21 protein-coding genes are annotated in these 40981 nt (G+C 74.6%); 8 read left to right on the top strand and 13 right to left on the bottom strand.

Annotated features, from left to right (window positions below):
- Positions 1–71: 71 nt before the first annotated feature.
- The 3 genes from ACWGSR_RS33955 to ACWGSR_RS33945 all read right to left on the bottom strand — a co-directional run bounded on the left by ACWGSR_RS33955 (position 72) and on the right by ACWGSR_RS33945 (position 2561).
- Positions 72–845, bottom strand: coding sequence for an SDR family NAD(P)-dependent oxidoreductase (locus tag ACWGSR_RS33955; RefSeq protein WP_453572539.1), 774 nt, complete (start codon positions 843–845; stop codon positions 72–74).
- 7 nt (positions 846–852) lie between these two features.
- A complete protein-coding gene (locus tag ACWGSR_RS33950) occupies positions 853–1929 on the bottom strand; it encodes a serine hydrolase domain-containing protein (protein ID WP_376244498.1) in 1077 nt (358 codons plus the stop codon).
- Positions 1930–2102: 173 nt separating this feature from the next.
- The gene (locus ACWGSR_RS33945; protein ID WP_376244495.1) at positions 2103–2561 is read right to left on the bottom strand and encodes an aromatic-ring-hydroxylating dioxygenase subunit beta; all 459 of its coding nucleotides are present in this window, start codon (positions 2559–2561) and stop codon (positions 2103–2105) included.
- Positions 2562–2703: 142 nt separating this feature from the next.
- On the opposite strand from ACWGSR_RS33945, the gene ACWGSR_RS33940 reads away from it, so the two are divergent.
- The 4 genes from ACWGSR_RS33940 (at position 2704) to abc-f (ending at position 8257) form a co-directional block, all read left to right on the top strand.
- Positions 2704–4674, top strand: coding sequence for an AMP-binding protein (locus tag ACWGSR_RS33940; protein WP_453572535.1), 1971 nt, complete (start codon positions 2704–2706; stop codon positions 4672–4674).
- 84 nt (positions 4675–4758) lie between these two features.
- Complete coding sequence (gene fabG / locus ACWGSR_RS33935; protein ID WP_376244489.1) at positions 4759–5544, top strand: 3-oxoacyl-ACP reductase FabG; 786 nt, start codon at positions 4759–4761, stop codon at positions 5542–5544.
- Positions 5545–5584: 40 nt separating this feature from the next.
- Positions 5585–6544 (top strand): aromatase/cyclase, encoded by a 960-nt coding sequence (locus ACWGSR_RS33930; RefSeq protein WP_453572532.1) that lies wholly within the window; start codon positions 5585–5587, stop codon positions 6542–6544.
- A gap of 30 nt (positions 6545–6574) precedes the next feature.
- The gene (gene abc-f, locus ACWGSR_RS33925; protein WP_376244483.1) at positions 6575–8257 is read left to right on the top strand and encodes a ribosomal protection-like ABC-F family protein; all 1683 of its coding nucleotides are present in this window, start codon (positions 6575–6577) and stop codon (positions 8255–8257) included.
- On the opposite strand, the gene ACWGSR_RS33920 is transcribed toward abc-f, so the two are convergent.
- From ACWGSR_RS33920 to ACWGSR_RS33875, 10 genes are all read right to left on the bottom strand, one after another.
- Complete coding sequence (locus ACWGSR_RS33920; protein ID WP_376244480.1) at positions 8247–9239, bottom strand: Gfo/Idh/MocA family protein; 993 nt, start codon at positions 9237–9239, stop codon at positions 8247–8249. The two genes, abc-f and ACWGSR_RS33920, sit on opposite strands and share 11 nt — an antisense overlap.
- A 91-nt stretch (positions 9240–9330) precedes the next feature.
- Entirely contained in the window at positions 9331–10764 is a 1434-nt protein-coding gene (locus ACWGSR_RS33915) for an NDP-hexose 2,3-dehydratase family protein (RefSeq protein ID WP_376244477.1), read from the bottom strand.
- The gene (locus tag ACWGSR_RS33910; RefSeq protein ID WP_453572528.1) at positions 10754–11536 is read right to left on the bottom strand and encodes a thioesterase II family protein; all 783 of its coding nucleotides are present in this window, start codon (positions 11534–11536) and stop codon (positions 10754–10756) included. Before ACWGSR_RS33910 ends, ACWGSR_RS33915 begins: the two co-directional genes overlap by 11 nt.
- On the bottom strand, positions 11533–12132 hold the full coding sequence (locus tag ACWGSR_RS33905) for a dTDP-4-dehydrorhamnose 3,5-epimerase family protein (protein WP_453572525.1): 600 nt from the start codon (positions 12130–12132) through the stop codon (positions 11533–11535). Before ACWGSR_RS33905 ends, ACWGSR_RS33910 begins: the two co-directional genes overlap by 4 nt.
- Positions 12116–13156, bottom strand: coding sequence for a dTDP-glucose 4,6-dehydratase (rfbB, locus tag ACWGSR_RS33900; protein ID WP_453572542.1), 1041 nt, complete (start codon positions 13154–13156; stop codon positions 12116–12118). The genes ACWGSR_RS33905 and rfbB overlap by 17 nt, the downstream gene beginning before the upstream one ends.
- 52 nt (positions 13157–13208) lie before the next feature.
- A complete protein-coding gene (gene rfbA / locus ACWGSR_RS33895) occupies positions 13209–14114 on the bottom strand; it encodes a glucose-1-phosphate thymidylyltransferase RfbA (RefSeq protein WP_366379228.1) in 906 nt (301 codons plus the stop codon).
- Between the two features lie 55 nt (positions 14115–14169).
- Positions 14170–15309 (bottom strand): DegT/DnrJ/EryC1/StrS family aminotransferase, encoded by a 1140-nt coding sequence (locus tag ACWGSR_RS33890; RefSeq protein WP_453572522.1) that lies wholly within the window; start codon positions 15307–15309, stop codon positions 14170–14172.
- Positions 15306–15752: a sugar 3,4-ketoisomerase gene (locus ACWGSR_RS33885; protein WP_376244465.1), complete on the bottom strand. Its 447-nt coding sequence runs from the start codon at positions 15750–15752 to the stop codon at positions 15306–15308. The genes ACWGSR_RS33890 and ACWGSR_RS33885 overlap by 4 nt, the downstream gene beginning before the upstream one ends.
- Positions 15753–15805: 53 nt before the next feature.
- On the bottom strand, positions 15806–17080 hold the full coding sequence (locus ACWGSR_RS33880) for a cytochrome P450 (RefSeq protein WP_376244462.1): 1275 nt from the start codon (positions 17078–17080) through the stop codon (positions 15806–15808).
- Between the two features lie 76 nt (positions 17081–17156).
- Positions 17157–18386 carry a macrolide family glycosyltransferase gene (locus ACWGSR_RS33875; RefSeq protein ID WP_376244459.1) on the bottom strand — a complete coding sequence of 410 codons (1230 nt, stop codon included), beginning with the start codon at positions 18384–18386 and terminating at the stop codon, positions 17157–17159.
- A gap of 295 nt (positions 18387–18681) precedes the next feature.
- On the opposite strand from ACWGSR_RS33875, the gene ACWGSR_RS33870 reads away from it, so the two are divergent.
- The 4 genes from ACWGSR_RS33870 to ACWGSR_RS33855 all read left to right on the top strand — a co-directional run.
- Positions 18682–19893 (top strand): cytochrome P450, encoded by a 1212-nt coding sequence (locus ACWGSR_RS33870; protein ID WP_453572517.1) that lies wholly within the window; start codon positions 18682–18684, stop codon positions 19891–19893.
- 97 nt (positions 19894–19990) lie between these two features.
- Positions 19991–32932: an SDR family NAD(P)-dependent oxidoreductase gene (locus ACWGSR_RS33865; RefSeq protein ID WP_453572514.1), complete on the top strand. Its 12942-nt coding sequence runs from the start codon at positions 19991–19993 to the stop codon at positions 32930–32932.
- Positions 32929–38994 (top strand): SDR family NAD(P)-dependent oxidoreductase, encoded by a 6066-nt coding sequence (locus ACWGSR_RS33860; RefSeq protein ID WP_453572512.1) that lies wholly within the window; start codon positions 32929–32931, stop codon positions 38992–38994. The genes ACWGSR_RS33865 and ACWGSR_RS33860 overlap by 4 nt, the downstream gene beginning before the upstream one ends.
- 32 nt (positions 38995–39026) lie before the next feature.
- Positions 39027–40981: type I polyketide synthase (locus ACWGSR_RS33855; RefSeq protein WP_453572509.1), on the top strand; the 1955-nt coding region annotated here is incomplete at its 3' end.

Here is a 40981-nt window from a genome sequence, read left to right as displayed (position 1 = left end):
GTTTTTTGTTTACACGCCCCCGGGTTGGGGCCCGCCGGAGAACCGGCGGGCCCTTCCGCGTGGGGCGGCCCTCAGGTGACGGACAGCGCGCCGTCCACCGCGAACACGGTGCCGTTGGCGTACGCCGCCTCCGGACGCGTCAGCTGGACGATCCACCAGGCGATGTCCTCCGGCCGGCCGACCCGGCCGGAGGGGATGCGCTCCGCCATCTGCGCCAGGAAGCCGTCGTAGGCCTCCTGCGGCATGCCGGCCCGCACGCCGACACCCGTGTCCACCACGCCGGGGGCGATGCCCACGGAGCGGATCCCGCGCGGCGCGAGCTCCACGGCCCAGGTGCGGGTCAGGAAGTCCAGCGCCACCTTCGCCATCCCGTAGACCGAGTTCTCGGGCCAGGCGCGCCGGCCCAGCGAACCCGCCGAGCCGACGTTGACGATCACGCCGCCCGAGGCCTCCAGGGCGTCCAGCGCGCGCTGGGCCAGGAAGACCGGGGCGATCAGGTTGGTGGCCAGTTGAGAACCGACGGAATTCCGGTCGAGACCGTCCAGGGCCACGAATCCGGTGACGGCCGCGTTGTTCACGAGGACGTCGATCCGGCCGAATTCCCGCAGTGCCGTCTCCACGACCAGATCCGGGGTTTTCGGATCCGATATGTCGGCGGCCAGGACGCGAATGCGGTCGCCGTATCCGTCGGCGGTCTCCTTGAGGGTTCCCTCGCTCCGTCCGACGACGAGCACGTGCGCGCCCGCGTCGGCGAAGGCGCGGGCGGTCGCCGCGCCGATTCCCGTTCCGCCGCCCGTGACGACGACGGCCTTCTCCACGGTGGATTCCTCCACGGAATGCGTCATGGGGACCTCAGAAGCACAGGGCGGTGTTGACACCGCGGATGACGGCCTGCTCGGCGTCGTGGCCGAAGTCCTTGTCGCCGATCGTGAACGACAGCTGCACGCGGGCGTTCAGGTCGCGGGTGGTGGCCGCGAGGGTGGCGTAGCCGGGGATGCCGGCGCCGTGGCCCCACAGGTCCAGGCCCTTGTCGTTCTCCAGCTTCATGATGCCGAGGCCGTAGCCGATGCCCATCGGCAGGTTCTCGATCATCTCGGGCGGCAGCGGGGTGGTCATCTCCTCGAACTCCGGCTGGTTCAGCAGCTTGCCGCCGAACAGGCCCGCGAAGAAGGTGTCCAGGTCCTTCGTGGTGGAGATGATCTCGCCGGCACAGCCCGCCTCGGACGGGTTCATCAGCGTGACGTCGACCGGCTCGCCGCCGATCTGCATGTAGCCGCGGGCGTGCGGCTCGGGGACGTTCGGGTCGTCGCCCGGCAGCACCGTCTCGGTCAGGGACAGCGGCTCCAGGACGCGCTCGGTGATCTCCTCGCGGTACGAGCGGCCGGTGACCAGCTTGATGAGCAGGCCGATGATGAAGTAGTTCGTGTTGCAGTACATGAACTTCGTGCCCGGCTCGAACTCCAGCGGCTTGGCGGCCGCGATGGCGATCAGGTCCTCGGGCTCGTAGTGCTTGTAGCGGTCGCGCAGGAAGCGGTCGCCCGGCTTCTGGAACGAGTCCATGTAGTTGTACAGGCCGCTGGTGTGCTGCATCAGGTTGCGGACGGTGATCTTGTCGCCGTACGGCAGCAGGCCCGGCAGGTAGCTCTCGACGGTCCGGTCGAGGTCGATCTTGCCCTCGGCCACGAGCTGGAGCACCACGACCGCGACGAACGGCTTGGTGATGCAGGAGATGCGGAAGCGGCCGTCCTCGGGGACCGGGCGGTCCGTGCCCAGCTCGGCGATGCCGGACGTCACGACGAAGGACTCCTCGCCCCGCGTGACCCGGAACTGGACGCCGCCGGCGCCGAGCTCGACCAGCCGGTCCGCGGCTCCCTGCACGGCCTGCTGGAGGGCCGTGACTTCCGGCCGGGCGATCGTCGTCTGGGTCATGTCGGGAAACCCCCATGGGTCGGTCGGTTCGTTCGGTCCTGTACGGGGAGACTCGCCGCCCCCGATCGCGGCACGGCCGACGGCCGGTGGAGCGGAACTAGGGCCCGCCCGGCGGATCGGGGCCGGGGCCGCGACGCCCGGCACGGCGTTCCTGGCCGGGTCCGCGGCGCTCCTCAGGCGAGGTCGTCGCGGGTCACGCGGCGGGTCGCGACGAGCAGTCCGCCGGCGTCGCGCACGAGCACGTCCTCGCAGACGCACACCCGGTGCACCCGGGAGTCCTGGCCGATCGTGGAGGCGTAGACGATGGCGTACGAGCGGACGTGCACCGTGCCGTCCTCCTGCGGGCGCACGTCGAGCATCCCCATGAAGTGGCGGTGCCGCTGCCCGGACTCCTCCAGCTGCGCGTGGCTGCGGGTGGTCGCCGCGACCAGACCGGCCCGGCCGCGCACCGGCTCCGGCAGGGTCGGCACGTCGAAGGCGGCGTCCTCGGTGAAGGTGGCGGCCCACTCCTGCGGCCGGTTCAGGTCGAGGAGCTGCATCTGGCGGGCGTAGAACTGCTGCACCTCGGCGTACAGGACGGCGCCCTCGGTCGCGGACAGGGCGGCCGTCGGGGTCTCGGCGAGGATGGTCACGGGGTCTCCGATCGTCGTGTTTCCCCCACTGTCGCCCCGCTCCATCGAGCCCTCTTCGAAGATTCCTCAAGCCCCGGCACGGACGATGGACAGGCCCCGCGAGCCGGGGGCGCACCGCCCGACCGACGAGGGGACCAGAGCCGTGCCGACCTTCGACCACCCGCACCTGCCGCTGGACGGTCTGCTGCGCCGGGCCGCCGAACGGAACCCGGACGGCCCCGCCCTGCGCGACGCGCGCGGCACGCACACCTTCGCCGAACTCGACGCCCGGGCCGACCGCATCGCCCAGTTCCTGGAGCGCTCGGTGGGCCGCAGGGGCGCCCGGATCGGCGTCGCCAACACCCTCGACGCGTCCTTCGCCGCCACCTACTACGGCACCGCCCGCAGCGGCAACACCGTCGTGCTGATCAACCCGCTGGTCAAGGAGGTCGGGCTCCTCCACGTGATGTCCGCCGCCGGCGTCGAGCTGGCCTTCGTGCCCACGCCCACCGCCGAACTCCTCGCCAAGACCGGCGACCGGCTGCCCCGGCTCGGCCTGGTCGTGGTCACCGACGCCGAGGACGGCATCGTCCCCGGCGACGCCGTGCCGCTCGGACTCGTCCTCGACGCCGTCGCCACCGCCGTGCCCGGCCCCGAGCAGGACGGGGAGCGCCGCCCCGTCGACCTGGACTCCGACGTCTGCGTCCAGTTCACCACCGGCACCACCGGCCGGCCCAAGGGCGTCCGCCTCACCCACCGCAACCTGGTCGCCAACGCCGCGCAGACCGCCGCCGCCCACCACCTCGACGCCGGTTCCGTCACCCTCAACCACCTGCCGCTCCACCACGTCATGCACCTGAACTCGGCGGTGTACGCGGGCGCGTTCCAGGTGCTGTGCGCCGACCCCGACCCGGTCGCCTCGCTCGCCCTCGCCGAGCGCACCGGCGCCACCCACTACTACGGCCTGCCCGCCCGCCTGCACGCCCTGGCCGCCGACGCGCGGCTGCGCGCCCCGGGCCTGCCCGGCGTGCCCGCCCACCCCCGGCTGACCGCCGTCCTGTCCGGCGGCACCGCGCTCGACCCGAACGCCGCCCGGGTGCTGCGCGAACGCCTCGGCGTCCCCGTGGTCCAGGGCTACGGCATGGCCGAACTGTCCCCGCTCACCCACTCCCAGGACCCCCGCGACCCCCGGCCCGGCTCCGTCGGCGCCCCCGTGCCCGGCACCGAGTGCCGGATCGTGGACCCGGAGACCCGGGCCCCGCTGCCCGCCGGCGCCGTCGGCGAGGTCCAGGTCCGCGGCCCCCAGCTGATGGCCGGCTACCTGGGCGAGAGCCGCCACCCGGCCGGCGCCGACGGCTGGTTCCCCACCGCCGACGTCGGCCGCCTCGACGAGGACGGCGTCCTCTTCCTCGTCGACCGGCTCGGCGACGTCTTCAAGTACGACAACGAACTCGTCTCGCCCACCCTCGTCGAGGGCGTCCTCGGCGCCGACCCGCGCGTGGCCGAGTGCGTCGTGGTCGGCCGGCCCGACCCCGTGCACGGCGCGACCACCTGGGCGGGCGTCGTGCTCCGCGACACCGGGGACGCCGACCCCGCCGAGGTCCTCGCCGACGTCGTCGGGCGCGCCAACGGGCTCCTCTCCGACTTCGAGCGGATCCGCCACGCCGAACTCCTGGACGCCGTCCCCCGCACCCCCGTCGGCAAGCCGGCCCGCGGGGCCCTGCGCCAGAGCGTCCGCACCCGCGCCGCCGCCGTCGCCCCCTCCTCCTCTTCCGACCCCTCTTCCCCGGGAGCAGCCACCATGGTGACCTTCGTCAACAAGCTCAGCGTCCACGGCGACCTCACCGAGTTCCTCGCCGCCAAGAGCCGCGTCACGGCGTACCTGAGCACCCAGCCCGGCTACATCAGCCACCAGACCCTGCGGATGGTCGGCGCCCCGAACGTCTACGTCGAGCTCGCCGTCTGGGAGGACGCCGCCGCCCACCGCGCCGCCGTCACCGGCGAGGGCTTCCAGCGGCTCGTCGAGGGTCTCGCCGCGCTCGCCACGCCCGAGCCCGGCCTGTACGAGACGGTCGCCGACGAGGCGGAGGGAACCGGCGGGGCCGGCGAGCCCGTCGCCGCGTCCGCCGCCTGACGGACCGCCTCCACCCGCCTTCCGCCGGATCTCGAGCGGCGCGGGGAATGGTCGGTACAACAACCCAGCCCTGGAGGAGAGACGATGACGGCACCGACGAAGCCGGTGGCGCTGATCACCGGTGCGACCAGCGGCATCGGCCTGGCCGTGGCCCGGGACCTCGGTCGCCGCGGCCACCGCGTGTTCATCTGCGCGCGCACCCCCGAGAGGGTCGCCGAGACGGTGGCCGAGCTGCGCGCCGAGGGCATCGAGGCCGACGGCCGGGCGGCCGACGTCCGCGACCGCGAGTCGGTGGCCGCCCTGGTCGCCGAGGCCGTGGCCGCCTTCGGCCCGATCTCCGTCCTGGTGAACAACGCCGGCCGCAGCGGCGGCGGCGTCACCGCCGACATCGACGACGACACCTGGTACGACGTCATCGCCACCAACCTCAACAGCGTCTTCCTGCTGACCCGCGAGGTCCTCAAGAAGGGCGGCCTGGAGGGCGCCGGCTACGGGCGCATCATCAACATAGCCTCCACCGCCGGCAAGCAGGGCGTCGTCCTCGGCGCCCCGTACTCCGCCTCCAAGCACGGGGTCGTCGGCTTCACCAAGGCGCTCGGCAACGAGCTCGCCCCCACCGGCATCACCGTGAACGCGGTCTGCCCCGGCTACGTCGAGACCCCGATGGCCCAGCGCGTGCGCGCCGGCTACGCCGCGGCCTACGACACCACCGAGGAGGCGGTGATGCAGAAGTTCACCGCCAAGATCCCCCTCGGCCGGTACGCGACGCCGGAAGAGGTCGCCGGCCTCGTCGGCTACCTGACCACCGAGCACGCCGCGTCCATCACGTCCCAGGCGCTCAACGTCTGCGGCGGACTCGGCAACTTCTGATCCGCGACCGCGCCCCACGAGGAAGAAGAGAGACACACCGATGGCGAACGAGCGCGTGCACCGCACGGTGCACGAGACGGAGATCGACGCCCCGGCGGAGGCGGTGTACGAACTCGTCGCGGACACCTCCCGATGGCCGCTGTACTTCCCGCCCAACGTCCACGTCGAGCAGCTGGAGCGCACGGGCGACACCGAGCGGCTGCGCATGTGGGCCACCGCGGGCGGGCGGGTCAAGTCCTGGACCTCGCGCCGCGTCCTCGACCCGGCCGCTCTCCGCGTCGACTTCCGCCAGGAGGTGTCGGCGGCCCCCGTGGAGAGCATGGGCGGGAGCTGGATCGCCGAGGACCTCGGCGGCGGGCGCTCCCGGCTCACCCTGCTCCACGACTTCACCGTCGTCGGCGACCGCGCCGAGGACGTCGAGTGGGTCGAGCGGGTCACCGACGCCAACAGCCGCGCCGAGCTGGAGAACCTGCGCACCCTGGCCGCCCGCCGGCACGCCCTGCCCGAGCTCGTCCTCGACTTCGAGGACTCCGTCCACGTCGACGGACCGGCCGAGGCGGTCTACGCGTTCCTCCACCACGTCGAGGACTGGCCCGAGCGGGTCGCGCACGTCGACCGCCTCGACCTGACCGAGGACGGCACGGGCGTCCAGGTCATGGCCATGGACACCCGTACCGCCGACGGCTCGGTGCACACCACCGAGTCCGTCCGCGTCTGCTTCCCCGACGACCTGCGGATCGTCTACAAGCAGACCGCGACCCCCGCCCTGATGTCCGCCCACACGGGCCGCTGGGCCGTGGTGCCCGCCGAGGGCGGCGGCGTCACGGCGACCTCGCAGCACAGCGTGGTCTTGCGGGCGGAGGCCGTGGAGAAGATCCTCGGCGAGGGCGCCGACGTGGCGCGGGCCCGCACCTACGTCAGGGAGGCACTCGGTCGCAACAGCACCGCAACGCTCAACCTCGCCAAGCAGTTCGCGGAGAGTCCGGTCCCCGCTCTCTGACCCCGCACCACCAGGAGTACGCATATGCGCATGTCCTCGCCCACGGCATCACGGGCGCATTCCCAGCTCACGCTGGAGGAGGTCACCAAGCGGTACGACGAGCACGTCGTGCTCGACCGGGTGTCCCTCACCGTCAAGCCGGGTGAGAAGGCCGGAGTCATCGGCGACAACGGCTCCGGCAAGTCCACCCTGCTCCGGCTGATCGCCGGGGTCGAGGCCGCGGACAACGGCGAGGTGACCGTCACCGCCCCCGGCGGCGTCGGCTACCTGCCGCAGCGCCTCGACATGCCGGCCGGAGCCACCGTCAGAGACGTCCTGGACCGCGCCTTCGCGGACCTGCGCGCCCTGGAGAAGCGGCTCCACGAGGTCGAGGACGCGCTGGTGGACGACGACCCCCGGCTCCTCGCCGAGTACGGGGACCTGCTCGCGGAGTTCGAGGACCGCGGCGGCTACGAGGCCGACGCCCGGGCGGACGCGGCCCTGCACGGCCTCGGCCTGCCCGGCCTCGACCGGGACCGCCCGGTCGACACCCTCTCCGGCGGCGAGCGCTCCCGGCTGGCCCTGGCCGCCACCCTGGCCGCCGCCCCGGAGCTGCTGCTCCTCGACGAGCCCACCAACGACCTGGACGACCAGGCCGTGGACTGGCTGGAGAAGCGGCTCCAGGACCACCGGGGCACCGTCGTCGTCATCACCCACGACCGCGCCTTCCTGGAGGCCGTCACCTCCGCGATCCTGGAGGTCGACCCCGACCGGAAGACGGTCAACCGGTACGGCAACGGCTACCAGGGCTACCTCACGGCCAAGGCCGCCGCCCGCGCCCGCTGGGAGCGGGAGTACGAGGAGCACCTCGCCGAGATCGAGCGGCAGGAGACCCGGGCCGCCAACGCGGGCCGGATGCTGGCCACCATCGCCAAGAAGGGCCCCTGGGCCTTCAGCGGCTCCGAGCACCACCGGGCCAGGTCCTCCTCGTCCTCGACCTCCAGCAAGGCCCGCAACGCCAACGAGCGGCTGAACCGGCTCCACGCCGACCCGGTGCCGAAGCCGCCCGAGCCGCTGCGCTTCACCGCCGACATCGCGGCCGGCGACGGCACCGCCGGGGCCGACGGGGCCGTGGAGACCGCCAAGGCGCCCGAGGGCCCGCTCACCGAGGTCTCCGGGCTGCGCGTCGACGGCCGGCTCGCCCTCGACTCGCTGTCCCTCGCCCACGGCGAGCGGCTGCTGATCACCGGCCCCAACGGCGCGGGCAAGAGCACCCTGCTCCGGGTGCTCGCCGGCGACCTGGAGCCCGACGCGGGCACCGTGCGCAGGGCCGGGCGGATCGGCTGGCTGCGCCAGGACGAACTGCCCAAGCACCCCCGGCGCTCGGTGCTCGCGGAGTTCGCCGAGGGCCGCCCCGGCCACGCCGACGAGTACGCCGAACAGCTCCTGTCCCTGGGCCTGTTCCGGGAGTCCGAGCTCGAACTGCCCGTCGGCTCCCTGTCCGTGGGCCAGCGCCGCCGCATCGACCTGGCGCGCCTGGTCACCCGGCCCGTGGACCTGCTCCTCCTCGACGAGCCCACCAACCACCTGTCCCCGCTGCTCGTCGAGGAGCTGGAACAGGCCCTGGCGGACTACACGGGGGCCGTGGTGACCGTCACGCACGACCGGCGGATGCGCAGGGCCTTCCGCGGCTCGCACCTCGAACTGAGCGGGGGAGCCGCCGTCACCGCCTGACCCGGACCGCCGCCGCGCGGATCCCGTCCAGCAGCCCGGCCTGCCGCAGCGACTCCCCGTCGAGGAGCGGCAGGCCGGGCCGCCGCGCGTCCGGGGCGCGCACGGCCCCGGCGAAGAACCGCAGCACGGCCTCGAAGTGGTCCTCGGCGGGCACCCGGATCTCGGTGTGCCCGGTGCCGGTGGCCAGCCGGAGCACCGGCTCGTGGTCGGGCGCCGTCGTGTACACGTGGTCCACGGACAGGGTGCCGGCGCTGCCCTGGATCTCGTACCAGGACCGGTAGTGGTGCTCCATGCCGAACCGGATCTGCGCCACCGCGCCCCCGGGGGCGGCGAGCAGCGCGGCCCCGGACACGTCCACGCCGTGCTCCTCGTCCACGCGCAGCACCGCCCCGGCCACGGTCAGGTCGCGGCCGAGGAACCGCAGGGCGGCCCGCAGCGGGTAGACCCCGCTGTCGAGCAGGGCCCCGCCGCCGGTCCCGGGGTCGTAGCGGGTGTCGCCCGGCGGGCGCGGCGGGATGGTGAACGCGGCGGAGACCGCGCGGACCTCGCCGAGGACCCCGTCCGCGAGGAGGCCCTCGACCCGCCGCTGGGTGCCGTGGTGGAGGAACATGAAGTTCTCCAGGAGCACCAGGCCGCGCTCCCGCGCCAGCCCGTACAGGGCCTCGGCGTCCGCGCCGCGGGTCGCGAGCGGCTTCTCCACCAGGACGTGCTTGCCGGCCCGCAGGGCCCGTTCGGCCCAGGCGGCGTGGTGCATGGTGGGCAGGCAGAGGTAGACGGCCTCCACGTCGGCCCGCCCGAGCAGCTCCTCGTACGAGGGCGCGGGGACGCCTCCGAACCGGTCCGCGAACGCCGCGGCCCGCGCGGGGTCCCGCGCGGCCGTGGCGGCCAGTTCGAGGCCGGGGGTGCGCAGCAGCGCGGGCAGGGTGCGGCGGGCGGCGATGTCGCCGCAGCCGAGGAGACCCAGGCGCAGGGGAGCGGGCATGACGTCCTCGGAGCAGGGGGAGGAGGGGGAGGGGGAGGGGCGGCGGTCGGTGCGGGGCGTGGGCAGGGCCGGGAGGGGCGGCGGTCGGTGCTCAGTACAGGGTGTGGGCGCAGACGACGAGCGTGCGCAGTTCGACGTTGAGGTAGTTGCCGTGCGCCATCAGCTCGGTGAGCTGGGCGAAGGTCAGCCAGGCGTAGTCCCCGGGCACGTCCTCGCGGAACTCCCCGGGCACCTCGACGATCGCGTACCGGTTCTCCGCGTGGTAGAAGCGGCCGCCCTCCTCGGACTGCACCGCGTCGTAGCGGAACCGCTCCTTCGGGGCGGTGAGGACGTCGGCGAGGAAGGGCGGGTACGGGTCGGTCCCCGGGCCCGTGTGGTCGGCCGGCCGGCAGTGCACGGTCGGCGCCAGCTCGGCCACGTTCAGGTGCCCGACGTCGACCCGGGCCTGCACCAGGGCGTGCAGGACGCCGCCGATCCGCTTGACGACCAGGGCCATCAGGCCCGGTACCTGGGGCTGGATCAGGGGCTGGGTCCAGGAGGCGACCTCGCGGTTGCTGGCCGAGACGTCGGCCCCGATCACCCGGAACCGGCGTCCGCCGGAGTGCGCGATCTCCTCGTCCGTGAACGTCCAGCCGTCCTCGGCGACCTCGGCGAGCGGCACCCGGCGCTGGACCAGCTCGCGCAGGGCCCGGATGCCGGTGAGCCAGCTCAGCACCTCGGACGTGTCGTGCACCGAGGGCGCCGACGCGTCGTGGAAGGAGCGCAGGACCGGGTCGGAGGCCGTGCCGTCCGGTGCGGCGCCCGCCGTGGGCAGGCAGGCCAGGATGGAGCGGGTGTCCATGTTGACCACGTTGTCCAGCCGCAGCAGCCGCAGCAGCTGACCGAAGGTCAGCCAGCGGAAGGTGTCGCCGGTCTCCCCGACGTCGGTGTCCCCGTCGACCTCGACGATCATGTTGCGGTTGCGCTTGGCGAGGAACCAGTCGGCCTGCTCGGACTGGAGGACGTCCACGAGGACCCGCGCCCGGCCGCGCTCCAGGAACAGGTCGAGGAACGGGATGCCGCGCCCCTGGTGGACGCCCGTGAAGTTGCTGCGGGTGGCCTGCACGGTGGGGGAGAGCTGGAGGGTGTTGATGTTGCCCGGCTCCATCTTGGCCTGCATCAGGAAGTGCAGGACGCCGTCGATCTCCTTGGCGACGATGCCGAGCAGGCCGACCTCCGGCTGCACGATGATCGGCTGCTTCCAGCCCCGCTCCGGCAGCCCGTCCGCGGTGACGTGCAGGCCCTCCACGGCGAAGAAGCGGCCCGACTCGTGGCGCAGGTCGCCGTCGCCGTCGAAGGACCAGCCGCGCAGCGCGGCGAACGGCACCCGGGTGACCCGGAAGTCGCCCGCGCGGGTCCGCTCGGCCAGCCAGCCCGGCACCCGGTCCACGGGCATGGCCGCGCTGTCGGGGGTGCGGGCCGACACCAGCAGGCGGCGCGCGGTGTCCGCACGGTCTGCGGCCCGGGCCAGGGTGTCAGCGGACATGGTCCAGCGCCTCCTCGATGATGTGGCGGACGTTCTCCGGGCGCTCGTCGAGGAAGAAGTGCCCGCCCGGGAGCACGTGCAGCTCCACCGGCCCCCCGGCCACCTCGGACCAGCGCCGCGCGTCGTCGACGGACACGTTGGGGTCGGAGTCCCCGGTGAGCACCGTCAGCGGCACGGACAGCGGCGTTCCGACGAGGTGCCGGTAGGAGCCCGCCATCCCGTAGTCGTTGCGGAGCGCCGGCAGCACCATCCGCAGCAGCTCCTCGTCCCGCAGCAGCTCCGGGTCGGTGCCCTGGAGCGCGGCGATCCGGGCGATCAGGGCCCGGTCGTCGAGGAGGTGGGCGGTGTCCGTGCGCGGCACGGTGGGCGCCCGGCGGCCCGAGACGAACAGGTGCACGGGCTTCTCGCCGAGTGCGGTCAGCCGGCGCGCGGTCTCGTACGCGAGGGTGCCGCCCAGGCTGTGCCCGAACAGGGCGAACGGGCCGCCGGTCCACTCGCGCAGCTCCGGCAGCACCGCCTCGACCAGGGCGTCGACGGTCTTCACGAAGGGCTCCCCGCGCCGGTCCTGGCGGCCCGGGTACTGCACGGCGAGCACCTCGACGCCGGCGTCGGCGAGACCGGCGGCGAGGCCCAGGTAGGCGGTGGCCGAGCCGCCGGCGTGCGGGAAGCACACCAGCCGGACGGCCGGGTCGGCGAGGGGCCGGTAGCGGCGCAGCCACACGCCGGACGGGGAGGACGGGGAGGCGGCGCCCCGGGTGGCGGGAACGGTCACGACCGGATCAGCTCCCCGCCCGCGGGTGCGTACCGGGGCAGCCGGCCGGAGGCCACCACCTCGGCGAGGGAGGGCGCCGCCGCGTCCTTCGCGGAGCGCACGGGCGGTTCCGCGAGGCCCCACGGCAGGCCGAGCTCGGGGTCGAGCGCGTCCAGGTCGACCATCGCCCCGGGCACGTACTCGGCGGACAGCAGGTAGTTGACGCAGGTGCCGTCCTCCAGGGAGAGGAAGGCGTGGCCGATGCCGCCGGACATGAAGAGGGCGACGCCGTCCTCGGCGTCCAGCCGGTTCACGGCGTGCCGGCCGAAGGTCGGCGACCCCTCGCGGAGGTCGACCATCACGTCGAGGATCGAGCCCCGCACGCAGGTCACCAGCTTCCCGGCGCCGGCGGGCACGTCGTTGCAGTGGATCCCGCGCAGGACGCCGCGCCGCGAGACGGAGTTGTTGACCTGGCGGACCTCGAAGGGCAGCCCGGTCGCCGCCGTCAGCTCGCCGGGCCTGGCGGCCTCGTAGAAGTGGCCGCGCTCGTCCTCGAACCGCTCCGGGAGCAGCCGGTACGTGCCGGGGATGCCGGTCTCGTCAATGCGCACGGGCACCTGCCGACCGCTCCGCGCCCCGCCCGGCGGCGGTCGCGCCCGGGAGCGCGGCGCGCTCCTTCAGCGGCTCCCACCACGCGCGGTTCTCCCGGTACCAGGCCACCGTGGCCGCCAGGCCCTCGGCGAAGGGCACCCGGGGCGCGTAGCCCAGCTCGCGGGAGATCTTGGAGATGTCCACCGAGTAGCGGCGGTCGTGCGCGGCGCGGTCCGCGACCCGCCGCACCGCCGACCGGTCCCGGCCGCACAGGCCGAGGAGCCGTTCCGCCAGCTCCAGGTTGGTCAGCTCCGTGCCGCCGCCGATGTTGTAGACCTCGCCGGCCCGGCCCTTCGCGGCGACCAGGGCGATGCCCCGGCAGTGGTCGTCGACGTGCAGCCAGTCGCGGCTGTTGAGGCCGTCGCCGTACAGCGGCACGTCGAGCCCGTCGACCAGGCGGGTGGTGAACAGCGGGATCGCCTTCTCCGGGAACTGGTACGGCCCGTAGTTGTTGGAGCAGCGCGTCACGCACACCTCCAGGCCGTGGGTGCGGTGGAAGGCCAGCGCCATCAGGTCCGAGGAGGCCTTGGAGGCCGCGTACGGCGAGTTGGGCAGCAGCGGGTGCTCCTCCGGCCACGAGCCCGAGTCGATCGACCCGTACACCTCGTCCGTGGAGACGTGCACGAACCGTTCGACGCCCGCGTCGACGGCCGCCTGGAGCAGGGTCTGGGTGCCGAGGACGTTGGTGCGCACGAACTCCGAGGCGTCGGCGATCGAGCGGTCCACGTGCGACTCGGCCGCGAAGTGCACCACCAGGCCGGTGCCCGCCATCAGCCGCCGGACCAGCTCCGCGTCGCAGATGTCGCCGTGGACGAACTCCAGGCCCGGGTGGTCGCGGACCGGGTCGAGGTTGGCGGGGTTCCCCGCGTAGGTGAGGGCGTCCAGGACCACCACCCGCGACCCGTCGAGGTCCGGATAGGCCCCGGACAGCAGTTCTCTGACGAAGTGCGAGCCGATGAAGCCCGCACCTCCGGTCACCAGGACGCGCATCTCCAACAGGCCTTTCCGGGGAAGGGGGCGGGACGGTGGGTTCGGTGGGCGGTCAGGCGGCCGAGGAGTCGGCGGCCGGTCCCTCCGCGGCGGTCCGGCGGGCGATCTCCCGCACGTAGTCGCCGTAGCTGGAGGCCCCCAGGTCGCTGCCGAGGGCGAAGCACTGCTCCGGGCCGATGAAGCCCATCCGCAGGGCGATCTCCTCCACGCAGGCGATCCGCTCGCCCTGGCGCTGTTCGAGCAGCTGCACGTACTGCCCGGCCTGCAGGAGCGAGTCGTGGGTCCCCATGTCCAGCCAGGCGAACCCGCGGCCCAGCGTGTTCAGCCGGGCCCGGCCCTGGGCCAGGTACGCGCGGTTGACGTCGGTGATCTCCAGCTCGCCGCGCGCCGACGGCGTCAGCCCGCGGGCGATGTCCACCACGTCGTTGTCGTACAGGTACAGGCCGGTGATCGCCAGGTTGGAGCGCGGCTTGACCGGCTTCTCCACCAGGGAGAGCAGGGCGCCGTCGGAGTCGATCTCGCCGACCCCGTACCGCTGCGGGTCCTTCACCGGGTAGCCGAACAGCTCGCAGCCGTCCAGGCGGGCCGCGGCCTGCGCGATCATCTGCGAGAAGCCTGGCCCGTGGAAGACGTTGTCCCCGAGGATCAGTGCCACGCGGCTGTCACCGATGTGCTCCTCGCCGATGAGGAAGGCCTCCGCGATGCCGTGCGGCTCCTCCTGCTGCGCGTAGCTCAGCCGGATGCCGAGCTGCCCGCCGTCGCCGAGCAGCGCGCGGAACATCTCCAGGTGGTCCTTGGCGGAGATGATCTGGATGTCGCGGATGCCCGCCAGCATCAGCACCGACAGCGGGTAGTAGATCATCGGCTTGTCGTACACCGGCAGGAGCTGCTTGGACAGCGCGCCGGTCAGCGGACGCAGCCGGGTGCCGCTGCCGCCGGCCAGGATGATGCCCTTCATCGGACGGCGGGTGGCGGGATCGCCGAGCGCCGAGAGGGTCGGGGCCTTCGGGACGTCAGACATGGCTGTTCTCCGTGGCGTGACGGACCGCCTCGACGACGGTCTCCGCGTCCCGCGCGGTCAGCTGCGGGCCCATGGGCAGGCTCAGCACCTCCGCCGCCAGCCGCTCGGAGCGGGGCAGCGGCGGGTACGCGGCGTCCGCGTAGGCGCCGGACCGGTGGACGGCGATCGGGTAGTGGACCAGGCTCTCCACCCCGGCCTCGGCCAGGGACCTCCGCAGCTCCTCGCGGTGCGCGGTGCGCAGCACGTACTGGTGCCAGACCGGCTCGGCCCAGGACCGGACGGCCGGGACGGCCACCCCCGGCAGGCCGGAGAGTCCTTCGGCGTAGCGCGCGGCGACCGCGTCCCGGCGCGCGTTCCACGCGTCGAGGTACGGCAGCTTCGCCCGCAGCGCCGCCGCCTGCACCTCGTCGAGCCGCGAGTTGGTGCCGCGCGCCTCGTGCTCGTACTTCACGCGCGAGCCGTAGTTGCGCAGCAGCCGGATCCGCCCGGCCAGCTCCGGGTCGGAGGTGACCACGGCGCCGCCGTCGCCCAGCGCGCCCAGGTTCTTGCCCGGGTAGAAGCTGAACGCCGCCGCGTACCGCGAGCCGATCCGCCGGCCCTTGTAGCGGGCCCCGTGCGCCTGCGCCGCGTCCTCCACGACCGGGATGCCCCGGGGCGCGGTGACGGCCTCGACCGCGTCGAGGTCCACCGGGTGCCCGTAGGTGTGCACCGGCATGACCGCCCTGGTCCGCGGGGTGATCGCGGCCGCGAGACGGCCGGGGTCGATCAGGTACGAGCCGGCCTCCGGCTCCACCGGGACCGGCCGGGCCCCCGTCGCCGACACCGCGAGCCAGGTCGCGACGTACGTGTGCCCGGGGACGACCACCTCGTCGCCCTCGCCGACGCCCAGCGCCCGCAGCGTCAGCTCCAGGGCGTCCAGGCCGCTGCCGACGCCCACGCAGTGCGCGTTCTCGCAGTACCGGGCGTACTCCTCCTCGAACGCCTCCAGCTCGGGACCGAGCAGGTAGCGCCCGGAGCGCGACACCCGCAGCAGGGCGGCGTCGATCTCGGCCTGCACGCCGTCGAGGGCGTGCAGGTCCCGCAGGTCGTGGAAGGCGACGCGCGCCGCGCGCTCCGGCGCCGGGGCCGTCACGCCCCCCTCCGCGCGTCCCGCAGGAACTCGTCGTAGTCGCGGTAGTAGTCCGACTCGTCGTAGTGCAGCGAGGCCAGGACCACGCTGACCGCGTCCTGTGAGAAGTCGCTCAGGTTCCGCCACACCATCGGCCCGATGTACAGGCCGCGGCCGGCGTCGTCGAGACGGTACTCCGCCTGGTTGACCCCGTCGTCCACGGTGATCGTGAAACTGCCGTGGACGGCGATGACGAGCTGCTCCAGCGCCCGGTGCGCGTGCCCGCCGCGCGACGAGCCGGTGTCCAGGTCGTGCAGGTAGTACACCCGCTGGATCGGGAAGCCCGCCGTCCACTCGGACTCGACGACGGACAGGTTGCCCCGTGCGTCGTTGTGCTGCTCCAACTCGATGAGGGCGCAGGGCTTGACCCTGCCCACCTCCGGTTCTGTGGTGATGCCCACCGACATGCGATCGCGCTCCCTGGTTGCCCTGTCCGGCCGGTGTCTCGGGCGCGGCTGGATCAGCCGCGGACGACGGAGACGGGGAGGTGACGGGCGGTCAGCTGATCCGCCTCGTAGAACTCCGCCCGGTCGAGGTGGACCTCGAACGACGCGAAGGCGTCGAAGGCCAGGTCGAGGAAGACCTTCGCCTCCATGCGGGCCAGGAAGGCGCCGAGGCAGTGGTGGATGCCGTGGCCGAAGGCCATGTGCTTGTTCGCGGTCCGGCGGACGTCGAAGACGTCCGGGTCCGGGAACTGCCCGGCGTCGCGGTTGGCCGAGGCGCTCCACGCCGTGACCATCTGGCCGGCCTTCATCGGGACGCCGAGGATGTCGGTGTCCTCCTTCAGCAGCCGGAAGATGTTGTTGAAGGGGCTGCGGTAGCGCAGCGTCTCCTCCACCGCGCCCGGGATCAGCGAGCGGTCGGCCCGCAGCTCCGCCTGCGCCCCCGGGTGCTGGTCAAGCACGATGAACAGGTTGCTCAGCAGCGTCGCGCTGGAGATGTGGCCCGCCGTGAGCAGCAGCGCCACGATGTTGACGATCTCCTCGTCGGTGAGGCGGCGGCCGTCGACCTCGGACTCGATGAGCCCGCTCATCAGGTCGTCGGACGGCTCGGCCCGCTTCTCGGCGATCTTCGCGTACAGGTACGCGGCCCACTCCTTGATGGCGGGGCCCATCGTCTCCGCGAAGTCGTCCGGGAGGTTCGGGTACTCCATGCCCTCGTTGTTGAGGATGACGTCGACCCACTCGCGGAACAGGTCCTGGTCCGAGGCCGGGACGCCCAGCAGCTCGGCGATCACCGTCACCGGCAGCGGGTACGCCAGGTCCGTCACCGCGTCGATCTCGGTGCGGTCGCCGAGGTCGTCGAGGAGCTTGCGGGTGATCTCCGCGATGCGCGGCTCCAGCGCGGCCATCCGGCGCGGCGTGAACGCCTGGCTGACCAGCTTGCGCAGCGGGCCGTGCTTCGGCGGGTCGATGCCGCCGAAGGTCCCCGGGCCCATCAGCAGCGCCAGCTCCTCCGGCACCGGGAAGACCGGCGAGAAGTCCGAGGAGAAGATCTGCGGGTTGGTGGAGACGGTGTTGTAGTCCTCGTACGAGAACACCTGCCACGCGAAGCGCGTCGAGTCCCAGAAGACGGGGGCCTCGGCGCGGCAGCGCGCGAACCACGCGAGCAGCCCCTCGGCGTCGGCCCCGGCCGGCTGCGCCAGCGGGTGCGGCGCCTCCTCGGTCTCCGGGGTGTCCACGGTCACGGCGTCCGCTGCCACGGTCTCCGTGGCCTCGGCGATCTGTGTCGTCATGTCGGCTTCCTCAGCTGGGATTCGGCAAGAAGTCTGGAAGGGCGGGGACGGGAGCGGGGGAGGAGCGCGGGGCGGCTCAGCCGGCGGCGGGCGCCGGCACCAGGAGCCGCTCGACCGCGTCGGCGGCCGCGGCCGGACCGCCCGCGGACTCGATCTCCCGCCGCAGCCACGCCACCCGCTCGGCGACCGACCCGTCGGCGGCCAGGGCGAGCACGGTCTCGCGGACCTTCTCCGGGGAGACGTCCTTGCGCAGGATCTTGGCGCCCACGCCCAGCTGCTCCACCCGGGTCGCGGTCGCGTGCAGCTCCGCCATCTGCGGCACCGAGACGACCGGGACGCCCTCGGAGACGGCCTGGAGCACGGTGCTCGTACCGCCGTGGTTGATCATCAGGGACGCGTGCTTGAGCACGGCGCCCTGCGGTACGAAGGAGTGCACCCGCACGTTCGGCGGCAGCTCGCCGAGACCGCCCTCCGCGACCCCGCCGGCGTGCGCGATCACCACGTCCCAGTCCAGGTCCGCGAAGGCGTCGACACAGGCGCGGAAGAACTCCGGCTGCTTGTTGTACAGGGTGCCCAGGCTGATCAGCGCGAGCGGACGGCCCGTGCCGGGCGCCTCCCAGTCGCCGTGGAAGCTGTTGTCGCTCGTGCACGGGCCGACGAAGGCGACCTCCTCGCCGAAGGTCTCGCCCGCGTACTGGAACGCGCGCGGCAGGTAGACCAGCGCGGGACCCGAGTGCACGTCCTCCGCGAACTCCCCGATGCTCTTCTCGACGCCGTGCTCCGCCAGCAGCCCGGCGACGATCCCGAACAGCTCCCCGGTCTCCGGGTCCTGCTGCTGTTCCTCCGCCGTGTCGACCGGCGGGTGCAGGGACCAGTGCTCGTTGGCCACGTACGTCGGCGTGCTGCGGATGACCGGCACGCCCCACTTCGCCGCCAGGATCGCGCCGCTCCAGAAGGAGGACGGGTCGCACACGAACACGTCCGGCCGGCCCCCGGCCTCGAAGTGCTCCTCGAACCGCGGAAGCGTCTGCCGGGTGAGCTCCAGCATCCACTTCATCATGTTCACGAACTCCTGCTGGTCCGTGTACTCGGCGGAGTCCTGCTGCGGCACCATCGTGGCCAGGAACCGGTCCTGGTCCATCGGATAGGGGACGAACTCCGCCCCCGTCGCGAGCACCCGCTCGCCGTAGTTCTCGGACAGGGCGTAGGTGACCCGGTGGCCGCGCGCGACGAGCTCCCGCGCGACGGACAGCGTCGGATTGACGTGACCGGCCGCGGGGAGGATGAAGAAGGCGATATGCGCCATCGGAGCAGCCTTTCGAGCAAAACGGATACGGCTTTTCGATGCAACGGGAAATTAAGGGCTCCCGCTTGCACGACGCAAGGGGCGACCTGACACAGTCGCACGCGGTTCTCCAGCCTGACCCGGCCCTGTCGCGCCCGGCTCGAACCGCTGTCGCACACCGCTCGCACACCGCTAAAACCCGGCTCGAATTTCCTGGCCGATTCGCGACGACTTGACACAATCAAAAAGCGCGCCGGTGGCAGCGGCGCGGTGCTGCTGTTCGGTGTCAGGGTCCGCGTACAGAGGAGATTCCGCCATGACCTGTCCTCATGCCGTCGCCGGATCCGTCCGGACGTATCCGTTCGGCGACCGAGTCGACCTCGCGCTCGACCCCGCCTACGCCGAGCTCCGGTCCGGCGAGCCCGTGGCACGGGTCCGCATGCCCTACGGCGGCGAGGCGTGGCTGCTCACGCGGCACGCGGACATCAAGAAGGCCTCGGCCGACCCCCGGCTCAGCATGCACGCGGGCGCCGACAAGGACGTCCCCCGCGCCGCCCCCCGCGGACTCGACTCCGTCGGCCTCATGGGCATGCCGCCCGAGGCCCACGCCCGGCTGCGCCGGCTCGTCTCCCGCGCCTTCACCGCCCGCCGCGTCGCCGCGATGCGCCCCCGCATCGCCGAGATCACCCACGCCCTCGTCGACGACCTGATCGCCGACGGCGGCCCCGCCGACCTCGTCGAGAAGCTGGCGCTGCCGCTGCCCACCGCGGTCATCTGCGAGATGCTCGGCATCCCCCACGCGGACCGGCACGTCTTCCGGACCTTCACCGAGGCCCTGATGTCCGCCAGCCGCTACACCGACGAACAGGTCGGCCAGGCGGCCGAGGAGTACGCCGACTACCTGCGCGGATACGTCGCCAAGCGGCGCGAGCGGCCCGAGGACGACCTGCTCAGCGCCCTCGTGGAGGCCCACGACGAGGGCGAGCACCTCACCGAGAACGAACTCCTCATGCTCACCGGCGGCATGCTCATCGGCGGCCACGAGACCACCGCCAGCCAGATCGCCGGCCACGTCCTGGTCCTCCTCCAGGACCGCGACCGCTACGAACTCCTCTGCGCCCGCCCCGACCTCGTGCCCGCCGCCGTGGAGGAGCTGCTGCGGGTCGTCCCGCTGTGGAACAGCGTCGGACCCACCCGCGTCGCCACCGAGGACGTCGAGATCGGCGGCGTGACCATCCGCGCCGGCGAGGCCGTCGTCTACTCCCTCGCCTCCGCCAACCACGACGAGACCGTCTTCGCGGACGCCGCCGGCGTCGTCCTCGACCGCGAGCCCAACCAGCACCTCGCCTTCGGCCAGGGCCCCCACTTCTGCCTCGGCGCCCCGCTGGCCCGCGCCGAACTCCAGTGCGCCCTGGAAGCCCTCACCACCCGCCTGCCCGGACTGCGCCTCGCCGTCCCCGCCGACGCACTCGCCTGGCACCCGGACATGCTCGTCCGCGGACTCGTGGAGCTCCCCGTCACCTGGTGACGCGGCTCCTTGTCCGACCGTCCCGGCCCCTTTTCCCGCCGGACCCGTCGAACCGCTCGTGGATTTTCCGCACCTCCTCTCTGGCCATGGAGAATTGATGACCCCCAAGAACGGTGAAAAGCTCGTGGGCGACAACGACATAGCCGTCGTGGGGATGGCGTGCCGACTTCCCGGAGCCGCCACGCCCGAGGAATTCTGGAACCTCCTCCGGAACGGAGAGAACAGCGTCTCCCGGCAGGAGGACGGCACCTGGCGGGCCGCCCTGGAGAACCACGGGGAATTCGACGCCGAATTCTTCGGCATGAGCCCCGCGCAGGCCGCCGCCACCGACCCGCAGCAGCGCCTCGTGCTCGAACTCGGCTGGGAGGCCCTGGAACACGCCGGGATCGTCCCCGCCCGGCTCTCCGGCACCCGCACCGCCGTCTACGTCGGCGTCGCCTCCGACGACTACGCGGCCCTCGCCCACGGCGCCGGCGCCACCGGCGGCTACAGCGCGGCCGGCCTGCACCGGGCCATGACCGCCAACCGGCTCTCGTACCACCTCGGACTGCGCGGCCCCAGCATGGCCGTCGACACCGCCCAGTCCTCCTCGCTCGTCGCCGTCCACCTCGCCTGCGAGGGGCTGCGCCGCGGCGAGAGCGACCTCGCCGTGGTCGCCGGCGTCAACCTCGTCCTGTCCGACCACAGCACCACCACCATGGAGCTGATGGGCGCCCTCTCCCCGGACGGGCGCTGCCACACCTTCGACGCCCGCGCCAACGGCTACGTACGCGGAGAGGGCGGCGTCTGCGTCGTCCTCAAGCCGCTGCGACGGGCCCTCGCCGACGGCGACCGCGTCCACTGCGTCGTCAAGGGCGGCGCCGTCAACAACGACGGCGGCGGCCCCAGCCTGACCACCCCGCACCAGGACGCCCAGGAGGCCGTCCTCCGCGAGGCGTACGAACGCGCCGGCGTCCGCCCCGAGGACGTCCGCTACGTCGAACTCCACGGCACCGGCACCCGCGCCGGCGACCCCGTCGAGGCCGCCGCCCTCGGCGCCGTCCTCGGCGCCGCCCGCACCCCCGGCGCCCCGCTCGCCGTCGGCTCCGCCAAGACCAACGTCGGCCACCTCGAAGGCGCCGCCGGCATCGTCGGCCTCCTCAAGGCCGCGCTCGCCGTCCGCGAGGGCGAACTCCCGCCCAGCCTCAACTACGCCGCTCCGAACCCCGACATCCCGCTCGACGAACTGAACCTCACCGTCCAGACCGAGCTGCTGCCCTGGCCGGTGGAGGCAGAGGGGCCGGGGGAGGCCGGTGGCACCCGGGCGCCGCGCCGGGCCGGCGTGTCCTCCTTCGGCATGGGCGGCACCAACGCCCACCTGGTCCTGGAGCAGGCCCCGGCCCCGCGCCCGGCCGAACCCGCCACCCGCACCCTGCCCGTCCTCCCCCTCGTCGTCACCGGCCGCACCGCGGAGGGCCTGCGCGACCAGGCCGCCCAGCTCAGCGCCCGCGTCGAACACGGCCCGGAGCTCGACCTCCTGGACGTCGCCTGGACCCAGGCCGCCGCCCGCACCGTCTTCGGCCACCGCGCCGTGGTCCTGGCCGGCGACCGCGAGGAACTCCTCACCCGCCTGGAACGCTCCGCCGTCCACGGGGTCGCGGGCGAGACGGGGCGCCGGGTGCTGGTGTTCCCGGGGCAGGGGACGCAGTGGGTGGGGATGGGTGCGGGGTTGTTGGAGACCTCGCCGGTGTTCGCCGCGCGTCTGCGGGAGTGCGCCGACGCGCTGGCGCCGTTCGTGGACTTCGACGCGGTCGAGGTCGTACGGGAGGGGCGTTCGCTGGACCGGGTGGACGTGGTGCAGCCGGTGACGTGGGCGGTGATGGTCTCGCTCGCTGAGTTGTGGCGTTCCCTCGGGGTCGTACCGGACGCGGTGGTGGGCCACTCGCAGGGCGAGATTGCCGCGGCTGCGGTCTCGGGGGCGTTGTCACTTGAGGACGCGGCCCGCGTGGTTGCTCTGCGGGCCGGGGTGATCGGCCGCGAGCTGGCGGGCCTGGGCGGTATGGCGTCGATCCCGTTGCCGCGCGTACGGGTGGAGGAACGCCTTGCTTCCAGCGAATGGGCCGGCCGTCTGAGCGTGGCCGCCGTCAACGGGCCGTCCAGCACGGTGGTGGCCGGTGACGCCGACGCGATCGTGGAGATCGTCGCCGCTTACCAGGCCGAAGACGTCCGGGCCCGTCAGGTGCCGGTCGACTACGCCTCGCACTCCGCCCATGTCGAGCGGATCGAGGCCGAACTGCTCGATGTCCTGGGCCCGATCCAGCCGCGCCGCTCGGAGATCCCCTTCTACTCCACCGTGACCGGTGAGCTGGCCGACACCACGACCCTCGACGCCTCCTACTGGTACCGCAACCTGCGCCGGACCGTCCGTTTCGAGGACACCGTCCGCAACCTCCTCGACCGGGGCTTCGGAACCTTCGTGGAGTCCAGCGCCCACCCCGTCCTCGGCATCGGCATCCACGAGACCGCAGAGACCGTGGGCCTCGACGTGCTCACCAGCGGCTCGCTGCGCCGCAAGGAAGGCGGTCTTGAGCGGTTCCTCACCTCGGTCGCCGAGCTGTTCGTCCGGGGCGTCGACATCGAGTGGTCGGTCCTCTTCGAGGGCACGGGCGCCCGTACGGTCGACCTGCCCACGTACGCCTTCCAGCGCACCCGCCACTGGCTCGCCGAGGACGGCGCGGGGGAACAGGAACCGGCGGCCGATGCCGACGAGACCCTGCTCAGCCGTGAGCTGCGCGGCCGCTCCGAGGCCGAACAGCTCGACTACGTGTTGGAGCTGGTGCGCGTCCACGCCGCCGCCGTGCGCGGCCGGGCCACCGGCGACTCGATCGCCCCCGAGAAGACCTTCAAGCAGCAGGGCTTCGAGTCCGTCAACGGCATCGAGCTGCGCAATCGGCTGCGGGCCGCGACCGGCCTCCGCCTGCCCACCACCCTGATCTACGACTGCCCGACCCCGCTGGCCGTCGCCCGGCTGATCCGCGACGCCGCCGTCGAGGCCGCCGCCACGGTTCCGGCCCCGGCTCCGGTTCCGGCCCGTCGCGAGCAGCCGGTCCCCGGTCGGAACGACGAGGACGCCGTCGCGATCGTGGGGATGGCGTGCCGTTTCCCGGGTGGGGTGGGTTCGCCGGAGGGGTTGTGGGAGTTGGTGGCGTCGGGGGCGGACGCGGTGTCGCCGTTCCCGGGGGACCGTGGCTGGGACGTGGAGTCGCTGTTCGACCCGGAGCCGGGTGTTCCGGGGCGTTCGTACGTGCGTGAGGGCGGTTTCCTCCACGGTGCGGGCGAGTTCGACGCGGGGTTCTTCGGCATTTCGCCGCGTGAGGCGGTGGCGATGGACCCGCAGCAGCGGTTGCTGCTCGAAACGTCGTGGGAGGCGCTGGAGCGGGCCGGGGTTCCGGCCGACTCGCTCAAGGGCTCCCGCACCGGCGTCTTCGTCGGCGCCATGACCCAGGAGTACGGTCCGCGCCTCTACGAGAACGCCCAGGGGTACGAGGGCTACCTGCTCACCGGCAACACGGCCAGCGTCATGTCCGGCCGCATCTCCTACGCGCTGGGCCTTGAGGGTCCGGCGGTCACGGTCGACACGGCCTGCTCCTCCTCCCTCGTCGCCCTCCACCTCGCCGCCCAGTCGCTGCGCTCCGGCGAGTGCGACCTCGCCCTGGCCGGCGGCGCCTCGGTGATGGCGAGTCCGGGCATGTTCGTGGAGTTCTCGCAGCAGCGGGGGCTCGCGTCGGACGGCCGGTGCAAGGCGTTCGCGGAGGGTGCGGACGGCACGGGCTGGGCCGAGGGCGTGGGCGTGCTGCTGGTGGAGCGGTTGTCGGACGCGGTGGCCAAGGGGCATCGCGTACTGGCGGTGGTGCGCGGTTCGGCGGTGAACCAGGACGGTGCGAGCAACGGTCTGACGGCGCCGAACGGCCCTTCGCAGCAGCGGGTGATCCGGGCCGCGCTGGAATCGGCGGGTCTGGGTGTGGCGGACGTGGACGCGGTCGAGGCGCACGGCACGGGCACGAAGCTGGGTGATCCGATCGAGGCGCAGGCGCTGCTGGCGACCTACGGCCGGCGTCCGGCGGAGCAGCCGTTGTGGCTGGGGTCGCTGAAGTCGAACATCGGGCACGCGCAGGCCGCCGCCGGTGTCGGCGGGGTCATCAAGATGGTGATGGCCATGCAGGAGGGCGTCCTGCCCAGGACCCTGCACGTCGATGCCCCGTCCTCCCAGGTCGACTGGGAGACGGGCGCGGTCGAGCTCTTGACCGAGTCGCGTGCGTGGCCCGAGACCGGGCGCCCGCGCCGCGCGGGCGTCTCCTCCTTCGGCGTCAGCGGCACCAACGCCCACGTGATCATCGAAGAGCCGCCCGTACAGGAGGTGACGGAGGAGCCCGCGACCCGCGAACTTCCTCTCGTCCCCCTGGTCCTCAGCGCCAAGTCGGAGGCCGGCCTGCGGGCCCAGGGCGACCGGCTGGCCTCCTTCCTCAACGGCGAGGACGCACCGCGTCTGCTGGACGCCGGGTACTCCCTCGTGACCTCGCGCTCGGTGCTTGAGCACCGGCGGGTGACGTTGGGCGAGGCCGTGTTCGAGGGTGTGGCGGGTTCGACGGGGCGCCGGGTGCTGGTGTTCCCGGGGCAGGGGACCCAGTGGGTCGGCATGGGTGCCGGTCTGCTGGAGACCTCGCCCGTGTTCGCCGCGCGTCTGCGGGAGTGCGCGGATGCGCTGGCGCCGTTCGTGGACTTCGACGCGGTCGAGGTGGTGCGGACCGGGGCTTCTCTCGACCGTGTCGATGTGGTGCAGCCGGTGACCTGGGCCGTCATGGTCTCGCTCGCCGAACTGTGGCGCTCCCTCGGGGTCGTACCGGACGCGGTGGTGGGCCACTCCCAGGGCGAGATCGCCGCCGCCGCCGTCTCGGGAGCCCTGTCGCTTGAGGACGCGGCCCGCGTGGTTGCTCTGCGTGCTGGGGTGATCGGCCGCGAGCTGGCGGGCCTGGGCGGCATGGCCTCCATCCCCCTGCCGCGCGTCCAGGTGGAGGAACGCCTTGCTTCCGGCGCATGGGCCGGTCGTCTGAGTGTCGCGGCCGTCAACGGTCCGTCCAGCACCGTCGTCGCCGGTGACGCCGACGCGATCGTGGAGATCGTGGCCGCCTACCAGGCCGAGGACGTCCGGGCCCGTCAGGTGCCGGTCGACTACGCCTCCCACTCCGCCCATGTCGAGCGGATCGAGGCCGAACTCCTCGATGTCCTGGGCCCGATCCAGCCCCGCCGCTCGGAGATCCCCTTCTACTCCACGGTGACCGGGGAACTGGCCGACACCACGACGCTCGACGCCTCCTACTGGTACCGCAACCTCCGCCGGACCGTCCGCTTCGAGGACACCGTCCGCCTCCTCCTCGACCGGGGCTTCGGCACCTTCGTGGAGTCCAGCGCCCATCCGGTGCTGATCATGGGCATCCAGGAGACCGCCGAGGGCAAGGACCTCCTGGTCGGTGGTTCGCTGCGGCGCAAGGAGGGCGGCGCGGAGCGGTTCCTGACCTCCGCCGCCGAACTGTTCGTCCGCGGGATCGACGTCGACTGGGCCGCCCTCTTCGAGGGCACCGGGGCCCGGACCGTCGACCTGCCCACGTACGCCTTCCAGCACGAGCACTACTGGCACGAGCCGGTCGCTCCGGCCGTCGCCGTCGCCGCCGACCCCGCCGGTACGGACTCCTGGCGCTACCGCACCACCTGGAAGGGCCTGGGGGCGTCCGGCGCCTCCGTGCTCGACGGCCGGTGGCTCCTCGTCCTCCCGGAGGGCGCGGACGCGTTCGCCGACGCGGCCGAGGCCGCGCTCGTCCGGCACGGCGCCCGCACCGAGCGCCTGACCCTCGACGCGCACACCGCCACCCGCGAGGACCTGGCCGGCCGGCTGGACGCGTACCGGACCGAGGGCGAGGCCCTCGACGGAGTGCTGTCCCTCCTCCCGCTGGCGGGCGGCACCGAGGCGGTCCTCGCCTCCCTCGCGCTCGTGCAGGCCGCCGTCGACACCGACCTCGCCCCGGCCGTGCTCTGGTCCCTGACCCGGCAGGCCGTGGCCGTCACCCCCGGCGAGCTGCCCGAGGACTCCGGCGCCCAGGTGTGGGCCTTCGCCCGGGTCGCCGCGCTCGAACTCCCCGCCCTCTGGGGCGGGGTCGTCGACCTGCCCGCGCAGCCCGACGCCCGCGCCTTCGACCGGATGGCCGCCGTCCTGGCCCGGGGCGGACGCCCCGGCGCCGAGGACCAGGTCGCCGTCCGCGCCTCCGGCTCCTACGGCCGCCGGGTGACCCGCGCGGGCCGGGCCGCCGGGACGCCCGAGGACGCCCGCTGGACGGCCCGCGGCACCGTCCTGGTGACCGGCGGCACCGGCGCCCTCGGCGCCCACGTCGCCCGCTGGGCGGTCCGCCGGGGCGCGACGCACCTGGTGCTCGCCGGCCGGCGCGGCCCGGACGCGCCCGGGGCCGCCGCACTGGCCGGGGAACTGCGCGCCCTGGGCGCCGAGGTCACCCTCGCCGCCTGCGACGTCTCCGACCGCGACGCGCTCGCCGCCCTGCTCGACGCCCACCCGCCCACCGCCGTCTTCCACACCGCCGGCGTGCTCGACGACGGGGTGATCGGCTCCGTCACCGCCGAGGCCTTCCACCGCGTCCGGGCCCCGAAGGCCGACGCCGCGCACCACCTGCACGAACTCACCCGCGAACGGGGCCTGGAACTGGACGCCTTCGTCCTCTTCTCCTCCGTCACCGGCACCTGGGGCAACGGCGGCCAGGCCGCCTACGCCGCCGCCAACGCCTCCCTCGACGCCCTCGCCGAGCGGCGCCGCGCCGAGGGCCTGCCCGCCACCTCCGTGGCCTGGGGCCTGTGGGGCGGCGGCGGCATGGCCGAGGGCGCGGGCGAGGAGAGCCTGAGCCGCCGGGGCATCAAGGCCATGGACCCCGACGAGGGCGTCGAGGCCCTCCACCGGGCCCTCGACCTCGGCGACACCTGCGTCACCGTCCTGGACGTCGACTGGGCCGACTTCGCCCCGCGCACCGCCGCGCTGCGCCCCGGACCCGTCTTCGACACCGTGCCGGAGGCGCGGCGCGCGCTGGAGGAGGAGCGGCGGCAGGCCCTCGCCGGAACCGGCGCGGGCCCCGCCGACGGACTCGCCCGGCGGCTCGCCGGACTCACCGGGACCGAGCGGACCCGGACGCTGGTCGAGCTCGTGCGCGGCGAGGCCGCGGCCGTGCTGCGGCACCCGAGCACCGACGCCGTCCGCGCCGACCGGGCGTTCAAGGACGCCGGCTTCGACTCCCTCACCGCGCTGGAACTGCGCAACCGCCTCGCCGCCGCCACCGGCCTGCGGCTGCCCGCCACCGTCGTCTTCGACCGCCCCAACCCGGGCGCCCTCGCCGGATACCTGCTCGGCAGGCTCCTCGGCGACGCCCCCGCCACGGTCTCCGCACCCCTCCCCGTCGCCGCCCGCGCGGCCGCCGACGCCGAGGACCCGGTCGTCATCGTGGGCATGGCCTGCCGCTTCCCCGGCGAGGCCGACACCCCCGAGGCCCTGTGGGACCTGGTCATGGCCGAGCGCGACGTCATCGGCGCCGCGCCCGCCGACCGGGGCTGGAACCTCGACGAGGTCTACGACCCCGACCCGGAGGCGGGCCGCCGCGGCACCACGTACGTCCGCGAGGGCGGGTTCCTCCACGAGGCGGCCGAGTTCGACGCCGAGTTCTTCGGGATCTCGCCGCGCGAGGCCCTGGTGATGGACCCGCAGCAGCGGCTCCTCCTCGAAACCTCCTGGGAGGCCCTGGAGCGCGCCGGCATCGACCCGCTGTCCCTGCGCGGCACCCGTACCGGCGTGTACGCGGGCCTCACCCACCAGGAGTACGCCTCCCGGCTGCACGAGGCCTCCGAGGAGCACGAGGGCTACCTGCTCACCGGCAAGTCCGCGAGCGTGGTCTCCGGCCGCATCTCGTACGTGCTCGGCCTCGAAGGCCCCTCCGTCTCCGTGGACACGGCCTGCTCCTCCTCCCTGGTCACCCTGCACATGGCCGCGCAGGCCGTCCGCGCGGGGGAGTGCGACCTCGCCCTCGCCGGCGGCGTCACCGTCATGGCCGCCCCCGGCCTGTTCGTGGAGTTCTCCCGGCAGCGCGGCCTCGCCGCCGACGGGCGCAGCAAGGCCTTCGCCGACGCCGCCGACGGCACGAGCTGGGCCGAGGGCGCCGGAATGGTCGCCGTCGAGCGGCTGTCGGACGCCGTCCGCAAGGGCCACCCGGTGCTCGCCGTCATCCGCGGCGACGCCGTCAACCAGGACGGCGCCAGCAACGGCCTCACCGCCCCCAACGGCCCCTCCCAGGAGCGGGTGATCCTCCAGGCCCTGGCCAACGCCGGTCTCGGCACCGCCGACGTGGACGTGGTCGAGGCCCACGGCACGGGTACGAAGCTGGGTGACCCCATCGAGGCGCAGGCGCTGCTGGCCACCTACGGGCAGCGTCCGGCGGACCAGCCGCTGTGGCTCGGCTCCCTGAAGTCCAACGTCGGCCACCCGCAGGCCGCCGCCGGTGTCGGCGGGGTCATCAAGATGGTGATGGCGCTCCGCGAGGGCGTGCTGCCCAGGACCCTGCACGTGGACGCCCCGTCCTCGCAGGTCGACTGGGAGGCCGGCGCGGTCGAGCTGCTGACCGAGACCCGCCCGTGGCCCGAGACCGGGCGCCCGCGCCGCGCGGGCGTCTCCGCCTTCGGCGTGAGCGGCACCAACGCCCACGTCATCCTCGAAGAGCCGCCCGTACGGGAGGCGGCGGAGGAGCCGGCGACCCGCGAACTCCCGGTGATCCCGCTGGTGGTGTCCGCCAAGTCGCAGTCCGCGCTCAAGGACCAGACCGAGCGCCTGCGGACCCGCCTGGAGACGGCGGACGCGCCGCACCCGCTGGACGTCGGGTACTCCCTCGTGACCTCGCGCTCGGTGTTCGAGCACCGGCGGGTGACGTTGGGCGAGGCCGTGTTCGAGGGTGTGGCGGGTTCGACGGGGCGTCGGGTGCTGGTGTTCCCGGGGCAGGGGACGCAGTGGGTCGGGATGGGTGCCGGTCTGCTGGAGACCTCGCCGGTATTCGCGGCCCGTCTGCGCGAGTGCGCCGACGCGCTGGCGCCGTTCGTGGACTTCGACGCGGTCGAGGTCGTACGGGAAGGCCACTCGCTGGACCGGGTGGACGTGGTGCAGCCGGTGACCTGGGCGGTGATGGTCTCGCTGGCCGAGCTGTGGCGTTCCCTCGGGGTCGTACCGGATGCGGTGGTGGGCCACTCCCAGGGCGAGATCGCCGCCGCCGCCGTCTCGGGCGCCCTGTCGCTTGGGGACGCGGCTCGTGTCGTGGCGCTGCGGGCCGGGGTGATCGGCCGCGAGCTCGCCGGTCTCGGCGGCATGGCCTCCATACCCCTGCCGCGCGTCCAGGTGGAGGAACGCCTTGCTTCTGGCGAATGGGCCGGTCGTCTGAGCGTTGCCGCTGTCAACGGCCCCTCCAGCACCGTGGTGGCCGGTGACGCCGACGCGATCGTGGAGATCGTGGCCGCGTACCAGGCGGAGGACGTCCGGGCCCGTCAGGTGCCGGTCGACTACGCCTCGCACTCCGCGCACGTGGAGCGGATCGAGGCCGAACTGCTCGATGTCCTGGGCCCGATCCAGCCCCGCCGCTCGGAGATCCCCTTCTACTCCACCGTCGAAGGCGGGCTCCTCACCGACACCGCCGCCCTCGGCGCCTCGTACTGGTACCGCAACCTGCGCCGGACCGTCCGCTTCGAGGACACCGTCCGCAACCTCCTCGACGACGGTTTCGGGACCTTCGTCGAGTCCAGCGCCCATCCGGTGCTGATCATGGGCATTCAGGAGACCGCCGACGCCGTCGGGCTCGACGTGCTCGCCGGTGGTTCGCTGCGCCGCAAGGAAGGCGGCGCGGAGCGGTTCCTGACCTCCGCCGCCGAGTTGTTCGTCCGCGGGATCGACGTCGACTGGGCCGTTCTCTTCGAGGGCACGGGAGCCCGGACCGTCGACCTGCCCACGTACGCCTTCCAGCGCACCCGCCACTGGGCGCCGACCTCGCCCGCCGGGGTCGGTGACGCCGCCGCCGCCCGGTTCGGCATGGTGTGGGAGACCCATCCGCTGCTCGGCGGCGCGCTGCCGGTCGCCTCGACCGGCGAGACGGTGTTCGCCGGCCGGATCTCGCTCGCCGACCACCCGTGGATCGCCGACCACGCCGTACGCGGCCGGACCCTGCTGCCCGGCACGGCCTTCGTCGAACTCGCCCTGCACGCCGCCGCCGCGACCGGCTGCGCCACCGTGGAGGAGCTGTCCCTGGAGGCCCCGCTCGTCCTCGACGGACGCCGCGCCGCGCAGGTCCAGGTGCGCGTGGAGGCCGCCGACGGGCAGGGCCGCAGGCGGCTGACCGTCCACTCCCGCCCCGAGGACGCCGCCGGTGGCGAGGAGGTCGCGTGGACCCGGCACGGCGAGAGCGTCGTCGCTCCCGCCGCAGCCCCCGCGGCCGCCGCGGACTGGGCCGCCGCCTGGCCGCCCGCCGGTGCCGAGCGCGTCGAGCCCGCCGACGTCTACGGGCAGTTCTCCGACCTCGGTTACGAGTACGGCGAGGTCTTCGCCGGCATCGAGGCGCTGTGGCGCGCCGACGGCGAGGTGTTCGCCGAGGTGCGGCTGCCCGCCCGGGCCCGGGCCGACGCGGCCGGCTACGGCGTGCACCCCGCGCTGTTCGACGCGGCCCTGCAGCCCTGGCTGGCCGGCGGGCTGCTCGACGTGCCGGACGGCTCCGTGCTGCTGCCGTTCGCGTGGAAGGGCGTCACCCTGCACGCGGCGGGCGCGGACGCGCTGCGCGTGCGGATCACCCCGGCCGGGGAGGGCGCGGTGCGCCTGGAGGCCGCCGATCCCACCGCGGCTCCCGTCCTCACCCTGGACGCCCTCGTGATGCGGCCCCTGGCGCAGGACCGCCTGGACGCGCTGCTCGGCGCCGCCGCCGACAACGGGCTGCCTCTGCACCGCGTGGCCTGGCAGCGGCCCGCCGGACGGCCCGGGGCCGCGCCGCCGGTCCGCCTGGCCGTGCTCGGCACCGACGGTTCCGGCCTCGTCGGAGCCGGAGTCGGTGGTGAGTCCGAGGTGTACGCGGACGTGGCGGCACTGCGCGCCGCCGTCGACGCGGGCGCCGCGCCGCCGGACGCCGTGGTCGCGCCGTTCCCGGCCGGTCCGGGGGCCGCGCCCGAGGACGTGCGCGTCCTCACCGCCCGGGCCCTGGCCCTCGTACAGGACTGGCTCGGTCAGGACGGGCCCCTCGCGGAGGTGCCCCTGACCGTGCTGACCGGGCGGGCCCTCGCCGCCGTCCCGGACGACACCGTGGACGGCCTCGCGGCCGCCGGGCTCTGGGGACTCCTGCGCTCCGCCCGGACCGAGCACCCGGGCCGGTTCGTGCTCGTCGACACCGACGGCACGCCCGCCTCGGCGGACGCGCTGGCCCCGGCCCTCGCCACCGCCCTCGCCACCGGCGAACCGCAGCTCGCCCTGCGGGCCGGGGAGGTCCTCGTCCCGGCCCTCGCCCGTACGGAGACCGCCGGGACCACCGGCATCGGCGCCGCGTTCGACCCCGAGGGGACCGTCCTGGTCACCGGGGCGACCGGCACCCTCGGCCGGCTGCTCGTCCGTCACCTCGTCACCGCCCACGGCGCCCGCAGGCTTCTCCTCGTCAGCCGCAGCGGCCGGGACGCGTCCGGGGCCGCCGAACTGGAAGCGGAACTGACCGCGCTCGGCGCCCGCGTCGGGATCGGCGCCTGCGACACGTCCGACCGCTCCGCGGTCGCGGCCCTGCTCGCCGGCATCGACCCGGCGCACCCGCTGACCGCCGTGATCCACGCGGCCGGCGTGCTCGACGACGGGGCGCTCACCGCCCTCGACGCCGAGCGGCTGAACACCGTGCTGCGGCCCAAGGCCGACGCCGCCCTGCACCTGCACGAGCTGACGCGCGGCCTGCCGCTGTCCGCCTTCGTGCTGTTCTCCGGCGCCGCCGGCCTCCTCGGCCGCCCCGGCCAGGCCAACTACGCCGCCGCCAACACCTTCCTGGACGCCCTGGCGCAGCACCGCCGCGCCGCCGGGCTGCCCGCCGTCTCCCTGGCCTGGGGCCTGTGGGGCGAGGCCAGCGGGATGACCGGGCACCTCTCCGAGACCGATCTGCGCCGCATGCGGCGCTCCGGCATCGCGCCCCTGACCAACGCCCAGGGGCTCGCCCTCTTCGACCGGGCCCTCACGGGCGAACCGGGCGGCGACGCCCTGCTCGTACCGCTGCGCCTGGACATCCAGGCCCTGCGCCGCGAGCGGGCCGCGCACGGCCCCGAGGCCGTCCCCGCCCTGCTGCGCGCCCTGGTCCCGGCCTCCGCCGCCCCACGGGCCGCGGCCGCCGCACCGGCCGCCGCGTCGGCCGGCGGCACCGCCGACGGCTCCGGCTCCGGTGAGAGCGCCGTCCAGGCGCTGGCCCGGCGCCTGGCCCCGCTCGACGCCGCCGCCCGGGCCCGGGAGCTGCTGGCCCTGGTACGGGCCGAAGTGGCCGCCGTCCTCGGCTTCGCCGGGCCCGAGGCGGTCGAACCGGCCCGCGCCTTCCGCGAGATCGGCTTCGACTCCCTGACCGCGGTCGAACTCCGCAACCGGCTCAACGCCGTGACCGGACTGCGCCTGGCCGCCTCCGTCGTCTTCGACCACCCCACCGCCCAGGCCGTCGCCGAGCACGTCGGCGAGGAGCTGGACACCGCCTCGGGCGGCGGCCGGGAGGCGGGCGAGGCAGCCCTCGCGGGCCTGGAGGCCCTGGAGGCCGCCGTGACCGGGCTCGCCGAGGACGACATCCGCCGCGAGGTCGTCCACCGGCGGCTGGCCGCCCTGGTCACCGCCCTGGGCGGACCCCCGGCCGGCACGACGGCCACCCCCGAGCCGGCGCTCGAACTCGCCGACGACGACGAACTTTTCGCTTTCATCGAGGAGCAGCTGTGACGGGAAGCGCCGCCAAGGACACGAGCGCCGCCAAGGCCATGGGCGCCGGGAGCACGGGCACCGGAGGCACGGGCACCGGAGGCACGGGCACCGGAGGCACGGGCACCGGAAGCACGGGCGCCGGAAGCACGGGCGCCGAAGCCGCCGGGAACAACGACAGGATCCGCGACTACCTCAAGCGCGTCACCGCGGAGCTCGTCGCCACCCGCACCCGGCTGCGCACCGCCGAAGAGGCCGTCGAGGCCGCCCGGGAGCCGATCGCCATCGTCGCGATGAGCTGCCGGCTCCCCGGCGGCGCCGACAGCCCCGAGGCGCTCTGGAGGCTCCTGGAGTCCGGCACCGACGCCGTCTCCGCGCTGCCCGAGGACCGGGGCTGGGACCTGGAGGCGCTCTACGACCCGGACCCGGACGCGCACGGCACCAGCTACGCCCGCGAAGGCGGGTTCCTCCACGACTGCGCGGACTTCGACCCGGAGTTCTTCGGGATCTCGCCGCGCGAGGCCCTCGCCATGGACCCGCAGCAGCGGCTCCTCCTCGAAACCTCCTGGGAGGCCCTGGAGCGGGCGGGACTCGGCCTCGACGCCGTGCGCGACAGCCGTACGGGCGTGTACGCGGGCGTGATGTACGACGACTACGGCGCCCGCGTCCCGCACGTCCCCGGCGGCCGGATCCCCGAGGGCCTGGAGGGCTACCTCGTCAACGGCAGCGCCGGCAGCGTCGCCTCCGGCCGGATCTCGTACGCCTTCGGCCTGCGCGGCCCCGCCGTCACCGTCGACACCGCCTGCTCCTCCTCGCTCGTCGCCGTCCACCTGGCCGCGCAGGCCCTGCGCGCCGGGGAGTGCGACCTCGCGCTCGCGGGCGGCGCGACCGTCCTGTCCACGCCGACGATGTTCATCGACTTCTCCCGGCAGCGCGGGCTCGCCGCGGACGGACGCTGCAAGGCGTTCGCCGACGGCGCCGACGGCACCGGCTTCGGCGAGGGCGCCGGGATGCTGCTGCTCCAGCGGCTCTCCGACGCCCGCCGCGAGGGCCGTACGGTCCTGGCCGTCCTCCGGGGCTCCGCCGTCAACCAGGACGGCACCGGGGCGGGCCTCACTGCCCCCAACGGCCCCGCCCAGCAGCGGGTCATCCGGGCCGCCCTCGCCAACGCCCGGCTCACCGCCGACCAGGTCGACGCCGTCGAGGCGCACGGCACCGGCACCCGCCTCGGCGACCCCATCGAGGCACAGGCCCTGCTCGCCACCTACGGCCAGGGCCGGTCGGCCTCGTCGCCGCTGCTGCTCGGCTCCCTCAAGTCGAACATCGGGCACGCGCAGGCCGCGGCGGGCGTCGCGGGCGTCATCAAGACCGTCCTCGCCCTGCGGCACGGCGCCCTGCCCCGCACCCTCCACGCCGACGTGCCGTCCACGCGGATCGACTGGTCGGCGGGCGCGGTCTCCCTGCTCACCGAGCACACCCTGTGGCCCGAGCGGCCGGGCGAGCCACGCCGGGCGGGCGTCTCCGCGTTCGGCGCCAGCGGCACCAACGCGCACGTCATCCTGGAGGAGGACCGGGTTCCGGCCGAACCCGCCGCGACCGATCCCGCCCCGGCCGGGTCCGCCCCGACCAAGTCCGCCGCGACCGATCCCGCCCCGGCCCAGTCCGCGCCGGCCGATCCCACTCCGGCGGGGTCCGCCCCGACCGAACCCACCCCCGCCGGGTCCGCCCCGGCGGTCCACCCGGCCCCCGGCACCCACGCCTGGGCCCTCTCCGCGCGCGACGAGACCGCCCTGCGCGCCCAGGCCCGGCGGCTCGCCGACCACCTCACCACTGCCACCGCCGACCTCACGGGAAACCCGACCGGCCCGACCGGATCGACCGGCCCGACCGGCCCGACGACCGACCCGGCCGCCGTCGCCTCCGTCCTCGCCCACCACCGCACCGCGTTCCCCCAGCGGGCCGTGGTGCTCGGGGCCGACGCCGGGGAGCTGCTGCGCGGGGTCGAGGCCGTGGCCGCCGGGACGGGCGCCGACCCGGCCCGCGTGGTCACCGGACGCGCCGCCGCCGGCCGCCGCACCGCCTTCCTCTTCACTGGCCAGGGCAGCCAGCGCCCCGGCACGGGCCGCGAGCTGTACGCGTCCCAGCCGGTGTTCGCCCGCGCCCTCGACGAGATCTGCGCCGCCTTCGCACCGCACCTGGGGCGCCCGCTGCGCGAGGTGATGTTCGCCGGGCCCGGCTCGCCCGACGCCGCGCTGCTCGATCGCACCGAGTACACCCAGCCCGCGCTGTTCGCCCTGGAGGCCGCCCTCCACGCCCTCGTCACCTCCCGGGGCCCGCACCCGGACGTCGTGGCCGGGCACTCCGTCGGCGAGATCACCGCCGCCCACGTCGCGGGCGTGTTCGACCTCGCCGACGCGGCCCGTCTGGTCGCCGCCCGGGGCCGCCTCATGGGCGCGCTGCCCGGGGGCGGCGCCATGGGCGCCATAGCCGCGAGCGCGGAGGAGGTCGCGCCCCAGCTCGCCGGCCGCGAGGCCGAGATCGACCTCGCCGCCGTCAACGGTCCCGCCGCCGTCGTCGTCGCCGGGGACGGCGGCGCCGTCCGCGAACTGGTCGAGTTCTGGAAGAGCCGCGGTCGTGCCGCGAAGCTCCTGAAGGTCAGTCACGCCTTCCACTCGCCGCACATGGACGGCATGTTGACACAGTTCGAAACGATCGCTCGCGGTCTCGAATACCGGCTGCCGAAGATTCCTGTCATGTCGAACCTGACCGGAGAGCTCGCCGCGGGCGACGCGCTGGGCGCGGACCACTGGGTCCGCCACGCGCGCCGGCCCGTGCGGTTCCTCGACGGTCTGCGCGCCCTGCGCGCCGAAGGCGTCGACACCTTCCTCGAACTCGGCCCGGACGCCGTGCTCACCGCGATGACCCGCACCGTCCTCGACGCCGAAGCCGACACCGACATCAACATCGACAACGGCGCCGACGCCGACGGGCCGGAGCGGCGCCGGACGGGCCCGGCCCCCGTCACCTTCTCCGTACTGCGCCGGGGCCGCCCCGAGAACACCGCCTTCGCACAGGCCGTGGCCACCGCCCACGTGCACGGCCTGCCCGTGTCCCTCGCCCCCGCGCCGCACCCCGGGACCGGCACCGAACTGGCCGCCGAGCTGCCCACGTACGCCTTCCGGCGCAGCCGTTACTGGCTCGACGCCCCCGCCCCGCAGGCCCCGCTGGCCGCCGCCGGGCTCTCCCCGGCCGGGCACCCCCTGCTCGCCGCCGCCGTCGTGCTCCCCGACGCCCGGGGCACCGTCTGGACGGCCGCCCTGTCCACCCGCACCCACCCGTGGACCGCCGAGCACACCCTCGCGGGCCGCCCGGTGCTCCCCGGCACCGCCCTCCTCGAACTCGCCCTGACCGCCGCCGGCGAGGACGGCGTCGCGGAACTCGCCTTCGAACACCCGCTCGTCCTGCCCGAGGACGCGCCCGTCCGGCTGCGCCTGTGGCAGGGCCCGGCCGCCACCGACGGCACCCGGCCCGTCGCCGTCCACTCCGCCCCGGCCGGCCCCCGGGCCGACGACCCCGCCGACGAGGGCTGGACCCTGCACGCCACCGGCCACACCGGCGGACCCGTCGAAGCACCCGACCTCACGGGCCTGACCGGCACCTGGCCGCCCGAGGGCGCCGAACCCGTCGCGCTCGACGGGGAGTACGAGCGGTTCGCCGAGGCCGGCATCGGCTACGGCCCCGCCTTCCGGGGCCTGCGCGCCGCCTGGCGGCTCGGCGGGGACGTCTACGCGTACGCCGCCCTGCCCGAGCCCGAGGCCGCCGAGGCCCCCGCGTACGGGATCCACCCCGCCCTCCTCGACGCCGCCCTGCACGCCGTCACCGCCACCCGCGAGGACGCCCACGGGCTCGTCCCCTTCGCCTGGACCGGCGCCGCCCTGCACGCCACGGGCGCCGACGCCCTGCGGATCCGGATCTCCCCGGCCGGCCCCGACGCCGTCGCGGTCACCGCCGCCGACCCCGGGGGCCGGGCCGTCTTCGCCGCCCGCTCCCTCGCCGTGCGCCGGATCTCCGCCGACCGCGTCGCCGCCACCGCCGCCCCCGGCACCACCCCGCTGCTGCGGCCCGTCTGGAACCCCCTCCCGGCCGCCCCCGACACCGCCGCCGGGACGGCCGCCGTCCAGGACACCGACTGGTACCTCCTGGGCGACCACGACCCGGCCGTGGCCGAGGCCCTGACCGCCGCAGGCGCCCGCGTACTGCACCGCGCCGACCCGACGGACCCGGACGGCGTGCGCGCCGGGGACGGCACAGCCGTCCAGGCGCTCGCCGACCTGCGCGGAGCGGAGGACCCGTACGAGGCCGGGGCCCGCGCCCTCGGACTCGTCAAGGCCTGGCTCGCCGCCCCGCACCTCGCCGGGGCCCGCCTCACCCTGCTCACCCACGGCGCCGTCGACTGCGCCGGCCCCGTCACCGACCCGGCGGCCGCCACCGCCTGGGGCCTGGTCCGCTCCGCGCGGACCGAGCACCCCGGCCGCTTCGCCCTCGTCGACCTCGACACCGCCCCGGCCTCCTACGCCGCCCTGCCCGCCGCCCTCACCCGCGACGACGCGCCCGGACAGCTCGCCCTGCGCGACGGCGTCCCGCACGCCCCGGCCGCCGTCCGCGCCGCACCCGCCCCCGCCACCACCACCGGCCCCCTCCTCGACCCCGAGGGCACCGTCCTCGTCACCGGCGGCACCGGCGGCCTCGGCTCCGCCGTCGCCCGCCACCTGGTCCACCGGCACGGCGCGCGGCGGCTGCTCCTCACCAGCCGGCGCGGCCCGGACGCCCCCGAGGCGGCCCGCCTCACCGCCGAACTCGCCGGGGCGGGCGCCACCGTCCGCGTCGCCGCCTGCGACGCCGCCGACCGCGCGGCCCTCGGCGCGCTCCTCGCCGACCTGCCCGCCGCCCATCCCCTCACCGCCGTGTTCCACACCGCGGGCGTACTCGACGACGGCCTGGTCGCCGACCAGAGCGCCGACCGCCTCGCCGCCGTCCTGCGGCCCAAGGCCGACGCCGTCCGGGTCCTGCACGACCTCACCCGCGACCACGCCCTCGACGCGTTCGTGCTCTTCTCCTCCGCCGCCGGATTCCTCGGCAGCGCCGGACAGGCCACCTACGCCGCCGCCAACGCCCACCTGGACGCCTTCGCCTCCTGGCGGCGCGCCCAGGGCCTGCCCGCCCTCTCCCTCGCCTGGGGACCCTGGGCCGGCGAGGGCATGGCCGGCGCGCTCACCGGGGCCGACGCCGCCCGGCTGCGCCGCGGCGGACTCGTCCCCCTCCCGCACCCCGAGGCCCTCGCCCTCCTCGACGCGGCGCTCGCCCGCGAGGAACCGGTCCTGCTGCCCCTGCGCGTCGACCCCGCCGCCGCCCGCGACGCCGGCAGCGCACTGCCCGAGGTCCTGCGCGGCCTCGCCGGACCCGCCGCCCGCCGCCCGGCCGCGCGCACCGCGCGACCGGCCGCCGGGAGCACGGACGCCGAGCGGCCCGCCGGGTTCGCCGACCGGGTCGCGGACCTGCCCCGGGCCGAACGCGCCGCGCTCCTCCTCGATCTCGTACGCACCGAGGTCGCGGCCGTGCTCGGCCACGCCGGACCGGCCGAGATCGCTCCGGGCCGCAGCTTCAAGGAAGCCGGCTTCGACTCGCTCACCGCCGTGGAGCTGCGCAACCGGCTCACGGAGGCCACCGGGCTGCGGCTGACCGCGACCCTGGTCTTCGACCACCCGACGCCGCTGGCCCTCGCCGAACACCTCGACGGGGAACTGCCGGGCGCCGAGGCCTCCGTACTCGCCCTGCTGGACCGGCTCACCGAGGCCGCGAACCGGGCCGGCCACGGCCTGCCCGGCCTCGGCGAAGAGGCCCGGCGGGCCGTCGCCGACCGCCTCGGAGCACTGCTGGCCGACCTCGGCACCGCCGCCGCGGACCCGGCCGGGCCCACCCCGGATCCGGACGCCCCGGACACCGGCGACGTCACCGAACTACTCCATTCCGCCTCCGACGACGAGCTGTTCCAGCTGTTCGACAGTGGCTTCCGCACCGCCTGAAGTCCCGGCACCGACACCTCCAGGGGAGAGCTGTGTCCGCTAACGACACCCACAACGACGCCACCGGCAACGAGGGCAGGCTCCGCGACTACCTGCGCCGTGCCATGACCGAGCTGCACGAGACCCGAGAAAAGCTGCGCGCGGTCGAGGAGCGCGGCAGCGAGCCCATCGCGATCGTGGGGATGGCGTGCCGTTTCCCGGGTGGGGTGGGTTCGCCGGAGGGGTTGTGGGAGTTGGTGGCGTCGGGGGCGGACGCGGTGTCGCCGTTCCCGGGGGACCGTGGCTGGGACGTGGAGTCCCTGTTCGACCCGGAGCCGGGCGTCCCCGGACGCTCGTACGTGCGTGAGGGCGGTTTCCTCCACGGTGCGGGTGAGTTCGACGCGGGGTTCTTCGGCATCTCGCCGCGTGAGGCGGTGGCGATGGACCCGCAGCAGCGGTTGCTGCTCGAAACGTCGTGGGAGGCGCTGGAGCGGGCCGGGGTTCCGGCCGACTCGTTGAAGGGCTCCCGCACCGGCGTCTTCGTCGGATCGATGTACCACGACTACGGCACCGACCGGGCCGCCACCGACGAGGACGCGGGCGGCTACGGCGGCACCGGCACCTCCGGCAGCGTCGTCTCCGGCCGCATCTCCTACGCGCTGGGTCTGGAGGGTCCGGCGGTCACGGTCGACACGGCCTGCTCCTCCTCGCTGGTCGCCCTCCACCTCGCCGCCCAGTCGCTGCGCTCCGGCGAGTGCGACCTCGCCCTCGCGGGCGGCGTCACCGTCATGGCCACGCCCGGCACCTTCGTGGAGTTCTCGCAGCAGCGGGGGCTCGCGTCGGACGGCCGGTGCAAGGCGTTCGCGGAGGGTGCGGACGGCACGGGCTGGGCCGAGGGCGTGGGCGTGCTGCTGGTGGAGCGGTTGTCGGACGCGGTGGCCAAGGGGCACCGCGTACTGGCGGTGGTGCGCGGTTCGGCGGTGAACCAGGACGGTGCGAGCAACGGTCTGACGGCGCCGAACGGTCCCTCGCAGCAGCGGGTGATCCGGGCCGCGCTGGAGTCCGCCGGTCTGGGTGTGGCGGACGTGGACGCGGTCGAGGCCCACGGCACGGGCACGAAGCTGGGTGACCCGATCGAGGCGCAGGCGCTGCTGGCGACCTACGGCCGGCGTCCGGCGGAGCAGCCGTTGTGGCTGGGTTCGCTGAAGTCCAACATCGGACACGCACAGGCCGCCGCCGGTGTCGGCGGGGTCATCAAGATGGTGATGGCCATGCAGGAGGGCGTCCTGCCCAAGACCCTGCACGTGGACGCCCCGTCCTCGCAGGTCGACTGGGAGACGGGCGCGGTCTCCCTGCTCACCGAGTCGCGTGCGTGGCCGGAGACCGGGCGCCCGCGCCGCGCGGGCGTCTCCTCCTTCGGCGTGAGCGGCACCAACGCCCACGTCATCCTGGAGCAGGCTCCCGTACGGGAAGAGGCCGAGGAGCCCGCGACCCGCGAACTCCCCGTCGTCCCCGTGGTGGTGTCCGCGAAGTCGGCAACCGCCCTGGAAGCACAGTCCGCCCGGCTGCGGGCCCGCACGGAGGCCGACCCGGGGCTCCGCCCGCTCGACGTGGCCCTCAGCCTCGCCACCGGCCGCTCGCACCTGGACCACCGCTCCGTCTCCCTCGGCGACCTGAGGATCGAGGGCACGGCCGGGGACCACGGCCGCCGGGTGCTGGTGTTCCCGGGGCAGGGGACGCAGTGGGTGGGGATGGGTGCGGGGTTGTTGGAGACCTCGCCGGTATTCGCGGCCCGTCTGCGCGAGTGCGCCGACGCGCTGGCGTCGTTCGTGGACTTCGACGCGGTCGAGGTCCTACGGACCGGGGCTTCTCTCGACCGTGTCGATGTGGTGCAGCCGGTGACCTGGGCGGTCATGGTCTCGCTCGCCGAGCTGTGGCGCTCGCTCGGGGTCGTACCGGACGCGGTGGTGGGTCACTCGCAGGGCGAGATCGCCGCCGCCGCCGTCTC

Source organism: Streptomyces sp. NPDC055632, assembly GCF_053618675.1.
Note: the sequence above shows the minus strand (reverse complement) of the source record. Positions and strands in the feature narration are given on the sequence as shown.

What these genes read in the sequence shown, in the direction of transcription:
- ACWGSR_RS33955 (WP_453572539.1), bottom strand. Translation starts at nt 845, where the DNA reads ATGACGCATTCCGTGGAGGAATCCACCGTGGAGAAGGCCGTCGTCGTC.
- ACWGSR_RS33950 (WP_376244498.1), bottom strand. Translation starts at nt 1,929, where the DNA reads ATGACCCAGACGACGATCGCCCGGCCGGAAGTCACGGCCCTCCAGCAG.
- fabG (WP_376244489.1), top strand. Translation starts at nt 4,759, where the DNA reads ATGACGGCACCGACGAAGCCGGTGGCGCTGATCACCGGTGCGACCAGC.
- ACWGSR_RS33930 (WP_453572532.1), top strand. Translation starts at nt 5,585, where the DNA reads ATGGCGAACGAGCGCGTGCACCGCACGGTGCACGAGACGGAGATCGAC.
- abc-f (WP_376244483.1), top strand. Translation starts at nt 6,575, where the DNA reads ATGTCCTCGCCCACGGCATCACGGGCGCATTCCCAGCTCACGCTGGAG.
- ACWGSR_RS33920 (WP_376244480.1), bottom strand. Translation starts at nt 9,239, where the DNA reads ATGCCCGCTCCCCTGCGCCTGGGTCTCCTCGGCTGCGGCGACATCGCC.
- ACWGSR_RS33915 (WP_376244477.1), bottom strand. Translation starts at nt 10,764, where the DNA reads ATGTCCGCTGACACCCTGGCCCGGGCCGCAGACCGTGCGGACACCGCG.
- rfbB (WP_453572542.1), bottom strand. Translation starts at nt 13,156, where the DNA reads ATGCGCGTCCTGGTGACCGGAGGTGCGGGCTTCATCGGCTCGCACTTC.
- rfbA (WP_366379228.1), bottom strand. Translation starts at nt 14,114, where the DNA reads ATGAAGGGCATCATCCTGGCCGGCGGCAGCGGCACCCGGCTGCGTCCG.
- ACWGSR_RS33885 (WP_376244465.1), bottom strand. Translation starts at nt 15,752, where the DNA reads ATGTCGGTGGGCATCACCACAGAACCGGAGGTGGGCAGGGTCAAGCCC.
- ACWGSR_RS33880 (WP_376244462.1), bottom strand. Translation starts at nt 17,080, where the DNA reads ATGACGACACAGATCGCCGAGGCCACGGAGACCGTGGCAGCGGACGCC.
- ACWGSR_RS33875 (WP_376244459.1), bottom strand. Translation starts at nt 18,386, where the DNA reads ATGGCGCATATCGCCTTCTTCATCCTCCCCGCGGCCGGTCACGTCAAT.
- ACWGSR_RS33870 (WP_453572517.1), top strand. Translation starts at nt 18,682, where the DNA reads ATGACCTGTCCTCATGCCGTCGCCGGATCCGTCCGGACGTATCCGTTC.
- ACWGSR_RS33865 (WP_453572514.1), top strand. Translation starts at nt 19,991, where the DNA reads ATGACCCCCAAGAACGGTGAAAAGCTCGTGGGCGACAACGACATAGCC.